A 56971-nucleotide genomic window follows, 5' to 3' on the forward strand; every position below is an offset into this window, starting at 1 on the left:
TCCGGTCGTACAACTGCCTCAAGCGCGAGGGCATCCACTCCGTGGGTGAGCTCGTGGCGCGTTCCGAGGCCGACCTGCTCGACATCCGCAACTTCGGTGCGAAGTCGATCGACGAGGTCAAGGCGAAGCTGGCCGGCATGGGCCTGGCGCTCAAGGACAGCCCGCCCGGATTCGACCCGACCGCCGCCGCCGACGCCTTCGGTGCGGACGACGACGCGGACGCCGGGTTCGTGGAGACCGAGCAGTACTGAGGGCTCCGGCTCGCTGTTCGATCCTGACTGCGGGCCGGTCCTCGACCGGCCGCGCAGTGTCCCGCGCCCCTTCTGGGGGCGTGGGTCTTCCGGGCCCCGAGAGGGGTCCGGATCTCCGACAGGCGACCGCCTGCTCGGATACTGACTCCGGTACCTGATACGGCCGGGGCAGACGTTTGAGGAGAACACCATGCCGAAGCCCGCCAAGGGTGCCCGTCTGGGCGGCAGCGCTTCCCACGAGAAGGCGCTCCTGCGCAACCTGGCGACCAGCCTCTTCGAGCACGGCCGCATCACGACGACCGAGGCCAAGGCCCGTCGTCTGCGTCCGTTCGCGGAGCGCCTGGTGACCAAGGCGAAGAAGGCCGACCTTCACAACCGCCGTCAGGTCATGGAGCTGATCACGAACAAGAGCGTCGTCCACACGCTCTTCACCGAGATCGCGCCCCGTTTCTCGGAGCGTCCGGGTGGCTACACCCGCATCACCAAGATCGGCAACCGTCGCGGTGACAACGCCCCCATGGCCGTCATCGAGCTGGTCGAGGGCGAGATCGCCAAGAAGGCGACCGTCGCCGAGGCCGAGGCCGCGACCAAGCGCGCGGTGAAGGAGTCCGAGGCTGCGGCCGAGGCTCCGGCCGAGGAGTCGAAGGACGCCTGAGTCCGTCGTCGCTGAGCGGTGAGCGGGTCCGCCCCTTTGGGGCGGGCCCGCTTTCGTCTGCGGTGGGCCTGAGAGGATTGCTGGTGTGAGTGACGAAGTGGAGCCCGGTTTCGTCCGGGTGCGGCTGGACCTGTCGTACGACGGCACGGAGTTCTCCGGATGGGCCAAGCAGCGCGAACAGCGCACGGTCCAGGGGGAGTTGGAAGACGCGATCCGGACCGTGACGCGGTCCGGCGAGACGTACGAGCTCACCGTGGCCGGGCGGACCGATGCCGGGGTGCACGCCCGCGGGCAGGTGGCGCACGTGGACCTGCCGGCCGAGCTGTGGGCCGAGCACCACGACAAGCTGCTGCGGCGGCTGGCCGGGCGGCTGCCGAAGGACGTCCGGGTGTGGCGGGTGGCGCAGGCGCCGTACGGCTTCAACGCGCGGTTCTCGGCGATCTGGCGGCGGTACGCGTACCGGGTCACCGATCACCACGGGGGCGCCGATCCGCTGCTGCGCGGGCACGTGCTGTGGCACGACTGGGAGCTGGACGTCGAGGCGATGAACGCCGCCTCGCGGCCGTTGCTGGGGGAGCACGACTTCGCGGCGTACTGCAAGCGGCGGGACGGGGCGACGACGATCCGCACGCTCCAGGCGCTCAGCTGGGAGCGGGACGCGGACGGGATCATCACGGCGACGGTCCGGGCGGACGCGTTCTGCCACAACATGGTGCGGTCGCTGGTGGGGGCCCTGCTGTTCGTCGGCGACGGGCACCGGCCGGTGGACTGGCCGGGGAAGGTGCTGGCCGCGGGGGTGCGGGACTCCGCGGTGCACGTCGTCCGGCCGCACGGGCTGACGCTGGAGGAGGTCGGCTACCCGGCCGACGAGCTGTTGATGGCCCGGAACAAGGAAGCGCGCAACAAGCGGTCGCTGCCGTCGGCCGGCTGCTGCTGAGGGCGGGGCCCGCCCCGGGCCGGACGGGCGGGGGCGGGCGCGGCCCGGGGCGTCAGGAGGTCTGGCCGGCCTTGCGCTGGGCTTCCTTGAGCTGCTGCTCGGCGGCCTTGGCGGCCTGGTCCTTGCCGCGCTGGGCGATCTGGGTGAAGGCGTAGGCGCCGCCGTCCCGGCTGATCTGCTGGGCCTTGGTCTCGCCGGCGGTGACGTCCTTGCCGTCGGTGTAGCCGGCGATGGTGAAGTACGCGTAGCGGCCGGTGGCGTTGGTGGTCATCCGGCACTTGCTGCCCTGGCAGAAGTTCGCGGGGACGCCGCCGCCGGCCAGCGGCAGGAGGTTGGGCTTGTTCTCGTTCATCACCGCGGCGGCCTTGGCCGGGGAGTCGAAGACGGCGACGCCGATGGTGACCGCGACGCCGCCCTGGGAGTAGGTGGCGCGCAGCAGCTGCCGGCAGCCGTTGTGGTTCAGCGAGGAGACCAGGGCGCCCTGGGCGCCGGCGGTGCAGTCCGCGGTGCTGGCGGTGCTGGTCTGCGGGTAGCTGTGCTCGCCGACGACCATGCTCTTCTGCGCGAAGAGGGTGGCCGGGGTGAGCGGCGCGGTGTCCTTCTTGGGGTCGGAGATGTAGTCCTGCGGATTGGGCGGGGGCGGGACCGAGACGTCGGGGAAGGACGGCTTGTCGTCCGGCAGTGCGGACTGGCCGGAGGCGGTGGGCCGGGCGGTGGCATTGCCGCCGGGGGAGCCGTTGCTGTTGATCACGGCGACGGCGACGACGCCGGCGACCGCGAGTGCGGCGACTGCGCCACCGCCGATCACGACCCAACGCTTGCGGCGGGAGCGGGCCCGACTCTCGTCGGCCAGCGCTTCCCAGTCCGGAGTGGAACCCCCCGGGCCGCCGAACGGCCCCCCTTGCCCAAAGCTCATGCCGCGCATCCTAATGCGCCCGGCTGGCGGTGTGGCGGGCGGAGCGGAACCCGTTGCGGCCGGTGCGGGAGCGGGGCGCGGCGGCGGTGCGGATCAAGGGAGGGAGCCGGGCGGGGCCGGGCGGGAGTCATGATCGCAGGTGGTCCGGAAGGGGGCGACCGCACGCCTGTCCGGGGCGCGTTTTGACCCGTACGGGGTTGGGTCAGTATCCTGCTGGTTCGTTATGCGTATGGGCTTGCTCTATCTCACGTGAGGGGCCTTGCGCGGCTAGCCGAGCCGCTCACCAGCGGTGGACGATCGGGTTGCGTCGCCCGTAGTGCCATCTCACTGTGCGAGCAGCCGCGGTGCCAGTACAGGACCCTTCCCCGCGGTCCCTTCGGACCAAGGGGATACCCCAACTCACGAAGCGAAGGCTAAGACGTGCGTACGTACAGCCCCAAGCCCGGCGACGTTCAGCGCCAGTGGCACATCATCGACGCGCAGGACGTTGTCCTGGGCCGTCTGGCCAGCCAGGCTGCGTCCCTCCTCCGGGGCAAGCACAAGCCGGTTTACGCCCCTCACGTTGACATGGGTGACTTCGTCATCATCGTCAACGCCGACAAGGTGCACCTCTCCGGCAACAAGCGGACCCAGAAGCTGGCGTACCGCCACTCCGGCTTCCCGGGTGGTCTGCGCTCGGTTCGTTACGACGAGCTGCTGGCCAAGAACCCCGAGAAGGCCGTCGAGAAGGCCATCAAGGGCATGCTCCCCAAGAACACCCTCGGCCGTCAGATGCTCTCGAAGCTGAAGGTCTACGCGGGCGCCGAGCACCCGCACGCTGCGCAGCAGCCGGTCCCGTTCGAGATCACCCAGGTCGCGCAGTAAGTCCGGCCACCCCCTAAGACGACAGAGAATTCTTAAGGAGCATCGTGGCTGAGACCACCCCCGAGACCCCGCTGGACGAGGTTGAGGTCGAGGAGTACACCACCGAGACCGAGGTCGTGGAGTCGGAGTACACCTCCGAGTCCCTCGCGTCCCGCTTCGGCGAGCCGCAGCCGGCCGCCGGCCTGGGTCGTCGCAAGAACGCCATCGCCCGCGTCCGGATCGTTCCGGGCTCCGGTCAGTGGAAGATCAACGGTCGCACCCTTGAGGGCTACTTCCCCAACAAGGTGCACCAGCAGGAAGTCAACGAGCCCTTCAAGGTGCTCGAGCTGGACAACCGCTACGACGTCATCGCCCGCATCTCCGGCGGCGGCATCTCCGGCCAGGCCGGTGCGCTGCGCCTGGGCGTGGCCCGTGCGCTGAACGAGGCGGACGTGGACGCGAACCGTCCGGCTCTGAAGAAGGCCGGGTTCCTCAAGCGTGACGACCGTGCGGTCGAGCGCAAGAAGGCCGGTCTCAAGAAGGCCCGCAAGGCGCCGCAGTACAGCAAGCGCTAATCGCGCGCTGCACGCAGGCAGCCCTTGTCGAACGCCCCGGTGGCACTTCCGTGCTGCCGGGGCGTTCGGCTTTCGGCGACCGGCGGCGTATACCTGGAATCCAAGCCCCGGTCACAGCTCATCTACTTCGGAGGACACCAGTGGCACGACTCTTCGGCACGGACGGTGTGCGCGGCGTCGCCAATGCGGACCTGACGGCGGAGCTGGCGCTCGGTCTGTCGGTCGCGGCGGCTCACGTGCTGGCCGAGGTGGGGACGTTTGAGGGACACCGGCCGGTGGCCGTGGTCGGACGCGATCCGCGGGCGTCGGGGGAGTTCCTGGAGGCCGCGGTGGTCGCCGGCCTGGCCAGTGCCGGGGTGGACGTGCTGCGGGTGGGCGTGCTGCCGACCCCGGCGGTGGCGTACCTGACCGGCGCGCTCGGCGCCGACCTGGGCGTGATGCTCTCCGCCAGCCACAACCCGATGCCCGACAACGGCATCAAGTTCTTCGCCCGTGGTGGTCACAAGCTCGCCGACGAGCTGGAGGACCGGATCGAGGAGACCTACCGCGGGCACAGCGCCGGTGAGCCGTGGGAGCGGCCGACCGGTGCCGGGGTGGGCCGGGTCACCGACTACGACGAGGGCTTCGACAAGTACGTCGCGCACCTGGTCGGCGTGCTGCCCAACCGTCTGGACGGGCTCACGGTCGTCATCGACGGTGCGCACGGTGCGGCCGCCCGGGTCTCGCCGGAGGCGTTCGCGCGGGCCGGCGCCGAGGTCGTCACGATCGGCACCGAGCCGGACGGGCTCAACATCAACGACGCCTGCGGCTCCACGCACCTCGACAAGCTCCGGGCCGCCGTCGTCGAGCACGGCGCCGCGCTGGGCGTCGCCCACGACGGTGACGCGGACCGCTGCCTGGCCGTGGACCACGCCGGCAACGAGGTCGACGGCGACCAGATCCTCGCCGTCCTGGCGCTCGGGATGCGCGAGGCCGGGACGCTGCGCGAGAACACCGTCGTCGCCACCGTCATGTCCAACCTGGGCTTCAAGCTGGCCATGGAGGGCGAGGGCATCAACTTCGTGCAGACCGGGGTCGGCGACCGGTACGTCCTGGAGGAGATGAAGGCGCACGGCTACGCGCTGGGCGGCGAGCAGTCCGGGCACGTCATCGTGCTGGACCACGCCACGACCGGTGACGGCACGCTGACCGGGCTGATGCTGGCCGCCCGGGTCGCGGCGACCGGCCGGTCGCTGGCCGAGCTGGCGGGCGTGATGGAGCGGCTGCCGCAGATCCTCATCAACGTCCCCGACGTCGACAAGGCGCGGGTGGGCAGCTCCGCCGAGGTCGCCGCGGCGGTCGCGGAGGCGGAGCGGGAGCTGGGCGCCACCGGGCGGGTGCTGCTGCGGCCGTCCGGCACCGAGCCGCTGGTCCGGGTGATGGTCGAGGCCGCCGACATCGAGCAGGCCCGGGCGGTCGCGCAGCGGCTGGCCGACGCGGTCAAGTCCGCGCTGGGATAACGGAGTTCCGCACGGCGGGGTCGCCCGTGGACGGCAGTGACACTGCCGTTCGGGGCGGCCCCGCCGTGGTGTCTACAGCTTCCGCAGCGACAGCCGCTGGACCTTGTGGTCCGGGCCCTTGCGCAGGACGAGGGTGGCGCGGCCGCGGTTGGGGGCCACGTTCTGCTCCAGGTTGGGGCGGTTGATGGTGCGCCACATCATGCGGGCGTAGTCCAGTGCCTCGTCCTCGGAGACCTGGGTGTACTTGCGGAAGTACGAGGACGGGTCCTGGAAGGCCGTTTCGCGCAGCTTGCGGAAGCGGCCGAGGTACCAGCGCTCGATGTCCTCGGTGCGGGCGTCCACGTAGACCGAGAAGTCGAAGAAGTCGGCGAGGCCCAGCCGGGTGCGGCCGTCCTTGCCGGGCAGGGCCGGCTGGAGGACGTTGAGGCCCTCGACGATGAGGATGTCGGGCCGGTGCACGGTCAGTCGCTCGCCGGGCACGATGTCGTAGATCAGGTGCGAGTAGACGGGGGCGGTGACCTCCGCCTTGCCGGACTTCACGTCCGCGACGAAGCGGGTCAGCGCCCGGCGGTCGTAGGACTCCGGGAAGCCCTTGCGGGACATCAGGCCGCGGCGGTGGAGTTCGGCGTTGGGGAAGAGGAAGCCGTCGGTGGTGACCAGCTCGACGCGCGGGTGTTCCGGCCAGCGGGCCAGCAGCGCCTGGAGGAGCCGGGCGGTGGTGGACTTGCCGACCGCGACGCTGCCCGCGACCCCTATGACGAACGGCGTGCCGGGCTGGGCGCCGTGGCCGTTGCCGGTGTCGTCGAGGAAGGTGTTGAGCGCGCCGCGCAGGTTGCTGGTGGCGCCGACGTAGAGGTTGAGCAGCCGGGACAGCGGGAGGTAGACGTCGCGCACTTCGTCGAGGTCGATGACGTCGCCCAGGCCGCGCAGTCGCTCGACCTCCGAGGCGGTGAGCGGCAGCGGGGTCTTCTCCCGCAGGGCGCTCCACTCCGCGCGGGTCAGGTCGACGTACGGCGAGCTGTCGGTGCGGCGTCGTTGCTGCGGATCCGTCGTCAGGGGCACGGGCCCATTGTCCGGGGCCGGCGCGGACGGCCCGGCGGCGGGGTGGCGGTGCGGCGGCCGGGCCCGACCGACCTGTGCGTTTGTGGGCGGCGGGGGCGGGGGCCCGGTACGGTCGATGACCGGGGGCGGTGCCAGGGGGCGCCGTGGCGACACAAGGGGGTGGCGTGCGAGCACGCCTGCGGGAACTACTGCGCGAACGGGCCGCACGACGACGGCTGCAGGCCGACGGCTTCGCCGCGCGGGTCCACGCCGAACTCGCCGAGGACCTGCCGGACGAGGACCTCGGGGAGGACCTGACGGACTTCCTGGACCGCTACGAGCCCGGCGCCGACCCGGAGGCCGACGAGGAACTGCGCGAACGCGTCCGGGAGGCGCGGGACCGGATAGCTCGCGGGTATTGAGAAGGCCCCGGCGTAGGCTGCCCCCCATGTGCGGAATCGTGGGATACGTGGGTGGGCAGAGCGCCCTTGAGGTGGTGCTGGCCGGGCTGAAACGGCTGGAGTACCGGGGCTACGACTCGGCCGGGGTCGCGGTGCTGGCGGACGGTGGACTGGCGGCGGCCAAGAAGGCCGGCAAGCTGGCCAACCTGGAGAAGGAGCTGGCTGATCGGCCGCTGCCCACGGGCGCGGTGGGCATCGGCCACACCCGGTGGGCCACCCACGGCGGCCCGACGGACGCCAACGCCCATCCGCACCTCGACAACGCCGGGCGGGTCAGCGTCGTCCACAACGGCATCATCGAGAACTTCGCCGCACTGCGTGCCGAACTCGCCGACCGCGGCCACGTGTTGGCGTCCGAGACGGACACCGAGGTGGTCGCGCACCTGCTGGCCGAGGAGTACTCCTCGTGCGGGGAGCTGGCCGAGGCGATGCGGCAGGTCTGCCGGCGGCTGGAGGGGGCGTTCACCCTCGTCGCGGTGCACGCCGACGCGCCGGACGTGGTCGTCGGGGCGCGCCGCAACTCCCCGCTGGTGGTGGGCATCGGTGAGGACGAGGCGTTCCTGGCCTCGGACGTGGCGGCGTTCATCGCGTACACCCGGCAGGCGGTCGAGCTGGGGCAGGACCAGGTCGTGGAGCTGCGTCGGGAGGGGGTGACGGTCACCGACTTCGACGGGGCGCCGGCGCAGGTCCGCTCGTACCACGTGGACTGGGACGCCTCGGCCGCCGAGAAGGGCGGCTACGACTACTTCATGCTCAAGGAGATCGCCGAGCAGCCGAAGGCGGTCGCGGACACCCTGCTGGGGCGGGTCGACGCGGCCGGGGTGCTGTCGCTGGACGAGGTGCGGATCCCGCCGGCGGTGCTGCGGGAGGTCTCCAAGGTCGTCATCGTGGCGTGCGGGACGGCCTACCACGCCGGCATGATCGCCAAGTACGCCATCGAGCACTGGACGCGGATCCCCTGCGAGACCGAGCTGGCCAGCGAGTTCCGCTACCGTGACCCGATCCTGGACCACCGCACGCTGGTGATCGCCATCAGCCAGTCCGGCGAGACCATGGACACCCTGATGGCGCTGCGGCACGCCCGCGAGCAGGGCGCGCGGGTGCTCGCCATCTGCAACACCAACGGCTCGACCATCCCCCGCGAGTCGGACGCGGTGCTCTACACGCACGCCGGGCCGGAGGTCGCGGTGGCGTCGACGAAGGCGTTCCTGACCCAGCTGGTCGCGGTCTACCTGGTCGCGCTGTACCTCGGGCAGGTGCGCGGCACCAAGTGGGGCGACGAGATCAGGGACGTGGTGCGCGAACTGGCGGCGATCGGCACGCAGGTGCAGCAGGTCCTCGGCACCATGGAGCCGGTGCGCGAGCTGGCCCGTTCCCTCGCGGACAAGAACACCGTGCTGTTCCTGGGCCGGCACGTCGGCTACCCGGTGGCCCTGGAGGGCGCGCTCAAGCTCAAGGAACTGGCGTACATGCACGCCGAGGGCTTCGCGGCCGGCGAGCTGAAGCACGGTCCGATCGCGCTCATCGAGGAGGACCTGCCGGTGGTCGTGGTCGTCCCGTCGCCCCGCGGCCGGTCCGTCCTGCACGACAAGATCGTCTCCAACATCCAGGAGATCCGGGCCCGGGGCGCCCGCACCATCGTGATCGCCGAGGAGGGCGACGAGGCGGTGGTGCCGTACGCCGACCACCTCGTGCGGATCCCGCGCACGCCGGTGCTGTTGCAGCCGTTGGTGTCCTCGGTGCCGCTCCAGGTGTTCGCGTGCGAGCTGGCCACCGCCCGGGGGAACGAGGTCGACCAGCCGCGCAACCTCGCCAAGTCGGTGACGGTGGAGTGATCTGGTGATCATTGGGGTCGGGATCGATGTCGCGGAGATCGACCGGTTCGACGCGGCGCTGCGGCGGACGCCGGAGCTGGCGCACCGGCTGTTCAACGAGACGGAGTTGAACCTGTCGAACGGTGAGCGGCGGGGGATCGCCTCCTTGGCGGCCCGGTTCGCCGCGAAGGAGGCGGTGGCCAAGGCGCTGGGCGCGCCGGGGGGCCTGCGGTGGACGGACGCCGAGGTGTACGTGGAGGAGACCGGGCAGCCGCGGCTGCGGGTGCAGGGCACGGTCGCGGCCCGGGCCGCGGAACTCGGCGTGCGGTCCTGGCACGTGTCGCTCAGCCACGATGCCGGGGTCGCCTCGGCGGTGGTGATCGCGGAGGGTTAGGCGGCCCGGTTGTCCCGGTGCGACTGCCGCGCGTTGACCCGGTGTCTTGCGGTGTCATCCGGCATATGGGGCGGCCCGCGGGGGTGTGCGCGCCCGCCCCCACCACGCCCCGGTGTGACCACTGATCTTGCGCGCTACCCCCGTCCTTCAGGGCGGGGGTAGCGCCTCTGAAGTTTGCTCTGGCCCGCAGGCTGGAGCGGGCGTTGTTGCTGCTCGATGTATTGCCGGATGATTGCCAACGGTGCTCGGCCGCAACGGGCGTGGGCGAAGTGGGAGGCTCCCAAGAGCCATGTCCACAGGTGAAAACAACCAATCAAGCCGAACCTCACAGGTTCGCACGCTTGTGTCACACGGTGGGGTGATCCAGGGGCTCTGGGCTGGCTTTTCCACGGTGGTGGGGTGCAGGCTCGGCGGCGACGCCAGTTCGAGGCGTCCGAGAATCCCAGACAAGCAATTGGCCCCGACGGGACTGACGTGCAGCTCCGATACAACTACCGGGTCTATCCGAGTGCCCCGCAACGCCATGAGCTGGCCCGGGCGTTCGGCTGCGCCCGCGTGGTCTTCAACGACGGGCTTCGTGCCCGGCAGGAAGCCCACGCGGCCGGGGAGCCGTACATCAAGGACACCGACCTCCAAAAGCAGGTCATCACCGCCGCTAAGCGCACTGAGGAACGGGCGTGGTTGGGTGAGGTTTCCTCGGTCGTGCTGGTGCAGTCCCTGCGGGATCTGCACACCGCCTATCGGAACTTCTTCTCCTGCGTCACCGGCAAACGCAAGGGACCGACGATGTCCCCGCCCCGCTTCAGGTCCCGCAAGGACAACCGGCAGTCGATCCGGCTCACCGCCAACGGATTCAGTCTGCGCGCGAACGGGCGCTTGTACGTCGCGAAGGTCGGGGAACTGCGGATCCGATGGTCGCGTCCGCTCCCGGCGACGCCGACCAGTGTCACCGTCATCAAGGACGCCACCGATCGGTACTGGGCATCGTTCGTCATCGACACCGACCCTCAGTTCCTGCCCGAACTGGACACCGAGACGGGTATCGACCTGGGCCTGTCGCACTTCGCCGTCCTCTCCGACGGAAAGAAGATCAGCGCACCGAAGTTCCTGCGCCGAGCCGAAGGCAGGCTCAGGCGGTTGCAGAAGGACTTGAGTCGCAAGGCCAAGGGAAGCAACAACCGGGCCAAGGCCCGCAAGCTCGTCGCCCGGCAGCACGCCAAAGTGGCGGACCGTCGTCGAGACTGGCACCACAAGGAATCCACGAAGATCATCCGTGATAGCCAAGCGGTGTACGTGGAAGACCTCGCGGTGTCCGGTCTGGGACGCACGCGCCTTGCCAAGAGCGTGCACGACGCCGGATGGTCGGCGTTCGTCGCCATGTTGGAATACAAGGCTGCCAAACACGGCCGGTACTTCGGTAAAATCGGACGCTTCGAGCCGACCTCCCAGGTCTGCTCGGCCTGCGGCGTCAAGGACGGCCCCAAGCCCCTCCACATCCGGTCATGGACGTGCGGGAAGTGCGGGGCGGTCCACGACCGTGACGTGAACGCAGCACGCAACGTACGGGCCGCTGGACGGGCGGACCGTCTCAACGCCTCGCTGAGCGCCGATAAGACCAGGGCGCGAGTCCCGGCACAGCGCGTTGAAGCAGGAACCCACCGAGACGGTTAGCCGACCGTGGTAGGAAATCAGGTCCTTTAGGGCCTGGAGGACGTCAAACTGGCGGCATGAGGACTGCCTACAGCGTGAAGACCGTGCGGGCCGCCGAGCAGGAGCTGATGGCCCGGTTGCCCGAGGGGGCCCTGATGCAGCGGGCGGCGGCCGGACTGGCCGTCGCCTGCGCGGAGTTGCTGGGCCGGGTCTACGGCTCCCGGGTGGTGCTGCTGGTGGGCAGCGGCGACAACGGCGGGGACGCGCTGTACGCCGGCGCCCGGCTGGCCCGCCGCGGCGCCGGGGTGGCGGCGGTGCTGCTCGCACCCGAACGGGCCCACGCCGGCGGCCTGTCGGCGCTGCGCGCGGCCGGCGGCCGGGTGTCGAGCGACCCGCTGCGCGACGTCGAACGGGCCGATCTGGTCCTGGACGGCATCGTCGGCATCGGCGGCCGCGGGGGGCTGCGCCCGGACGCCGCCCGGCTCGCCCGGGCCGCCCGGGACGCGGCGCGGGTGGTGGCGGTCGACCTGCCGAGCGGGGTGGACGCCGACACCGGCGAGGTGGCCGGGGACGCGGTGCGCGCGGACGCGACCGTGACGTTCGGCGCGTACAAGCCGGGCCTGCTGATCGATCCGGCGCGCGAACGGGCCGGGGCGCTCCGCCTGGTGGACATCGGCCTGCGCCCGTCGGCCGGCGCGGACGTGGAGGCGCTCCAGCACGCGGACGTGGCGGAGCTGCTGCCGCGGCCGGCGGCGGAGAGCGACAAGTACCGGCGGGGCGTGGTCGGGGTGGTCGCCGGGTCGGCGCGCTATCCGGGGGCGGCGGTGCTGGCGGTGGCCGGTGCGCTGCGGGGCGGTGCGGGGGCGGTGCGGTACGTGGGGCCGGCGGCGGAGGCGGTGTTGGCGCGGTTCCCGGAGACGTTGGTGCACGCGGGCCCGCCGGGGAAGGCCGGCCGGGTCCAGTCGTGGGTGATCGGGCCGGGCCTCGGTGACGAGTCGGGGGCGCTGGCACAGGTGCTGGCGGCGGATGTCCCGGTGCTGGTGGACGCGGACGGGCTGCGCTTCCTGACGCCCGAGCAGGTGCGGCGGCGGACGGCCGGGACCCTGCTGACGCCGCACGCCGGGGAGGCGGCGGCGCTGCTGGCGCGCGGGCGCGCGGAGGTCGAGGCGGCGCGGCTGGCCTCGGTGCGGGAGCTGGCGGGGCGGTACGGGGCGACGGTGCTGCTGAAGGGCTCGACGACGTTGGTGGCGGATCCGGACGAGGGGGTTCCGGTGCGGGTCAACCCCACCGGGACGGGGTGGCTGGCGACCGCCGGCAGCGGGGACGTGCTCTCCGGCCTCACCGGCGCGCTGCTGGCGGCGGGCCTCGACCCGCGCGATGCCGGTTCGACGGGCGCCTACCTGCACGGCCTCGCGGGGCGGCTGGCGGCCGGCCGGCACGGGGAGCCGATCGTGGCGTCGGAGGTGGCGGGGGCGCTGGGGGCGGCGTGGGAGAACGTGGTGTCGTCCTAGGGCGGGCGTGTCGCGCGGTGGGGCGGGGCCCGTCGGCTCCCGCCCCACCGCGGCGCCCCGCCCCACCTGCCCACCTGCCCGCCCGACCGCGCCCCCGCGCCCCCGGAGCCCCGCGGAAGAGGAACCCACCCGCACCACAACGTGGGAAGGCGGCCGGCGCGGCGCCTGGCCTGCGACACTGAGGGGGATGAACGAGACAGCGATGCGAGCCCGTGCCGTCATTGACCTCGCCGCCGTGCGGTCGAACGTCCGTGCACTGCGGAAGCGTGCCCCAGGGGCGCAGCTGATGGCCGTCGTGAAGTCGGACGCCTACGGCCACGGCGCGGTCCGCTGCGGCCGCGCCGCCCGTGAGGCCGGTGCGCCCTGGCTGGGCGTGGCGCTGCCCGAGGAGGCGTTCGCGCTGCGTGCGGCCGGCGACACCGGCCGGCTGCTGTGCTGGCTGTGGACGCCCGGCGGGCCCTGGGGCAGGGCGATCGAGCAGGACGTCGACGTCTCGGTGAGTGGCCTGTGGGCGCTCACGGAGGTCGTCGCCGCGGCGCGGGAGTGCGGGCGCGCCGCGCGGGTGCAGCTCAAGGTCGACACCGGGCTGGGGCGCAACGGCTGCCAGCCCGCCCAGTGGACGGAACTGACCGCCGCCGCCCGGGCCGCCGAGGCCGAGGGCCTGCTCGTGGTCACCGGCGTCTGGTCGCACTTCGCCTGCGCGGACGAGCCCGGGCACCCGTCGATCGCCGCCCAGCTGGCGGAGTTCCACCAGGCGCTGGCCGTCGCGGAGGCGGCCGGGCTGCGGCCGGAGGTGCGGCACATCGCCAACACCCCGGCGCTGCTCACCCTCCCCGAGGCCCACTTCGACCTCGTCCGCACCGGCATCGGCGTCTACGGGGTCTCGCCCAGCCCCGAACTCGGCACCCCCGAGGACTTCGGGCTGCGGCCGGTGATGACGCTGGAGGCGTCGCTGGCGTCGGTCAAGCGGGTGCCGGGCGGGCACGGGGTGTCGTACGGGCACCACTACACGACACCGGGTGAGACGACGCTGGCGCTGGTTCCGCTCGGGTACGCCGACGGGATCCCGCGGCACGCCTCGGGCACCGGGCCGGTGCTGGTCGCCGGGAAGTGGCGGACGGTCGCCGGGCGGATCGCGATGGACCAGTTCGTGGTCGACCTGGGCGGCGACCGGGCCGCGGCCGGCGAGCCGGCGGTGTTGTTCGGACCCGGGGACCGCGGGGAGCCGAGCGCGGAGGACTGGGCGCGGGCGGCCGGGACCATCGGGTACGAGATCGTCACGCGGATCGGCCAGCGGGTGCCGCGCGTCTACGTGGACAGCGAGGTGCCGGCGCAGGCCGGGGACCGGAGCGAGGACGACACGGCGCTGACGGGGGGCGTGGCATGACCGACGGGACGGAGGCCGCGGCGCAGGCGGTCGAGACCGCAGCGGAGGCGGCCGGCAACTGGGCCAAGGCCGGGCGTCAGGCGGGCTTCGCGGGCCTGGCGATCGGCGTGGTGGCGGCGGGTGCGGCGGCCGGGGTGGCCATAGAGCGTCTGACGGTCGGCCGCGGGATGCGGCGCCGCGCCCGGCTGGCGCTGGACGCGTCGGGCCCGTACGGCACGTTGCGCGGCACCTCGGGGGTGGCGCTCGCCGAGGACGGGACCGAGCTGTACTACGAGGTCGACGAGGTGGCGAGCGGTCCGGCCGGCAAGGGCGGCAGGGCCGCAGCGGGCAGCCGGGCGGGCAAGGAGACGCGGGCCGCGCAGGAGGCCCGGACCGGGCTGCACCAGCGGCTGACGGCGGCCCAGGGGCGGCGCTCCCCGGCGCCCACCGTCGTCTTCAGCCACGGCTACTGCCTCGGCCAGGACTCCTGGCACTTCCAGCGCGCCGCGCTGCGCGGCGCGGTCCGCACCGTCCACTGGGACCAGCGCAGCCACGGCCGCTCGGCGCGCGGCCACGGGCAGATCGACGGGACGGAACCGGTCACCATCGACCTGCTGGGCCGGGACCTGAAGGCGGTGCTGGACGCCGTGGTGCCCGAGGGGCCGATCGTGCTGGTCGGGCACTCGATGGGCGGGATGACGGTGATGGCGCTGGCCGACCAGTTCCCCGAGTACGTGGCGGAGCGGGTGGTCGGCGTGGCGCTGATCGGGACGTCGGCGGGCCGGCTGAGCGAGGTGGGTTTCGGACTGCCGTCGATGGGCTCGAAGGCGTTCCACTGGCTGGCGCCGGGGGTGCTCAAGGCGCTGGGGCGGCAGAGCGAGATCGTCGAGCGGGGCCGGCGGGCCACCGCCGACCTGTTCGCGGGGCTGATCAAGCGCTATTCGTTCGGCTCCGAGGACGTGGACCCGGCGATCGCGCGGTTCGGGGAGCGGCTGATCGAGGCGACGCCGATCGACGTGGTCGCCGAGTTCTTCCCGGCGTTCGCGGTGCACGACAAGACCGAGGCGCTGGTGGCGTACGACGCGGTGCCGGCGCTGGTGCTGGCCGGGGAGAAGGACCTGATCACGCCGGCCGAGCACAGCCGGACCATCGCCGAGGTGCTGCCGGACGCCGAGCTGGTGTGCGTGCCGGACGCCGGGCACCTGGTGATGCTGGAGCGGCCCGAGCTGGTCAACGACCACCTGGTGGGGCTGGTGGAACGGGCGAGCGCGGCGGCCCGCCGGTCGCGCACCGCGCGGGCCTGAGCCTGGCCCGTAGCGCCGGTGCCGGGCCCGACACGGGACCGGCACCCCGTCCGGGCCGTACCATTTGCGGCATGAGCACCACTGGCGTGACCGCCCGCGTAACCGTCAAGTCCCCCGATCAGATGCAGGAGTTGGGTCGCCGGTTGGCGCCGCTGCTGCGCCCCGGTGACCTGGTGCTGCTCACCGGTGAGCTGGGCGCGGGCAAGACGACGTTGACCCGCGGTCTGGGCGAGGCCCTGGGCGTGCGGGGGGCCGTGACCTCGCCGACCTTCGTCATCGCGCGGGTGCACCCGTCGCTCACCGGCGGTCCGGCGCTGGTGCACGTCGACGCGTACCGGCTCGACGGCGGCCTGGACGAGATGGAGGACCTGGACCTCGACGTCTCGCTGCCGGAGTCGGTGGTGGTCGTCGAGTGGGGCGACGGCAAGGTCGAGGAGCTGTCGGAGAACCGGCTGCACGTCGTCATCGGGCGGGCGGTGGGCGGGGACGACGCCCCTGGTGGGCCGGCCCCTCACCTGGAGGAGGACGTGGACGACGTCCGCGAGGTGACGGTCACCGGGCTCGGCGCGCGCTGGGCGGACGCCGGCCTTCCCGAGCTGGAGATCTGCTGACGAAAGGGTCGTAAAGGGGCTTATCGGGCCAGGCAGCCCGATAGTTTCCGACAAGCCGTCGGCAAGATGTTGCGCGCGCGGTGTCGGGCGTGGTCACATGGGTGGAAGAGCCCTGGTTAGGTGTGCCTAAGTAGAGCCTAACCGCTGTCGCTTGCCCCAGGAGCCCGGGAGGCGTCCATGTCCCCCCACCAGCCCCCGTCCGCGCCCGAGCGGCGCGCGGACGCCCCCGTCGCGGCGGCCGGGCGCGCCGGTCGCAGCGCGCGAAAGACCCCGCCGACGATGACCGAACTGCTCGCCGCGGGCGCCGCGGCCAACGCCGTCTCCACGCCGCCGGACGCCGCGGAGCGGCCCGCCACGGAGAAGGGCGACGAACCGGGCGAGCCCGGGAAGACCGTCGGGCCGGGCGGTCGGGCGTCCACTCCGGGACGCGACGCCGCGTAACCCACAGGGGCGAAGCGGGCGGGCGCGGACGGGTCCGCGCCGCCGGCTCAGGCGACGACGACGATCTTCACGCCGCGCACCGCGAAGTCCCACAGCGCCGAGCCGTCCGCGCGCGACTCCCGGATGCCACCGGTCTTCTTCGTGCCCGCCCCGCCCGGGGCGGGCGTGGAACCGTCGACCGCGGCGCTGAAGCCGACGACCACCCCGTCCACGCTGGCGAACCGCACCACGTGCTCGATCGCGACCCCGTCCGAGCCGGTCACGCTCACCGACCGCGAGCTGACCGGGTACGTCCCGGGCGGCGGGGACACCGTGCTCGGTGCCACCGCGAACGTCCGCTGCGCCGTGCCGTCGGCGCCGACCAGCCAGACCCGCTTGGCGCCCAGCGCGTACACCACGCGCTTGCCGCTGCCGGACTGTGCCGGGACCGGGGCGGGGGCCGGCGGCTTGTCCTTCTTGTCGTGCTGGTCGCGCGCGGCCGGCTTCTCGTCGGCGGCCCGGGCGTCGCCGCGGACCGGGGTCAGCGGGCCGGAGGCGGACGCGGAGGCGGAGGCCTGGAAGCCGAGCAGGCCGATCGCGACCAGGGCGGCCGCGGTGAGAGCGGTGACGATCGTGCTGCTCTTCGAGGGCACCGCGGGTGCCACCTTTCCGTCCGCTCCCGGCCACCGGCGGGGAGGCTGCTGACTGTGCCGACTGCGGATCGACGGTAGCACCGGACGGGGCACCGCCGGCCGCGCCGTAGTCTTTAAGGCGTGCTGCTGCTAGCTCTTGACACCGCCACCCCCGCCGTCACCGTCGCGCTCCACGACGGCTCCCGCGTCCTCGCCGCCGCCGGCGAGGTGGACGCCCGCCGGCACGGCGAACTGCTGCTGCCCGCCGTCGACCGGGTGCTGGCCGAGGCCGGGCACACGCTCGCCGAGGTCACCGACGTCGTCGTCGGCGTCGGGCCCGGCCCGTACACCGGGCTGCGGGTGGGCCTGGTGACCGCCACCACCTTCGGCGCGGCGCTGGACGTCCCGGTCCACGGCCTGTGCTCGTTGGACGGCATCGCCCACGCCGCCGGCCTGACCGAGCCCTTCGTCGTGGCCACCGACGCCCGCCGCAAGGAGGTGTACTGGGCGCGCTACGAAGACGCCGGCACCCGGCTGACCGAGCCCGCGGTGGACCGCCCGGCGGACCTTGCCGAGCAGGTCGCCGGGGTCCCGGCCGTGGGGGCCGGCGCGCTGCTCTACGACACTGTCTTCACCGGTGTGCTGCGGGACGGGCCCGTGCATCAGTCCGCCGCCGCGCTGGCCGAGCTGGCGGCCCGGAAGCTGGCCGCCGGCGAGGAACTGCTCCCGCCGCGGCCGCTGTACCTGCGCCGGCCCGACGCCCAGGTGCCGGCCAACTACAAGGTGGTCACTCCCCAGTGAGCGGCCGGCCCGGGGCGCCCGGCCGCCCCGTCGAGCTGCGGGAGATGCGCTGGTGGGACCTGGACGCGGTGCTGGAGTTGGAGCGCGAGCTGTTCCCCGAGGACGCCTGGTCGCCGGGGATGTTCTGGTCCGAACTCGCGCACGCCCGCGGCCCGTTGGCCAACCGCCGCTACCTCGTCGCCGAGTCGGCCGGCCGGATCCTCGGCTACGGAGGGCTGGCCGCGACCTGCGGCACCGGTGACGTGCAGACCATCGCCACCGCCCGCGACCAGTGGGGCACCGGCCTCGGCGCCCGGCTGCTGACCGCGCTGCTGGCCGCCGCCACCGACTTCGAGTGCCAGGAGGTGCTGCTGGAGGTGCGGGTCGACAACGCCCGCGCCCAGCGCCTCTACGAGCGGTTCGGCTTCGAACCGATCGGCTTCCGCCGCGGCTACTACCAGCCCGGCAACGTCGACGCGCTGGTGATGCGCCGCCCCACCCAGACCTCTTCCGAAGCACCCTCCGTACAAGGAACGTGAACATGGCTGACTCCCGCGGTGGACCGCTGGTCCTCGGCATCGAGACCTCCTGCGACGAGACCGGCGTCGGCATCGTCCGCGGTCACACCCTCCTGGCGGACGCGGTCGCCTCCAGCGTCGACGAGCACGCCCGCTTCGGCGGAGTGGTGCCCGAGGTGGCCTCCCGCGCCCACCTGGAGGCGATGGTCCCCACCATCCAGCGCGCGCTGAAGGACGCCGGGGTCGCCGCCTCCGACCTGGACGGCATCGCGGTCACCGCCGGCCCCGGCCTGGCGGGCGCCCTGCTGGTCGGCGTCTCGGCCGCCAAGGCGTACGCCTACGCCCTGGGCAAGCCGCTCTACGGCGTCAACCACCTCGCCTCGCACATCTGCGTCGACCAGCTGGAGCACGGCCCGCTGCCGGAGCCGACGATGGCGCTGCTGGTCAGCGGCGGCCACTCGTCGCTGCTGCTGGCCCCGGACATCACCTCCGACGTCCGGCCGCTGGGCGCCACCATCGACGACGCGGCGGGCGAGGCGTTCGACAAGGTGGCGCGGGTGCTCCACCTCGGCTTCCCCGGCGGCCCGGTCATCGACCGTTGGGCCCGTGAGGGCGACCCGGAGGCGATCCGCTTCCCGCGCGGGCTGACCGGCCCCCGCGACGCCGCCTACGACTTCTCCTTCTCGGGCCTGAAGACCTCGGTGGCCCGCTGGATCGAGGCGAAGCGGGCGGCCGGCGAGGAGGTGCCGGTGGCGGACGTCTCGGCGTCCTTCCAGGAGGCGGTCGTCGACGTCCTGACCCGCAAGGCCGTGCGGGCCTGCAAGGACAACGGCGTGGACCACCTGATGATCGGCGGCGGGGTGGCGGCCAACTCCCGGCTGCGGGCGATGGCCCAGCGGCGCTGCGAGGACGCCGGCATCCGGCTGCGGGTGCCGCGCCCCAAGCTGTGCACCGACAACGGCGCGATGGTCGCGGCCCTGGGCGCCGAGATGGTGGCCCGCAACCGCCCGGCCTCCGCCTGGGACCTCTCCGCGGACTCCTCGCTGCCGGTCACCGAGCCGCACGTCCCGGACCCGCACGCGCAGGACCACGCGCACGACCACGATCACGGCCACGCGCACGATCACGACCACTTCCACGAGCTCAGCAAGGACAACCTGTACCCGTAGGCGGTCGGGACCGTGACGGCCCCGGTGCGGCGTCCTATCCTGTGAGGTCGGGGGGCCGGGGAGCCGCCCGTTCGCACACCGGGGGACGACGGGGGTCGGCGCAGTGCAGTGGTGGTACTTCTTCGTCCTGACCGGGCCGGTCCTCTACGCCGCCTCCGCGGCGCGCGGCGCGGCCCGCACGGCGCTGAAGACCCGGCACCGGCGCAAGCTGGCCCTCATCGAGGCCCGCCGCGAGGAGCGCCTGGCCCTGGAGGCCGCGGACCGGCCGCCCGCCCCGGTCTGCGGCTGCGAGCACCACCTCGCCAAGCACGACAAGCAGGGCACGTGCCACGAGACGGTGCCCACGGCCGTGGCCTGGGACGCGGACCACGCGCCCGTCCGGTACGAGGCCCAGCGGTGCAACTGCCAGCAGTACGTGGGCCCGCAGCCGCTCTCCCAGGTCTACGCCGAGGACCTGACCGACCTGGCCTGAGCCGCCGTCAGGCGTCCGGTCCCGCGGGGTGCCCCAGCAGCATCGTCGGCGCGCCGGCGACCCGGGTGAGGAAGACCGTGCAGGCGTGCGGCCCGGCGAGCTTGAGCTTCTTGCGGAGTTCCTCGGGCTCCACCGCGGACCCGCGCTTCTTGATCACCGCGACGCCGATCCCGCGCTCCCGCAGCAGCGCCCGCAGCTTCTTGAGGTTGAAGGGCAGTACGTCGGTGATCGCGTACGCGGTGGCGTAGGGCGTCGGCCGCAGCCGGTCCGCCGTCACGTAGGCGATCGTCGGGTCGATCAGTCGCCCGTCGACCTGCTCGGCGACCTCCGCGACCAGATGGGCGCGGATCACCGCACCGTCCGGCTCGTAGAGCCAGCCGCCGACCGGACCGGGCTCGGGATCGGGCAGGCCGGTGCCGAGCAGCGAGTCGCCGGCCGGCAGCAGGGTGGCCCGCCGGGCGCCGGCCCGGCCGGTGCCGAACCACACCACGGCCTCCTTCACGTCCCCGCCGTCGGAGATCCACTCGGTCTCGGCGTCCTCGGGCAGCGCCTCGTGCGGCACCCCCGGCGCGATCTTCAACGCCGCGTGCGGTGCGGAGCGGGCCGCCTCCACGGCCCAGGACAGCGGCGGCGAGTACGCCTCGGGGTCGAAGACGCGGCCGCCGCGCGCCTTGGTGCGGCGCGCCGGGTCCACGAACACCGCGTCGTACCCGGCGGTGTCGACCTCCGTGACGTCCGCGCACCGCACCTCGATCCGGTCCGCCAGGCCCAGCGCCTCGGCGTTGGCCCGGGCCGCCGCGCAGGCCAGCGGATCGCGGTCCACGGCCAGCACCCGGATGCCGGCCCGGGCCAGGGCGAGCGCGTCGCCGCCGATCCCGGAGCACAGGTCGGCCAGGCTCCGCACGCCGAGCGCGGCGAGCCGGGTGGCGCGGTGGGCTGCCACCGGGGCGCGGGTGGACTGCTCGACACCGTTCGGGGTGAAGTACATCCGCGCCGCGTCCGGGCCGAACTTCGCGGCCGCCCGTTGCCGCAGCCGGTCCTGCCCGAGGGCGGCGGAGACCAGTGGTGCGGGGTGGTCGCGGCGCAGCCGGGTGGCGGTCGCCAGTTCGTCCGCCGGGTCGTGGTCCCGCAGGACGGCCAGGAGCTGTTGTCCCTCGGGGGCGAGCAGTGCGGAGAAGGTGTCGAGGTCGGTCACCCGCACCATTGTGGGCCAGCCGCCGGGCGGCCCCGCGGACGGCTCGGTCCGCGGTCCCGCCCGCCGGCGGCGGGGTCCGTCAGGTGCCGGGCGTGGGGCCGGGCGTGGGGCCGCCGGTGACCCGCGGCACCCGCTGGGTGGCATCGGCGTCCGGCCGCGGCGCCGCCGGTCGGACCGGTTCCCGTCGGCGCTGCGCGCTGTCGCTGACCCGCAGCAGCACCGCCACCATCACCCAGTTCGCGACCATCGACGAACCGCCCGCGGCGAGGAACGGCAGCGCCTTGCCGGTGAGCGGGATCAGGCCGGTGACGCCGCCGGTGACGACGAAGACCTGGAGCAGCAGCGCCCCGGAGAGGCCGACGGCCAGCAGCTTGCCGAACGGGTCGCGGGCGGTGAGCCCCACCCGCATGCCGCGCTGGGCCAGCAGTGCGTACAGCAGCAGGATGGCCATCACGCCGGCCAGTCCCAGCTCCTCGCCGACGGTGGTGAGGATGAAGTCGCTGTTGCCGGCGAAGCCGATCAGCTCGGGGTGTCCCTGGCCGAGGCCGGTGCCGCCGATCCCGCCGCTGCCGAAGCTGAAGAGCGCCTGTGCGGCCTGGTCGGAGATCAGGCCCGGCGGCCGCTTGTCCGGCGGCAGGAAGATGTCCATCGGGTGCAGCCAGGCCATCACGCGGCCCTTGACGTGCGGTTCGGTGGAGCCGACGACGCCGGCGCCGATCACGGCCATCAGCAGGCCGCAGACGACCCAGCTGGTGCGTTCGGTGGCCATGTAGAGCATGATCACGAAGACGCCGAAGAAGATCAGCGAGGTGCCCAGGTCGCGCTCGAAGACCAGCACCAGCAGGCTGATCACCCAGATCGTGAAGATCGGGCCGAGCTGTCGGCCCGGCGGCAGCTGCATGCCCAGCACCCGGCGCCCGGACAGCGCCAGCGCATCACGGCTGACGGTCAGGTACCCGGCGAAGAACACCACGATCATGATCTTCACGAACTCGCCGGGCTGGAGCGACAGCGGCCCGAGCATGATCCAGCGCTTGGCGCCGAACTTGTCCGCGCCGAAGAACGCCGGCGCCATCAGCATCACCAGCGCGACGGCCATCGTCAGGTAGATGTAGCGCTGGAGGAGCCGGTGGTCGCGCAGCACGATCAGGATGACGATGCAGACCGCGACGCCGATGACCGTCCACACCAGTTGTCCGGTCGCCGCCTGGGCGATGTGCAGCCGGGGTTTCTCCGCGTAGGTGATGTCCAGCCGGTGCAGCAGCACCAGGCCGATCCCGGTGAGCAGGGTCGCCACCGGCAGGATCAGCGGATCGGCGCGCGGCGCGAACCGACGGACGACCAGGTGCGCCACCAGCGCGATGAAGAAGACGCTCACCGCGAAGCCGCCCAGCCCGCCGCCGAGCTGCCCCTTCATGGACAGCTCGGTGTAGGCGTAGCCGAAGACGGTGATGAACACGACGAAGCCGAGCAGCCACGCCTCGGTCCGCCGACGGTTCGGGGCCTGGGCCAGCGCGGCGAACGTCATGGTGCGTTCGGCGTCGCTCTCCGGCCCCCCGGGATCCCGGGAAGCGCTGGTCAGTCCACGCACGGTTCCTCCGCCATCGATGGGTCTGGGCCGCGGGGCGGCCGGGTCGTGGCCCGGATTCGGCGGTCCCGGGGACAAGACGGGGCAGCGTAGGGCCAGGTTGCAGTCGGGCGGAAAGGTGTGTCCGACTCCACGCCCGGCCAGCGGCAGCAGACACGGTACGCGTCCCCGGCGCGCTGGCACTCCGCTTGACCGAGTGCTAACCGCGTCATAGTCTCAGCGTTGGCACTCTCCCTAAGGGAGTGCCAACACAGCGACGGGCAGGTCCGGCACCCGCGACGACGGATCGACCTGGTCGCCACCTCAGACAGTTAACCCCGTGAGATCTCCGAAGGGGGAGGTCGGATCGTGACGACCGCCAGCTCCAAGGTTGCCATCAAGCCGCTTGAGGACCGCATCGTGGTCCAGCCGCTCGACGCAGAGCAGACCACGGCTTCGGGCCTGGTCATTCCGGACACCGCTAAGGAGAAGCCCCAGGAGGGCGTCGTCCTGGCGATCGGCCCGGGCCGTTTCGAGGACGGCAAGCGCGTCGAGCTCGACGTCAAGGTCGGTGACGTCGTGCTCTACAGCAAGTACGGCGGCACCGAGGTGAAGTACAGCGGCGAGGAGTACCTCGTCCTCTCGGCTCGCGACGTGCTCGCGATCGTCGAGAAGTAAGTCACCCAGATTTGCCCTGATCTGCGCCCCTGGTTCCCGCGTTCTCATCGACCCGGGGCAGGGGCGCAGTTCGTTTGAGCGAGAGCGGTCACGGCGGCGAGGCCGACGATCGCAACGAGAGGACTTGAAGCATCCATGGCGAAGATCCTGAAGTTCGACGAGGACGCCCGTCGCGCCCTTGAGCGCGGCGTCAACAAGCTGGCCGACACGGTCAAGGTCACCATCGGCCCCAAGGGTCGCAACGTCGTCATCGACAAGAAGTTCGGTGCGCCGACCATCACCAACGACGGTGTCACCATCGCCCGCGAGGTCGAGGTCGAGGACCCGTACGAGAACCTGGGCGCCCAGCTCGTCAAGGAGGTGGCGACCAAGACCAACGACATCGCGGGTGACGGCACCACCACCGCCACCGTGCTGGCCCAGGCCCTGGTCCGCGAGGGTCTGCGCAACGTCGCCGCGGGTGCTTCCCCGGCCGCCCTGAAGAAGGGCATCGACGCCGCGGTCAAGGCCGTCTCCGACGAGCTGCTGGCGACCGCCCGCCCGATCGACGACAAGTCCGACATCGCCGCCGTGGCCGGGCTGTCCGCCCAGGACCCGCAGGTCGGCGAGCTGATCGCCGAGGCGATGGACAAGGTCGGCAAGGACGGCGTGATCACCGTCGAGGAGTCCAACACCTTCGGCCTGGAGCTGGACTTCACCGAGGGCATGGCCTTCGACAAGGGCTACCTGTCGCCGTACATGGTCTCCGACCAGGAGCGCATGGAGGCCGTCCTCGACGACCCCTACATCCTGATCCACCAGGGCAAGATCTCCTCCATCCAGGACCTGCTGCCGCTACTGGAGAAGATCATCCAGGCCGGTGCCTCGAAGCCGCTGCTGATCATCGCCGAGGACGTCGAGGGCGAGGCCCTCTCCACCCTCGTCGTCAACAAGATCCGCGGCACCTTCAACGCGGTGGCCGTCAAGGCCCCCGGCTTTGGTGACCGCCGCAAGGCGATGCTCGGCGACATGGCCACCCTCACCGGTGGCACCGTCGTCGCCGAAGAGGTCGGCCTCAAGCTCGACCAGGTCGGCCTGGACGTGCTCGGCACCGCCCGCCGCGTGACCGTCACCAAGGACGACACCACCCTCGTCGACGGTGGCGGCAACTCCGGTGACGTCCAGGGCCGCGTCGCCCAGATCAAGGCCGAGATCGAGGCCACCGATTCCGACTGGGACCGCGAGAAGCTCCAGGAGCGCCTCGCCAAGCTCGCCGGCGGCGTCTGCGTGATCCGCGTCGGCGCGGCCACCGAGGTCGAGCTCAAGGAGAAGAAGCACCGTCTGGAGGACGCCATCTCCGCGACCCGCGCCGCGGTCGAGGAGGGCATCGTCTCCGGTGGTGGCTCCGCGCTCGTCCACGCCGTGAAGGTCCTGGAGGGCAACCTCGGCAAGGACGGCGACGAGGCCACCGGTGTCGCCGTGGTCCGCCGCGCCGCCGTCGAGCCGCTGCGCTGGATCGCCGAGAACGCCGGCCTCGAGGGCTACGTGATCACCGCCAAGGTGGCCGAGCTCGACAAGGGCAACGGCTTCAACGCCGCCACCGGCGAGTACGGCGACCTGGTCAAGGCCGGCGTCATCGACCCGGTCAAGGTCACCCGCTCCGCCCTGGAGAACGCGGCCTCCATCGCCTCCCTCCTCCTGACGACCGAGACCCTGGTCGTCGAGAAGAAGGAAGAGGAAGAGTCCGCCGCGGCCGGCCACGGCCACGGCCACGCGCACTGACGCACCGCGCGCCTCGCCGGCGGCACCCCCGCCGGCACCCGTCGAGGCCCGGTTCCGCTCCCCGCGGGACCGGGCCTCGTCCGTACCCGGACCTCGCCGGACCCTCGAATCTGACGATGCGTCAGGCCGAGTGCCCCAGCCCCTCCCGCCGCACCGGATCCGCGAACGGCCGCCCCGATGCGTACCGTTCGAGCTCGTCCAGGGCGTGGTCGGCCATCCGGTGCAGCTCGGTGCCCAGGGAGCCGGCCACGTGCGGGGTGAGCAACACGTTCGGCAGGTCGTACAACGGCGAGTCGGCGGGCGGGAGTTCGGGCTCGGTGACGTCCAGCACCGCACCGAGCCGGCCGCTGGACAGCTCGGCGAGCAGCGCCGCCCCGTCGACGAGGGACCCCCGCGCGGTGTTGACCAGCGTCGCCCCGTCCGGCATCAGGGCCAGCTCGCGGGCGCCGATCAGGTGCCGGGTGGCGGGCAGCTCCGGCGCATGCACGCTCACCACGTCGCTGCCCGCGCACAGCTCGGCCAGCGCGACCTTCTGGACGCCCCACAGCGCCGCCTCCCGTGCGGTCACGAACGGGTCGTGGAGCAGCACCCGCAGCGCGAACGGGCGCAACAGTTCGATGACGCGGCGGCCGATGCGGGAGGCGCCGACGATCCCCACGGTGCGGCCGTGGTTGCCGGCGCCGTCCAGTTCGCGCAGCCAGTCGTGGTGGGTGCGCAGGGTGCGGTAGCGGTGCGCGGCGGGCAGCACCCGTTTGTTGGCGAACAGGATGGCGGCCAGGGTGTACTCCGCGACCGGCCGCGCGTTCGCCGCGGCCGCCGAGCTGACGACGAGGCCGCGGTCCCAACAGGCGTCGGTGACATGGTGCTTGACCGATCCGGCGGCGTGCACGACGGCCCGCAGTCGGGGCGCCGCGGCCAGCACCCGGGCGGTGAGCGGCGGCGCGCCCCAGCAGGTCAGCAGCACCTCCGCGGTGGCCAGGGCCGCCGCGACCGCGGGCTCCGGCGCGGCCAGGTCGTGCGCGACGAGCCGGTCGTCCGTACGGGCCAGGCGGGCCAACCGGGCCCGCTGCGGCGGCCCGAGCAGCCGTTCGGCGATGCCTGGCCCCATGGCCAGGAGAAGGGCTGGGCGCATCTGTCGACTCCTCGTGCGTGGTGGCGGGCGGCGCGCGGCTCCCGCCGCCCCGGCGGTTGCTGATTGCCCGTCGCGACGGCGGGCAATCCCCCCGGCGGCGCACCGCCGCACCCCGCCGGCGGCCACACGCCGCCCCGGGCACCACGGGACACGCCCCGCCGCCCCGCTACCGTTCCGGTATGACGACTGCACTGATCACAGGAGCGACGGCCGGCATCGGCGCCGCGTTCGCCCGTCGACTCGCGGGCGACGGGCACAGCGTGGTGCTGGTGGCCCGCGACGAGAAGCGGCTCCGCGAGCAGGCCACCGAACTGCACGACCGGCACGGGATCGAGGCGGAGGTGCTCAGCGCCGACCTGGCGACCGAAGAGGGGATCGCCGCCGTCGAGGCGCGCCTGGCGGACCCCAAGCACCCGGTGGACCTGCTGGTCAACAACGCCGGCTTCGGCAACAAGGGCGAGTACCTCGAAGTCCCGATGGCCGACGAGTTGGCGATGCTCAAGGTGCACTGCGAGGCGGTGCTGCGGCTGACCACGGCCGCGGTGCGCGGGATGCGCGAGCGCCGGCGCGGCGCCGTGGTGAACGTGGCCTCGGTCGCGGCGTTCGTCCCGCGCGGCACGTACGGCGCGAGCAAGGCGTGGGTCGTGCAGTTCACCCAGGGCGCCGCCCGCGACCTGGCCGGCAGCGGGGTGCGCCTGATGGCGCTGTGCCCGGGCTTCGTGCGGACCGAGTTCCACCAGCGGGCCGGGATGGGGACGGACAACATCCCGGGCTGGATGTGGCTCGACGCGGACAACCTCGTCGACGCGGCCATGAAGGACCTGGCGCGCGGCAAGTCGCTGTCCATCCCGGACCCGCGCTACAAGGCCCTGATGGGCGCCGTGAAGCTCGCGCCGCGCGGCCTGATCGGCGGGCTCACCTCGCGCACCGGCCGGAAGTACGGCCCTCAGTAGGGGAGTTGACGCCCGTCCGCCGCGAGGGGTTGCGCTCCGGGGCCCGGGCGACCGGGCCCCGCGCCGTCAGTTCGCCGTCCGCGCACGGTGCTTCAGCACGGTCGCCCGGGCCTCCGCCGGCAGCGGATCGCCCGCCTCCAGCAGGCGCGGCAGCAGTTCGCGCCGGGTGGTCAGGGCGCGGAACATCAGCGCGACGGTGACGTCGTGGTCGGGCCGGTGCTCGACGCGCACCGGGTCGCCGGCCCGGATCTCCCCGGCCTCCAGCACCCGCAGGTACGCGCCGGGCGTCGCGGCCGCGGTGAACCGCTTGATCCAGCCGCGCTCGTCCAGCCAGCCCTGGAACGTGCGGCAGGGGATCCGCGGGTTGGTGACCTCCAGCAACAGTTCGGGCCCGACGCGCCAGCGTTCGCCGACCCGGGCGTCGGTGACGTCCAGGCCGGTGGTGGTGAGGTTCTCGCCGAAGACGCCGTTGGGCAGTGCGCGGTCCAGCTGCCGCTGCCAGTCGTCGAGGTCCTCACGGGCGTAGGCGTAGACGGCCTGGTCGTCGCCGCCGTGGTGGCGCCGGTCCACCACCGCGTCGCCGGCGAGGCCGCTGCCGCCGATGCCCTTGGGGCCGGGGGCGGTCACCGCGACGGGGCCGGCCACGGGGCGTTTGTCGATGCCGGTGCCGCCCTCGGCGGAGGTGTACGGAGCGGCGAAGGCCCGCCCCACGTTCACGGACAGCAGCTTCGCGTTCATGTTCGTACGGTAAGACATCCGACAAAAGGCGTCTTTCGATTTTTCACGGTCTGTCCAAGATTCGCTTATGCTTGAAGGGTGATCGAAGCTCGTCATCTGCGGGTGCTGCGCGCCGTGGCCCGGACCGGTTCCTTCTCCGCCGCCGCACGGGAACTCGGCTGCACCCAGCCCGCGGTCAGTCAGCAGATGAAGGCCCTGGAACAGTCCGCCGGCACCCCGCTGCTGGTGCGCACGGGACGCGAGATGCGGTTGACGCAGGCGGGTGAAGCCCTGGTCCGGCATGCGGCCGGCATCCTGGCGGGGCTCACCGCGGCCGAGGACGAGGTCGCGGCGATCGCGGGGCTGCGCGCGGGCCGGGTGCGGCTGGTGTCGTTCCCGTCCGGCAGCTCGACGCTGGTGCCGACCGCGCTGGCCCGGATGCGGGCCGCGCACCCGCGGGTCCGGGTGTCGCTGGACGAGGCCGAACCGCCGCGCTCGATCGACCTGCTGCGCAACGGTGACTGCGAGATCGCGCTGGCCTTCCGCTACCCGGAGGTGCCCGGCGCCGATCCGTCCGCCGGCGCGGAGTGGGCCGACCTGGTGGTCCGGCCGGTCCTGTCGGACCGGCTGGTCGGACTGGTGCCGGAGGGCCACCGGCTGGCCCGGGCCGGCACCGCGTGCTTCGCGGACCTGGCCGACGAGCCGTGGATCGCGGGCTGCCCGCGCTGCCGCACGCACCTGGTCGAGGTCTGCGAGCGGGCCGGGTTCACCCCGCGCATCGACTTCGCCACCGACGACTACCCGGCGGTGATCGGCCTGGTCGGGGCGGGTCTGGGGGTCGCGGCCCTGCCCGAGCTGACCCTGGAGTCGGTGCGGCCCAAGGGGGCGGTGGCGGTCCGGATGGAGCCGGCCGTGCACCGCGAGATCGTCGCGCTCACGCTGCCGGACCTGGCGCATGTGCCCGCGGTCGGGGCGATGCTGGACCAGCTGGCGGACGCCGCGGGCCGGTGACGGCCGCGGGCCCCGAGGGGCGGGGCGCGCCCTACGTGGCGTGAGCCGTGCAGGAACGTTTCTTCGAACGGTGGGTCGTGGCGGGGGTCAGGCGCCCGGCATGCTCGCGTGGCCGGGCAACGAGCTGGCCGGGACCATCCGGTGGCGGGCCCGGCCCATGAGTTCCTCGCGCTCGTCCTCCGTGAGGCCGCCCCACACGCCGTAGGGCTCGCGGACGGCCAGCGCGTGCGCCGCGCACTGGGCCCGCACGGGGCAGCGCATGCAGACCTCCTTCGCCGACGCCTCCCGCGCGCTGCGGGCCGCCCCTCGCTCGCCTTCGGGATGGAAGAAGAGCGAGCTGTCCACGCCGCGGCAGGCGGCGAGCAGCTGCCAGTCCCAGAGGTCTGCGTTCGGGCCCGGGAGGCGGGAGAAATCTGCCATTGCTTGTCCCCTCGGAGGCGATGCGGAGCGGGCTCGGTGCTCACGACGGTACATCTACTGTCTAAGTAGATGTAAATATGACTCATTGCGAATCTAGCCGCAGTCAACGCCAAAATGGAAGAAACAGAGCCAAATAGGGCATAGGGTGCACGCGCGGATGCCGACTGCTCAGTGAGTCGTCTGCGTATCCGGCTCCTCACGGAGCGTGCTGAACTCGGTCGCCGAAGCCGTAACTCTTTCGAGTGACCGTCGTTGAGTGTGCGGAGGCGGTTGGCAGAGGTAGCCCTCGGGCAGGTGTCCGAGGGGTTCGTCAATCGCCCAGGTGACGATACGTACCAGCCTGGAGGCTCAAGGTGACGCGCATCAGCTGCGGAGGGCGGTCATGACATCCGTCCTCGTCTGCGACGACTCCCCGCTTGCCCGAGAGGCGCTTCGACGGGCGGTTGCGACCGTGCCCGGTGTCGAGCGCGTGACCACCGCGGCCAATGGCGAGGAGGTCCTCCGACGCTGGGGGGCCGACCGCTCGGACCTGATTCTGATGGACGTGCGGATGCCCGGCCTCGGCGGTGTCGAGACCGTGCGTCGGCTGCTGTCCGCCGATCCCGGTGCCCGGATCATCATGCTCACGGTGGCCGAGGACCTCGACGGGGTCGCGCTCGCGGTCGCCGCCGGCGCCCGCGGCTATCTGCACAAGGACGCCTCGCGCGCCGAGCTGCGCGCGACGGTGACGCAGGCCCTGGCGGACCCGACGTGGCGGCTCGCCCCGCGCCGGCTGCGGTCCGCCGAGATGGGCGCCGCGCCGACACTGACTGCCCGCGAGATCCAGGTGCTGGAGGGCATGAGTCACGGCCGCTCCAACGCCGAGATCGGACGTGAGCTGTTTCTCTCCGAGGACACCGTCAAGACGCACGCGCGGCGGCTCTTCAAGAAGTTGGGCGCCTCCGACCGGGCGCATGCGGTGGCGCTCGGTTTCCGCTGGGGGCTGGTCCGCTGAACCGTCGTGACGTGCAGCGATGCGGGGGAATGAAGATCCCCGCCCGCCCTGTGGCGGGCGGGGCGGCATGATGCCCCGCCTGCCGGCGGGCGCCACGGCGGCCCGATTCCCCGCGCGGTGCCGCATGCTTGAGGCATGGAGTTCCTCGGGGACGGGTCGTTCGGGCACGAGGGGAGGGCGCAGGAGATGACACCCGGCGCACCTGCCGCGCATAACGCTTCGGCGCACAAGCGTGGACCTGATGCCGCGGATCGTTCGCCGTCAAGGCACCATGGACCGATGCGCGATGACGGGAAGCAGGAGATCGGCGCTCTCGTCGCACACGCCGTCGAGGGTGACCAGCAGGCCACCCACGATCTGCTGGCCCACGTCCATCCGCTCGCCCTGCGCTACTGCCGCACCCGGCTCTCCCGGCTGCCCGGCGACGCCCGGCACTTCGTCGAGGACCTGGCGCAGGAGGTGTGCGTCGCGGTGCTGTGCGCGCTGCCCCGCTACCGCGACACCGGCAAGCCCTTCGAGGCGTTCGTCTTCGCCATCGCCGGGCACAAGGTCGCCGATCTCCAGCGGGCCGCGATGCGGCACCCGGGCAGTACCGCCGTGCCGTCGGACGAGATGCCCGAGCAGCCGGACGACTCGCTGGGTCCCGAGGAGCGGGCGCTGCTGAGCAGCGACGCCGAATGGGCCAAGAAGCTGCTGGCCAATCTGCCGGAGAACCAGCGGGAGCTGGTCCTGCTGCGGGTGGCGGTGGGGCTCACGGCCGAGGAGACCGGGCAGATGCTGGGGATGTCGCCCGGCGCGGTGCGGGTCGCCCAGCACCGCGCACTGAGCCGACTGCGGGCACTGGCCGAGCAGTAGCCCGCGGAGCGTGCTGCGTCCGCCGTGGTCCTACGTGTCGTGAATCCGCCGTGCGGCGGGAAGTCGCCGTAGGAAAGCACGAGTGACGAGCCCCTCATTGCTCGTGGAATGGGACCACCCTACAAGGCCGTTAGCATGGGAGTCCGCGCTGAGGCAAGAGCATTGGGGAAGGTGTCATGAGTGACAACGTCGAGGGTATGCCCGCCAAATTCGCCATGCTCGGGCTGACGTACGACGACGTGCTGCTGCTGCCCGGCGCGTCGGAGGTCCTGCCCAACACCGTGAACACCGCCTCCCGCGTCTCGCGGAACGTCCGGGTGAACATCCCGTTGCTCTCGGCCGCGATGGACAAGGTCACCGAGGCGCGGATGGCGATCGCCATGGCGCGTCAGGGCGGTGCGGGCGTCCTGCACCGCAACCTGTCGATCGAGGACCAGGCCAACCAGGTCGACCTGGTCAAGCGCTCCGAGTCCGGCATGGTCACCGACCCGATCACGGTCCGGCCGGACGCGCCGCTGACCGAGGCGGACGCGCTGTGTGCCAAGTTCCGGATCAGCGGGGTGCCGGTCACCGACGGCGCGGGCAAGCTGCTGGGCATCGTGACCAACCGCGACATGGCCTTCGAGATGGACCGCCGCCGTCAGGTCCGCGAGGTCATGACGCCGATGCCGCTGGTCACCGGCAAGGTCGGCATCTCGGGCGAGGACGCCATCCAGCTGCTGCGCCGCCACAAGATCGAGAAGCTGCCGCTGGTCGACGACGCGGGCGTGCTCAAGGGCCTGATCACGGTCAAGGACTTCGTCAAGGCGGAGAAGTACCCGAACGCCGCGAAGGACGCCGAGGGCCGGCTGATCGTCGGTGCCGCGGTGGGCGTCGGCGACTCCGCCTACGACCGGGCGCAGGCGCTGGTCGAGGCGGGCGCGGACTTCCTGGTCATCGACAGCGCGCACGGCCACAGCCGCGGCATCCTCGACATGATCTCCAAGGTCAAGTCCAACATCACCGTCGACGTCGTCGGCGGCAACGTCGCCACCCGCGAGGGCGCCCAGGCGCTGATCGACGCGGGCGTGGACGGCGTGAAGGTCGGCGTCGGCCCCGGCTCCATCTGCACCACGCGGGTGGTCGCCGGCATCGGCGTCCCGCAGGTCACCGCGATCTACGAGGCCGCGCAGGCGTGCCACGCGGCGGGCGTGCCGCTGATCGGCGACGGCGGTCTGCAGTTCTCCGGTGACATCGCCAAGGCGATCGCGGCCGGTGCGGACACCGTGATGCTCGGTTCGCTGCTGGCCGGCTGCGAGGAGTCGCCGGGCGAGATGGTCTTCGTCAACGGCAAGCAGTTCAAGTCGTACCGGGGCATGGGCTCGCTGGGCGCGATGCAGTCGCGCGGCCAGGCGCAGTCGTTCTCGAAGGACCGCTACTTCCAGGACAACGTGCTCTCCGAGGACAAGCTGGTGCCGGAGGGCATCGAGGGCCAGGTGCCCTACCGCGGCCCGCTGGCCTCGGTCGCGCACCAGCTCGTCGGCGGTCTGCGCGCCTCCATGGGCTACGTCGGGTCGGCCGACGTCCCCGAGCTCAAGGAGAAGGGCCGGTTCGTGCGGATCACCGCCGCCGGTCTGAAGGAGAGCCACCCGCACGACGTGCAGATGGTCACCGAGGCGCCCAACTACGCGCGCAGCTGACGGCCGGTCCGCCGCCGGCTTCGCCGCGTGGCGGCCGGATGCGCCCCCAGTCTTCCCCGTCGGGGATACTGGGGGCGTATCCGTAGGAAGGCAGAACCAGTGACTGAGATCGAGATCGGGCGCGGCAAGCGCGGCCGCCGGGCATACGCGTTCGACGACATCGCCGTGGTACCCAGTCGGCGCACCCGCGACCCGAAGGAGGTCTCGATCGCCTGGCAGATCGACGCCTACCGCTTCGAGCTGCCGTTCCTGGCGGCCCCGATGGATTCGGTGGTCTCCCCGCAGACCGCGATCCGCATCGGTGAGCTGGGCGGCCTCGGCGTGCTCAACCTCGAAGGGCTGTGGACCCGCTACGAGGACCCCGAGCCGCTGCTGGCGGAGATCGCGGAGCTGGACGGCGCCGCCGCCACCAAGCGGCTCCAGGAGATCTACGCCGCGCCGATCAAGGAAGAGCTGATCGGGCAGCGGATCAAGGAGGTGCGCGAGGCCGGTGTGGTCACCGCCGCCGCGCTCTCCCCGCAGCGCACCGCGCAGTTCTCCAAGGCGGTTGTGGACGCCGGCGTGGACATCTTCGTGATCCGCGGGACGACGGTCTCCGCCGAGCACGTCTCCAGCGCCGCCGAGCCGCTGAACCTCAAGCAGTTCATCTACGAGCTGGACGTGCCGGTGATCGTCGGCGGTTGCGCGACGTACACCGCGGCGCTGCACCTGATGCGGACCGGCGCGGCGGGCGTGCTGGTCGGCTTCGGCGGCGGGGCGGCGCACACCACCCGCAACGTCCTGGGCATCCAGGTGCCGATGGCGACCGCGGTGGCCGACGTCGCCGCCGCCCGCCGGGACTACATGGACGAGTCCGGCGGCCGGTACGTGCACGTGATCGCCGACGGTGGCGTGGGCTACTCCGGCGACCTGCCCAAGGCGATCGCCTGCGGTGCGGACGCGGTGATGATGGGTTCGCCGCTGGCGCGCGCGACGGACGCGCCGGGCCGTGGCCACCACTGGGGCATGGAGGCGGTCCACGAGGACGTGCCGCGCGGCAAGCGGGTGGACCTCGGTGCGGTCGGCACGACGGAGGAGATCCTCTGCGGTCCGTCGACCACGCCGGACGGGACGATGAACTTCTTCGGTGCGCTGCGCCGGGCGATGGCCACCACGGGGTACTCCGAGCTGAAGGAGTTCCAGCGGGTGGAGGTCACGGTGGCGCCGCGGCGGTAGTCGCCACGGGCTTCGGCCTTCCCGCCGTGCGTCGGGCCGCTCCGTCTTCTGCGGGGCGGCCTTCGCTCGTGGTGGGTTTCGGGGTCGGGTCCGGGGTGCGGGTCGTTCGGACTGCTGCGCTTTACGTCCGAACGACCCGCACCCCGGACCCGACCCCTTCTGTTGCGTGGCGGTCCCACGGTGTCGGTGGGTGAAGCCCGGTCGTGCTGGGGTGCGGCCGGGCTTCGTCGTGTTCAGAGGCGGTGGGCGGCGCCGGTGGGGGTGGCGCCGCGGGTGTCCAGGAGGAGTTGGGCCTTGACGGCCAGGCCCTGGAGGTCGTACGTGCGGTGCGGTTGGAGCAGCACCGTCAGGTCGGCGGCGGAGGCGGCGTCGTAGAGGGACTCGGCGCGGGGGACCTGGCGGCCGTCGACCTCCCACTGCGGGACGTAGGGGTCGTGGTACGTGAGGTGGGCGCCCAGGGTGCGCAGGCGGGCGGCGACCTCGCGGGCGGGGGTGCCGGCCAGGTCGGCGAGGTCGGGCTTGTAGGTGACGCCGAGCAGCAGGATGCGGGCGCCGCGGGCGGACTTGCCGTGCTCGTTGAGGAGCGTGGTGCAGCGCTGGATGACGTAGGCCGGCATCCGGTCGTTGATCTCCCGGGCGAGTTCCACCATCCGGAGCGGGGCGCCGGTCGAACGGCTGCGCGGGGGGCTGAGGTTGGGGTCGAGGGGCGTGGCGTGGCCGCCGACGCCGGGGCCGGGGCGGAACGACTGGAAGCCGAACGGCTTGGTCTCGGCGCAGCGGATGACGTCCCACAGGTCGACGCCGATCTCGTGGCAGTAGACGGCCATCTCGTTCATCAGGGCGATGTTGATGTGCCGGTAGTTGGTCTCCAGCAGGTGGGCGGTCTCCGCCTCGCGGGGGCCGCGGGCGCGGACCACCTTGTCGGTGAGGCGCCCGTAGAAGGCGGCGGCGGCTTCGGTGCAGGCGGGGGTGAGGCCGCCGATGACCTTCGGGGTGTTGCGGTAGCGGTGGGTGCGGTTGCCGGGGTCGTGGCGGGCGGGGGAGCAGGCGAGGTGGAAGTCGCGGCCGGCGGTGAGGCCGGAGCCCGCTTCGAGCAGGGGGCGCAGGACATCCTCGGTGGTGCCCGGGTAGCCGGCCGATTCGAGGATGACGGTGGTGTGCGGGCGCAGTCGGGTGGCCAGCGTGCGGGCCGCCTCGGCGAGGGCCGACAGGTCCAGGGCGCGGTCCTCGTCGAGCGGGGTGGGGGCGCAGAGGACGGCGGTGCGGACCCGGCCGAGTGCGCCGGGGTCGGTGGTGGTGCGGAAGCCGGCGGCGATGAGGCGGCGGACCTCGGCGGCGGACAGCGGGCCGCCGGCGCCGGGGAGGGCGGCCGCGCGGGGATCGGGGTCGTAGCCGATGGTGGTGAGGCCGGCGGCGGTGGCGGCCTGGGCGAGGGGGAGACCCAGGTGTCCGAGTCCGATGACGGCGAGATCTGCGGGCATGCTGCGGCCGTCCTTCCCGAGCGAGTGTGTGGGGGCCCTGCGCGGTGTCCTCGCGGTGGTCGGGCGCCGCGCGGGCGGGCCGCCCACCGAAGTGGCATAAGTAGACTAAGCGGATATTTGACCCAGAATGGGTATTGGTGGATCAAGCTGGTCGGGTGTTGCCACCGCGAGCGGAAGGCGGTTGCCGGAACCAGGTGCGGACAGAATCGACGGACGGGGGGTCCAGTTCCGAATCACAGCGGGAGGCAGTGGTGAAGACAGCGACACTCGGACCGGCGCAGCGCGCCAAGGCACTCACCCAGATGGCGGAACGGGAACTGGACGTGCTGGTGGTCGGCGCCGGCGTGGTCGGCGCCGGCACCGCCCTGGACGCCGTCACCCGTGGACTGGACACCGGGCTCGTCGAGGCCCGTGACTGGGCGTCGGGCACCTCCAGCCGGTCGAGCAAGCTCATCCACGGCGGCCTGCGCTACCTGGAGATGCTGGACTTCGCCTTGGTGCGGGAGGCGTTGAAGGAGCGCGGGCTGCTGCTCCAGCGGCTGGCGCCGCATCTGGTCAAGCCGGTCCCGTTCCTCTACCCGCTCCAGCACAAGGGCTGGGAGCGCTGGTACGCCGGCTCCGGCGTGGCGCTCTACGACGCGATGTCGGTGTCCTCCGGCCACGGCCGGGGACTGCCCGTCCACCGCCACCTCTCGCACCGCCGGGCGCTGCGGGTGGCGCCCTGTCTGCGCAAGGACGCGCTGGTCGGGGCGTTGCAGTACTACGACGCGCAGATGGACGACGCGCGCTACGTCACCACCCTGGTGCGGACCGCGGCCGCCTACGGGGCACACGTCGCCAACCGGGCGCGGGTGGTGGGCTTCCTGCGCGAGGGCGAGCGGGTGGTCGGCGCGCGGGTGCAGGACGTCGAGGGCGGGGTGGCGCACGAGATCCGGGCCCGGCAGGTCGTCAACGCGACGGGCGTGTGGACCGACGACACCCAGGCGCTGATCGGGGAGCGCGGCCAGTTCCACGTGCGGGCGTCCAAGGGCATTCACCTGGTCGTCCCCAAGGACCGGATCCACTCCACGACCGGGTTGATCCTGCGGACGGAGAAGAGCGTGCTCTTCGTCATCCCGTGGGGGCGGCACTGGATCATCGGCACCACGGACACCGACTGGGACCTGGACAAGGCGCACCCGGCGGCCTCCAGCGCCGACATCGACTACCTGCTGGAGCACGTGAACTCGGTGCTGGCCACCCCGCTCACCCGGGACGACGTGGAGGGCGTCTACGCCGGGCTGCGGCCGCTGCTGGCCGGCGAGTCGGACGCCACCAGCAAGCTGTCGCGGGAGCACACCGTCGCCCACCCGGTGCCGGGCCTGGTGGTCGTCGCGGGCGGCAAGTACACCACGTACCGGGTGATGGCGAAGGACGCGGTGGACGAGGCGGTGCACGCGCTGGACGCCCGGGTCGCCGAGTGCGTCACCGAGGACGTGCCGTTGGCCGGCGCCGAGGGCTACCGGGCGCTGTGGAACGCGCGGGCCCGGATCGCCGCCCGGACCGGACTGCACGTGGCCCGGATAGAGCATCTGCTGAACCGTTACGGGGCGCTGACCGAGGAGCTGTTGGAGCTGGTGGTGGCCGATCCCGCGCTCGGCCGGCCGCTCGCCGGGGCCGACGACTACCTGCGCGCCGAGGTGGTCTACGCCTGCACGCACGAGGGCGCCCGGCACCTCGACGACGTGTTGACCCGGCGCACCCGGATCTCCATCGAGACCTTCGACCGCGGCACCCGCAGCGCCCGGGAGGCGGCCGAGCTGATGGCGCCGGCCCTGGGCTGGGACCGCGCGCAGGTCGAGAAGGAGGTCGCGCACTACGAGAAGCGGGTGGAGGCGGAGCGCGAATCGCAGCGGCAGCCCGACGACCTGACGGCCGACGCGGCCCGGCTGGGCGCGCCGGACATCGTGCCGCTGACGTAGCCGCCGGTGCCGCCGGTGCGGGCGGTCCGGTCAGTCCGGGCGGTCCGGGCGGCCGTGGGACGGGCGGCCGCGGGACGGGCAGAACTCGGCGGTCAGGACGGCGGTGCCGTCGGTCCGGCCGGTCCGGGCGTCGGTGTTGACGCGGTAGCTGACCAGGTGCCGGCCGTCGGTGGTGCCCGCGGTCTGGGCGTAGGAGCCGTTGATGTCGCCGTTGTGGCCCCAGACGGTCACCCCGCAGGGCAGGCGGGTGGCGTAGACGCCCAGGCCGTACCGGCCGCCGGTGGCCCGTTCGCTGCGCAGCTCGGCCATCTGGCGGGGTGCCAGCAGCTCGCCGCCGAGCAGCGCGGCGAAGAACCGGTTGAGGTCGACCAGCGTGGTGACCATCTCGCCGGCGGCGCCGGCCCGGCTGGGGTTGAGGGCGGTGCTGTCCACCTGGCGGCCGTCGATGCGGGAGTAGCCGCGGCCGTGCGGCGCGGGCAGGGCCGGGCTGTTGCCGGGGAACGAGGTGCCGGTCAGGCCGAACGGGATCAGGATGCGGCGCCGCAGCTCGTCGGCGTACGGGTGGCCGGTGACGCCCTGGATGAGCAGGCCGAGGACCAGGTAGTTGGTGTTGGAGTAGGCGTAGCGGGCGCCGGGCGGGGCGGTCGGCGGGTGGTCGAGGGCGATCCGCAGCAGCTCCGCGGGGGTGTAGCGGTCGTAGCGGTGGGCCGGGAAGCCGGCGCCGGACAGCTGCTCGGCGAGGCGCGGGTCGTCGGTGTAGTTGAACAGGCCGCTCGTGTGGTCGAGCAGCTGGTGGACCGTCACCCGGCGCAGGTCGCTCGCGCCGTCCGCGCCGGTCAGCGGCACGCCGGGCGGCAGGTGGTCGGCGACCCGGTCGTCCAGCCGGAGCCGGCCCTCCCCGACCAGTTGCAGGACCACCGTCGCGACCAGGGTCTTGGTGAGGCTGCCCGCCCGGAAGTGGTCCAGGCGGCCCATCTTCCGGCCGCTGTGCAGATCGGCCACGCCGACCGCGGCGAACCGCGAGGCGGCGAGGCGGCCGTCCCAGGTGACCAACGAGGCCGCGCCGGGCGCGCCGTCGGCCACCAGGCGGTGCAGCGCGACCGCCGTGGACGCCGGCGGCCGGGGCGCGGCCGGGGACCGCACGGCGGCCGGCGGGGTGCTCGAACACGCCGTCAGGAGCAGGGCGGCCAGGGCGGCCACGGCGGTGCGGGCGGACGGCCGCGACGGGCCCGGTGAGGCCGGGCGGAGCGGGCGGAGGGGCAAAAAGATCTCCCGTCGTCGGGGCCATCATGACGGGTGCGGGGCACCTCCCGGCACCCACCCGGGCCTTCCGCACGGCCGCGGATGAGAGAGAATGAAGGCTCTGCCAGGGTGGGTTGTCCGAGTTGGGCCAGTTTGGTGATCGATGGAGAATCGAGGCTGCCAACTCGGCTGGATTGCAGAGGGGATTCAGTGGGCGACGAGGTCGAGATGGACGGCAAGGAGGGCAGGCTGCTCGCCGGCCGGTACCGGCTCGCCGATGTTCTCGGCCGGGGCGGGATGGGCACCGTCTGGCGGGCCAGCGACGAGGTCCTGGGCCGCACGGTCGCGGTCAAGGAGCTGCGCTTCCCCGGCGGGGTCGAGGAGGACGAGAAGCGTCGTCTGATCACCCGCACCCTGCGCGAGGCCAAGGCGATCGCCCGGATCCGCAACAACGGCGCGGTGACGGTCTACGACGTGGTCGACGAGGACGACCGGCCGTGGATCGTGATGGAACTGGTCGAGGGCCGCTCGCTGGCCGAAGCGGTCCGCGACGACGGCCCGCTCACCCCGCGGCGCGCCGCCGAGGTCGGCCTCGCGGTGCTCGACGTCCTGCGCGCCGCCCACGGTCAGGGCATCCTGCACCGGGACGTGAAGCCGTCCAACGTCCTGATCTCCGACGACGGCCGGGTCGTGCTCACCGACTTCGGCATCGCCCAGGTCGAGGGCGACCCCTCGGTGACCTCGACCGGCATGCTGGTCGGCGCGCCCTCGTACATCTCGCCGGAGCGGGCCCGCGGCCAGAAGCCGGGCCCGCCCGCCGACCTGTGGTCGCTGGGCGGTCTGCTGTACGCCTGCGTCGAGGGCGTGCCCCCGTACGACAAGGGATCGGCGATCGCCACCCTGACCGCCGTGATGACCGAGCCGGTCGAGACGCCCAAGAGCGCCGGGCCGCTGGAGGACGTCATCTACGGCCTGTTGGTGAAGGATCCGGCGAACCGGCTGGACGAGGCCGGGGCGCGGGTGCTGCTCCAGGGGGTCGTCCACGCCCCGGAGCCGAAGCCGGAGCCCCCGCTGGACGCGACGCGGGCGATGACGCTGCCCACCTCGCCGGTGGAGCCGGCGCGGGCGGAGCGGACCACGGACCGGCCCGCCAAGCCCGCCGCGAAGCCCCGCGTGCCGAAGAAGCCGAAGGGGAAGCCGACGATCGGTGCGGTCGGTGCGGCGGCCGGCACGGCCCGGCAGGCGCCGAAGGCGACGGGCGGCAGCGGTGCCGCGGCGAAGCCGGCGGCGGCGCGGGAGTCCGGTAAGGATGGCAAGGGCGGCGAGTCCGGCAAGGACACCACCGCGGTGAAGCCGGCTGCGGCCGAGGCCGCCACGAGCGGTTCCGCGGCCCGTGGCGGCTTCGACGCGGAGGCCGCCAAGGAGCGGGTGCGGGCGGCCCTGACGTCGGTGCGCAACGCCGCCGCCGCGGCCCGGTCGGACTCCAGACCCGGCGACGGGGACGGTCGTCCCGCCCCGCCGCGCGCCTCGGTGACCGACGTCGTCCCGCGCCGCACGCTGCTCATCGGGGTGGTCGTGGTCGTCGTCGTCCTCGGGACGCTGCTGGCCCTGGTGTTCAGCAACGGCGACAGCTCCGACTCCGCCGGCAAGGGCGGCAAGGACGCCAACGCCACGGCCGCGAGCCGGGACGCGAACCCGTCGACCGACGCGGGGCAGGACTCCGGGTCGGGCGGCGCGGCCACGCCGGGCGGGGCGAAGCCGGGCGGCGGCAAGGAAGGGCCCGGCGGGAAGAAGGGTGGGGCGGCGGTCCCGGACGGCTTCGCGCAGGTTGCCAACGGCGGGTTCCACTTCGCCATGGTGATGCCGAAGGGGTTCAAGCAGACCGACACGGCCGGGCAGAACTCCGGCGCCATATACAGCGCCGCCGGCGGTTTCCCGCGCATCCAGGTCGACTACAACGACTCGCCCGGCCAGGACGCCGCGGCCTCCTGGCGCAGCCTGGAACCCAGCGTGGCCGGCTCCAGCGACAACTACCACCTGCTGGGCATCAAGGCCGTCGGCTGGCGCGGCTACCCGACCGTCGCGGACTGGTCGTTCACCCGCCGGCAGCACGGCGAGGACGTGCGGGTGCTCAACCGCGGCTTCCGCGCAGACGACCACCACGGCTACGCCATCATGATCACTTGCAAGGCGGGCGGCTGGGACGACAAGGAGTGCCAGGAGCTGCGGAACACCGCCTTCCGCACCTTCGCGGTGAAGGACTGACCCGACGCCGTGCGCCGGCCGGCTCCCGGCCGGCGCGGACGGACACGGCGCGCGACGCGGTCCGACGGGCTCAACTGTCGGTGCTGCCCCGTATCGTGAGAAGTCCACAGTCGTACGCATCCGCCCCCGGCGGGAGCGGCGCACGCTGAGGGGAGGCGCGTCGTGGACGAGTACGCGGGGAGAGTGCTCGCCGAGCGCTACCGCCTGCCGGCCCGGCCGCCCGCCGACGGGCCCGACACCGCAGCGGACGGTTTCGACGTCCCCTTCGACGTCTCCTGCCCCGACCCCTCGCCCGCGACCCGGGCCTTCGACACCTACAGCGGGCAGGAGGTGCTGATCCGTCAGGTGCCGCTGCCGGAGGTGGTGGACGCCGAGATCGTGGCGGGCGGCGACGGCGGAGCGGACGGGTTCGCGGCGGACGGGCGTGCGCAGGATGGTTTCGCCAGCGGGGCTCCGGCCGGTCGCCCCGGGCGCGGGGCCGCGGCGGGTGCCGACCGCGACCCGCGGGACCCGGTCGTCCGGCGCGCCCTCCAGGCCGCGACGGCCGCCGCCCAACTCCCCGACCACCCCCTGCTCGACCAGGTCTTCGACGTCTTCGTGCAGGACGGCAGCCTGTGGATCGTCGGGGAACTGCTGCCGGCCCGGCCGCTGGCCGTGCTGCTCGCCGGGCGGACGCTGAGCCCGCACCGTGCGGCGGAGATCGCCGCCGACCTGCTCACCGCGCTGCGCGCCCTGCACGCGCACGGCTGGCTGCACCGCAACGTCACCGCCCGCACGGTCCTGGTCTGCGACGACGGACGGGCCGTGCTGACGGGGCTGGCGGCCGGCGCGGCGCAGGAGGCGCTGTGCGGGTACGACCCGGTGCCGAGGGTGCCGGCCGCGGCGGTTCCGTTGGTGAAGCCGGCCGTCGCAAGCGGTGTCGGGGACGCCGGCGAGGAGGGTGCCGTGGGTGCGGCGGCGGGCGGCCTGACCGCCTTGGCCGCCGAGCGGGCCCGGCAGGCGCGGCTGGAGGTGGTCGGGCCGGTCACCGAGCGTTGGGCGCCGGAGCAGGCCGGGCCGGTGGACGGCGGCGGTGCGCCCCCGGGGCCGGCCGTGGACCTGTGGGCGGTGGGCGCCCTGCTGTTCCGCGCGGTGCAGGGGCAGCCGCCGTTCCCGGAGGACAGCGCCGTCGAACTCGCGCGGCTGGTGCGGGCGCAGGCACCCGCCGAGGCGGCGGCGAGCGGGGTGCTGCGGCCGGTCATCGAGGCGTTGCTCCGCTCCGATCCGGCCGGGCGGCCGGGGGCCGAGGAGCTGCGCGCTCGGTTGCGGGCCCTGGTGCGGACGGCACCGGAGCCGGACCTCGGTCGTCGGATGGTGTCCCTGCCCGCGCTGGAGGGGCCCGCCGATCCGCGGCGGCTGCCGATTCTGCGGCGCCGGGGCGAACTCGTCCGCCGGGGTCGGCCGAAGCGGTCGGGTGCCCGTCCGCGGTCCGTGCCCGCGGGCCCGTCGCGGTCCGCCGGGCGGTCCGCGGCGTCCCGTCCGCCCGCGGCGCCCCGGTCCGCCGGGCGGGTGTCCGGTGCGGGGCCGGAGTGGGGGGAGTCGCTGGGGCGGGTCGGGGTCGGTCCCGTGCCGCAGCGGGACGCCGGGCGGGCGGAGCGTGCTCCGCGCAGCCTGGGCAGGGTGCTGCTCACCGTGATCCTTTTGCTGGTGGTGGCCGGGATCGCGTACGCCATGGTGTTCCTGCCGAAGTCGCAGACGGACGCGGCGGGCGGACCGTCCGGCGCGGACCTCTCCGGGACCTCGGGCGCGGCGCCCGGCAGCAGCCCCGTCCCGTCGTCCGGGGCGGGCGACGGCAAGGGCACCGGCCGCCCGCCGGGCGCCGGCGCGCCGCAGACCACCACGCCCGGCGCCCTCGCCCCCGGCTTCGCGCTGCGCACCGATCCCGCGGGGTTCCAGATCGCGGTGCCCAAGGGCTGGCAGCGCCGCACCGGCCCGGAGAGCGGCCAGGTGCGCTACGCGGGCGGCGGCTACGAACTGCTGGTGGTGCCGGGCCGCGACACGACCGCGCGGTTCGGCGCCGATCCGCTGGCGTACCAGCAGGACGCGGAGCCCGAGTTGGCGGCGTTCCGGGGCGCCGGCTGGTCGTCGGCCGCCGGGCTGCGGCGCATCGACGTGGGCCGGACCGCGATGGCCGAGGGCACCTTCAGCTGGAAGGACGGCGGCGGTCGCCAGGTCTACGCCCGCAACCTCGCGATGATCGACCAGGGCCGCTACCACCTCGTCCTGGTCATCGGCCCGGACGCCGGCCGCACCGAGGTGGACCGGATCTACGCCCAGGCGAGCAGCGCCTACCGCCCCGTGGCGTTCTGAGGCGCGGGGCGTCGTCGGGGGTCACGGCGCGCTCAGTTCGCGTTCCAGCGGGGTGCGGAAGCGCGGGGTGACGCGGGCGTCGCCGAGCCAGTTCGCCAGCCGGGCCGCCTCCGCCGCGACGGCGGTGTCGACGGCGGCGTCGGCCCGGGCCTCGTCGGACAGCAGGTGCCAGACGATCTCGCCGTCGGGGCGCTGCGCCCAGCCGCCGACGATCCGGCCGTTCCACCACACCGTCGGACCGATGTTGCCGCTGCGGTCGAAGAGCCGGGGCGTCAGCGCCGGGTCGAGGTACCAGTCACGGGCCTTGAAGCCCATCGCGGTCGGGTCGAGCCCGGGCAGCAGGGCGGCCCACGGTCCGGGCGCCGGCACGGGTTCGAGGTCGTCGGGCAGGGCGACGCCGGGCGTGGCGGTGCCGTCGTCGCCGTGCAGCGTGACCTCTGCGGCGCCGAGGTCGGCCAGGGCGCGCCGGGTGTCGGTGAGCGTCCAGCCGGTCCACCACCTGAGGTCCTCGACCGTCGCCGGGCCGTACGCGGTCAGCCAGCGGCGGGCGAGCGCGGCCCGTGCCTCGGGGGCCGGCGGCGCGGGCAGGTCGACGAGCGCGGTGCCCGGTGCCCAGCGGAAGGTGCTGCTGGTCCAGCCGCCGCGCGGCCGGCCGCGGCGGACGCGGCCCTCGGCGGCCAGCACCCGCAGCAGCCGGCTGTTGACCGAGACGGTGGCCTGGTAGGGCTTGCCGGGGGAGTTCACGACGGTGGCGCGCAGCTCGGGGACGTCGGCGGCGAGTTCGGTGGCGGTCGCCTCGCCGCGGGCGGCCAGTGTGGCCAGCGCCCGGTCCGTCACCTCCGCCAGGCGCGGCTCGTCCCACCCCAGGCCGTCGCTGACCCACTTCACCAGGCCGCGCCGTTCCCGCGCGGCGATGGGGCGGGCCGCGGCGGACGCGACGACCGGGGCCAGTTCCGTGCCGAGGGCGAAGAGGGTGCGTCGCATGCACAACATCCGCACCAGCGACCGGTCGTCGTACAGGGCCCGTTCGACGTCCGTGCGGTCCGGCGCGCGCAGCCGGGCGCAGGCCGCCAGGTGGACGGTGGCCGGGTCGCTGGCGTGCAGGGCGACGACCGCGTCGGCGGTCTCCTCGGCGGTGGCTGCCCGGTGGGCGGGGGCGAGCAGGTGGCGCCGGCCGAGCCGGGCGCGGCGCTGGGCGGCGTCGATCCGGGGCCGGGTGCGGGGTGCGGGGCTCATGGCGCCCGACGGTAGGGGGGATCTAGGACCGTGGCTGTCCGCGAGGGGTGGGGGGCGGGGTCCCGAAGCGCTCCCGCAGCTCCTGCTTGAGCACCTTGCGCAGGGTCGCCCCGCGCGGCAGGGCGGGCAGCACCTCCAGTCGTTCGGGGAGCTTGTGCCGGGCCAGCCCCTGTGCGAGCAGGTGCGCGGTGACCGTCGTCAGCGTCAACGCGGCGGCGCCCGGGGGCTGTTCGACCACGGCGCAGACCAGTTCGCCGCGCACGGGGTCGGGCAGCCCGATGACCGCGGCGTCCGCGATGTCCGGGTGGCCGTAGAGGAGGTCCTCGACCTCCCGCGCGGAGACGTTCTCGCCCTTGCGGATGATGATGTCCTTGAGGCGGCCGGTGATGACGAGGTGCCCGGTGGGGGTGAGGTGGCCGAGGTCGCCGGTGTGCAGGAAGCCGTCCGCGTCGAACGGGGTCGGTTCGTCCAGGTAGCCGCGGCAGACGGCCGGGCCGCGCAGCAGGACCTCCCCGCTTCCCGGCGCGATCCGGATCTCCATGCCGGCGGGCGGCCGGCCGTCGGTGGTGGCCAGCGCCTCGGGGGTGTCGTGCGGGTCGCCCATGGTGACCATGGGGGCTTCGGTGAGGGCGTAGCCGTGGGTGAGTTGGCAGCCCAACTCGGCCACCACCTCGTGGTAGAGCGCGGGCGGTTTGGGGGCGCCGCCGCCGGCCAGCAGGCGCAGCGCCGGGAGCAGGCGCCGCCCGGGCGGCAGGGCGCGCTGGGCGGCGAGGAAGAGGGCGTAGAAGGCGGTGGAGCCGCCGGCCACGGTGACCCGGTGGCGGCGGTAGGGGGCGAGCGCGCCGGGCAGTGCGAAGTGCTCCACCAGGACGGCCGGGATGCCGTGGGTGAGCAGCATGACGGTGTAGTCGGGCCCGGCGACGTGGGCGTACGGGAAGGCCATCGAGCCGACGTCGTTTGGGCCCAGGCGCAGTGCGGCGGCCAGGCAGCTGCCGGCGGTGCGCAGGCTGCGGTCGGTGTGCAGCACGCCGCGCGGGGCGGCGGTGGTGCCGGAGGTCCAGTGGATCCAGCGGGGGGCGTCGGGGTCGGTGGGCGGCGGGGGCAGGACGGCCGGGTCGCCGTCCGGCAGGGCGTCGTACGCCTCGACGACGGCCGGCGGCGCGGGCAGCTGCGCGGCCAGGCGGTGCGCCATCGCGGTGTGGTCGACGCCGCGCCGGACGCCGGGGACGAGCACGTGGGTGGCGCGGGTGCGGCGCAGCACCTGGCCCAGCTCGTGCTCGCGGTAGCCCGGCAGGACCGGGCTCTGCACCGCGCCGAGCCGGGCCAGGGCCAGGCTGACCAGCACCGTTTCGATCCGGGTGGGGAGCTGCCAGACCACCCGGCTGCCGGGGCCGACGCCGTGTGCGGTCAGTCCGGCGGCGACCCGTTCGGCGCGCTCGCGCAGGTGGCCGAAGGTGATCCGGTACTCGTCCCGGGCGGTTTCGGCGCCCTGGATCAGGGCGGTGGCGTCCGGTGTGCGGGCGGCGCGCCAGGCGACCAGGTCCCACAGGGTGCCGCCGATCATGTGGGCCTCCCCGCCTCGCTGCTGACGATGCGTCAGATCAGGGCCCGAGAGTAGGGGGCGACGCCTTGTCGGTCCAGGGGGCCGACGCTAGCCTGAAGCTGACGGAGCATCAGATATGGGTGGTGCGGGGCGACCGGCACACGGTGAGGGGAAACGATGGCGAACCGCACCGAGCCGCCGCGCGGCACCGGCGCCGACCGCACGGCGGGCGCGCCCGCCGACCGCCCCGGGACCCACCCGGCGCCGACGCACCGGGACCGCTAGTGGACCTCACCTTCACCGAGGAGGAGGAAGCCTTCCGGGCCCTGCTGCGGACCTGGCTCGCCGACGTGCTGCCGAAGCTGCCGCCGAAGCCCGCCGCCACCGACTGGCCCGGCCGGCGGGCCTACGACGCGGCCTGGCAGCGGAGGCTGCACGACGCCGGGTACGCCGGACTGCACTGGCCCGTCGACGCCGGCGGCCGGGGGGCCACCCCCACCCAGCACCTGATCTTCCTGGAGGAGACCGAGAAGGCCGGCGCCCCCTACGTCGGCGCCAACTTCGTCGGGCTGCTGCACGCCGGCCCGACCATCGCCGCCGAGGGCACCGCCGCCCAGCGCGCCCGCTGGCTGCCGCCGATCCTGCGCGGCGACGAGATCTGGTGCCAGGGCTTCAGCGAACCGGACGCCGGCTCCGACCTGGCCGCGCTGCGCACCCGGGCGGTCCGGGACGGCGACGACTACGTGGTGACCGGCAGCAAGATCTGGACCTCGCACGCCGAGGTCGCCGACTGGTGCGAACTGCTCGTCCGCACCGACCCCGAGGCCCCCCGGCACCGCGGCATCAGCTGGCTGGCGATGCCGATGGACGCCCCCGGGGTGACCGTGCGGCCGCTGCGCACGCTGGCCGGCTCCACGGAGTTCGCCGAGGTGTTCCTCGACGAGGTCCGGGTCCCGGTCGACCACCGCATCGGCGCCGAGCACGACGGCTGGCGGGTGACCGTGGTGACGCTCTCCTTCGAGCGCGGCACCGCCTTCGTCGGCGAGGTGGTGGCCTGCCGCCGGGTGCTCGCCGAACTCGCCCGCACTGCCCGGGCCAACGGCCGCTGGGACGACGCCGTGCTCCGCCGCCGACTGGGCCGGCTGAACGTCGAGTTCGCCGCCCTGTGGCGGCTGACCCAGTGGAACGTCAGCGAGGCCCAGCGCACCGGCGGCGTCCCCGGCACCGGCGGCTCGGTCTTCAAGCTGCGCTACTCGCACGCCCGCCAGGAGCTGTACGACGCGGCGGCCGAGGTGCTCGGCGGCCAGGCGCTGGACGCCGCGCACCCCTGGGTCGCCGACCGGCTCTCCGCCCTGTCGTACACCATCGCCGCGGGCACCTCGCAGATCCAGCGCAACATCGTCGCCGAGCGGATCCTCGGCCTGCCGAAGGGGCGGTGAGCGGCCGGTGGACTTCCAACTCACCGCTGATCAACGGGCGTTGCGGGACGGCACCCGGGAGTTGCTGACCGGCCGCTTCGGCCGCGACCGGCTGCGCGCGGCCGTCGACGACCCGGCGCTGGACCGCGCGCTGTGGCGCGAACTGGCCGACGCCGGGTTCTTCGCGCTGCGCCTGCCGGAGGCGGACGGCGGGGTCGGGCTGGGGCTGCCCGAGGCCGCCGTGGTCTTCGAGGAGGCCGGCCGGGCGCTGCTGCCGGGGCCGCTGGTGGCCGGCCACCTCCTGGCCGGCGCGGTGGACGGGGTGGCGACCGGAGAGCGGATCGTCGCGCTGTGTGACGGATCGGCCGAGCCGGTGCTGTGCGAACACCCGGCCGACTGCGACCTGTTGATCTTCCTGGGGGGACGTGCGCCGGAGCACGTCGGCCGGGCGCGCCAGAGCGTGCCCGGCGAGGTCGCCCGCGCCCCCTACGCCTCCGTGGACCCGCTCACCCCGCTCGCCCGCGTCACCGACTGGCCGCACGGCACGCCCTGCGACGGCCTCGACGTGCCCCGGTTGCGCCGCGAGGCGGCCCTGCTCACCGCCGCCCAGCAGCTCGGCAGCGCGGCCCGGACGGTGGAGATGGCGGTCGGACACGCCCGGCAGCGCACCCAGTTCGGCGCGCCCATCGGCTCCTTCCAGGCCGTCAAGCACCTGTGCGCCGGGATGCTGGTCCGCGCCGAGCTGGCCCGCGCCGCGGTCTACGCGGCGGCGGTGACCGGCGACGCGCTCGACGTCACGGGCGCCAAGCTGCTGGCGGACGAGGCCGCGGTGGACAACGCCCGGGACTGCCTCCAGGTACACGGCGGCATGGGCTTCACCTGGGAGGCAGACGTCCACCTGCACCTCAAACGGGCCTGGCTGCGGGCCGTGCAGTGGGGCGGTGCGCAGGAGGCGACGGAGCGGTGGGCGGCCGCCCTGGTGGTGTGAGGGTGTGCGCCGGCGCCCGCGGGTGATCACGGAGCGTGGCGAACGCGGCGTCGGTGTCAGACTCTGGCAGCCCGCGTGCGGAATGTCGGACCCCGCACGCAGAAGCGGTCACGGAGGGTCGATATCGGGTTGTGTCCTAGGCGTGACTCGTCACAGGCGGGAGTCGGCGGCCCGCTCGGGTACCCTCCGTGGGGTGCGAGTGGTTCGGTGGCGCAATGGTCACGGTGCCGTCGGAAGGACGGCTCCGGGGTACCGACTGCACGCCGCTCGCCTCGGGCGAGGCCCCGACGACCCCCCATGTTCGACTCCCCGCGCTGTGCGTCGCACAGTATGCCGCACGCATACTCCCTTGCGCTGGAATATGCCCGAAGCGGTTGTTGCGGTGACTGAACGTCAACCATGCTGTGCTTCGCCGGAGTCACGCACCGTGATTCCGTGGAGGCGCGAGGCGATGTTTCCGCCGGTTCGGATGGTGTGAGCGGTGCAGGTGCTTCAGGTGCAGTTGGAAGTGCGGCCCGACCCCGCGGAAGTGGGGCGGGCCCGACGGTGGGCCCGGTCGAGGCTCGCGGGGTCGGGCATAGGGGCGGACGAGCCGCTCGCCGAGACGCTGATCCTGCTGATCTCCGAGTTGGTCACCAATGCGGTGGTGCACACCGGCTCGGCGGCCCGGCTGCGGATCTGCTTCTCGGGCTCCGGCGCCGTGGTGGCCACCGTGCGGGTCGAGGTGGTGGACGCCAGCGCCCGCCCGCCGCGCCCGCGGCACGCGGAGGGGGACGACACCAACGGCCGCGGCCTGGAACTCGTCGACGGCCTCGCGGACCGCTGGGGGTGGCAGCAGGAGGGGGCCGGCAAGCGGATCTGGTGCGAGGTGGACCGCGGGCAGTCGCTCCTGCTGACGGCCGGCGCGGACCTGGGGACGTACGACCCCGCGTGCGCCGCGACAAATAGGGCGTAGCCCGCTGAATCGGTTCGCCTGGCGGGGAGTTAGCCCAGACCAGGTGGTGATGTGGTGTGCCTCGGCGATCGCGCTTGGGGGCAGCGATGCGCCGTGAGGGGACGGCGAGGTCGCGCCGGGCCGGTGGCCCGCGGCCCCGGCGGGTGCGGATCGCGGCCCGGAGCCGGGTGGCGGACCGCGGTGCCGTGCTCGGGACGCGCAGCGCGCGCCGCCACCCGGCCGGCCCGGGGCGCCCCGCCGCGCCTCAGAGCACCGCCACCGGCGCGACCGGACTCCCGGTGCCGCCGACGAACGGTTCGGCCGTCGCGGTCAGCAGGAAGGCGTAGCGGCCCTCCTCGGCGCAGGCCGTCGACAGTTCCTCCAGGTTCCAGTTCTGGCCCTGGAGCATGCCCATCTCGACCAGGTGCAGGGCGTGCACCGGCAGCCACAGGCCCTCGATCTCCGGCGGGAAGGCCTCGAAGACCAGGGTGTCGTTGGCGACCGCGGCGACGTCGCGGGCGTGGAACCACTCCGGCGTGCGCAGCGACAGTCCGGGCGACGGCATCGCGTACGCGTCCCGGTCGCCGGCCAGGTAGTGCTGGAGCTGTCCGGTCCGCACCAGTACGACGTCGCCGGCGCGGACCGTGGTGCCGGCCAACTCCTCGGCGGCGTCCAGGTCCTCCGGCGTGATCGCGTGCCCGCCCGGCAGTCGCGCGGTGCCGTGGGCCCGGGCCACGTCGAGCAGCACGCCGCGGGAGACGACCGGAGCGGCCTTCTCGATGCCCAGGGCGGTGGCGCCGCGGTGCGGGGTGACGATGTCGGCGGGGCGGCCGTTGTAGAACCGCCCGGAGTGCGAGACATGGGTCAGGGCGTCCCAGTGGGTGGCGGCCTGGAGGCCCATGGTGACGGTGTCGTCGGAGACGGCGACGGTGCCCGGGCCGAAGAGTTCGTGGTTGATGGCGACCATGGTGTGCAGCGGGTTGACCCGCCCCAGGATCATGCCGTTCTGCACGCCGTCCTGTTGGAGCGGGAGGGCGAGCGGGACGCGGCGGCCGCTGCGGACGGTCGCGGCGGCGGCGCGCACCACGTCCGGGGTGATCAGGTTCAGGGTGCCGAGCTCGTCGTCCGGCCCCCAGCGGCCCCAGTTGTTCACGCGCCGGGCGAGGTCGTGGAACTCCTGCGGCAGGGGCATGGGTGCTCCTTGGCGTCGGGTGCGGTCGGTCGGTTCCGAAGCGGGGCGCGGGCGGTGCGGTGCGCCGGTGCCTCTGGTGATGCGTCCTGTGTCGTACTGGCGCATCGTGCCACCTTGACTCCCTGGGGTTGTGTCCGGGGTCTTGTGCTCGCACCACGTCTGCTCAAAAATCTAACGGTCCGTCAGAAACCGTGGGAAGGGGCGCGGCATGGGGAACTTCTTGGCCGGCAAGGTGGTCGCCGTCACGGGGGCCGGCCGCGGCATCGGCCGGGCCGTCGCCCTGGCGGCGGCCGCCGAGGGCGCGAAGGTGGTGGTCAACGACTACGGCGTGTCCATCGAGGGCGGTGCGCCCAGCAGTGCGGTGGCCCAGGCGGTGGTCAAGGAGATCGAGGCGGCCGGCGGCACGGCCGTCGCGGTCGCCGACGACGTCGCCACCATGGCCGGCGGCCAGCGCATCGTGGACACCGCGCTGGCCGAGTACGGCCGGATCGACGGCGTGGTGTGCGTGGCCGGCATCCTGCGCGAACGGATGCTCTTCAACATGTCCGAGGAGGAGTGGGACCCGGTCGTCGCCACGCACCTCAAGGGCACCTTCACGGTGTTCCGGGCCGCCGCGGCGGTGATGCGCAAGCAGAAGTCCGGCACGCTGATCGGCTTCACCAGCGGCAACCACCAGGGCAGCGTCGCCCAGGCCAACTACTCCGCGGCGAAGGGCGGGATCATCTCGCTGGTGCGCAGCGCGGCGCTCGGCCTGCACAAGTACGGGGTCACGGCCAACGCGGTGGCGCCGGTCGCCCGGACCCGGATGTCGGCCAACGTCCCGATGGAGCTCAAGGAGATCGGCGAGCCGGAGGACGTGGCGGCGTTCGTCGTCTACCTGCTCAGCGAACGGGCGCGCGCCGACGCGGTCACCGGCCAGGTCTACACCGTGGCGGGGCCGAAGATCGCGGTGTGGGCCCAGCCGGTGGAACTGCGTGCGGTGCACGCCGACGGGGAACGGCCCGCCGACGCCGGCGGGGGCCGGTGGTGGACGCCGGAGCGGGTCGCGGAGGCGGTGGCCGGGCCGGTGGGCGTCGACCCGATGCCGATGCTGGCGCAACTGGAGGAGATGGCCAGGGCGGCGGCGGCCAAGGAGCGGCCGAACGGTTAGCGCTGGCGCTTGGTTTTTCCCACGTTGTTGGGTTTCCCGCCGTGGGGGTTCGCCTTTGCGGCTGCGGCGGCTTCTGTGTGGGGCCTTGGTGTGCGTGGGCGGGTTTCCCGCCGTGGGTTTTGCTTTGCGCCTGCGGCGCGGGGCTGTTGGGTGCGGTGTCGGGCCTGCGGGGGTGGTGTGCAGGACTGCTGCGCTTTACGTCCTGCACACCACCCCCTCCGGCCCGCCCCCTCCCGTTGGTGGGTGGGGAGAGGGGCGATGGGGCTGGTGTGGGAGGGAGGATCGGGTGGAGTTCGGGTTTGCGGACGAGGGGTTTCGGGGTGAGGTGCGGGGGTGGCTCGCGGCGCATCTCGTGGGGGAGTTCGCCGCGTTGGGGGCGGGCGGTGGGCCGGGGAGCGAGCACGTCGGGGGTGCCGTCCGGCGGCGCTGGGAGCGGGAGTTGGGGCGCGGGGGGTGGATCGGGCTGGGGTGGGACCGGGCGCACGGGGCGTACGGGAACCGGGCCGGGTCGCTCACGCAGCAGGTGGTGTGGGCGGAGGAGTACGCCCGGGCCCAGGCGCCGGGGCGGGTGGGCCACATCGGGGAGAACCTGCTGGCGCCGACCCTGATCGCGTACGGGGACGCGGCGCAGCGGAAGCGGTTCCTGCCGGCCGTGGCGCGGGGCGAGGAACTGTGGTGCCAGGGCTACAGCGAGCCGGAGGCCGGGTCGGACCTGGCCGGGCTGCGGACGACGGCGGTCCGGGACGGGGCCGGCTACCGGGTCAACGGCCAGAAGGTGTGGACCTCACTGGCCGCGGAGGCCGACTGGTGCTTCGTCCTGGCGCGCACCGATCCGGGGGAGCGGCGGCACCGCGGGCTGTCGTTCCTGCTGGTGCCGATGGACCAGCCGGGGCGGATCGAGGTGCGGCCGATCCGGCAGATGTCCGGGACCGCGGAGTTCAACGAGGTGTTCTTCGACGGGGCGGTGGCGCACGTCGACCACGTGGTGGGCGGCGAGGGCGCCGGCTGGCGGGTGGCGATGGGGCTGCTCGCCCTGGAACGCGGGGTGTCGACGCTCGTCCAACAGATCGGGTTCGCCCAGGAGTTGGGGGAGGTGATCGAGGCCGCGGTGCGGGTGGGTGCGGTGCGTGACCCTGTGCTGCGCGGGCAACTCGTGCGCCAGTGGGCCGAGTTGCGGGTCATGCGGTGGAACGCGCTGCGGACCTTGGGGGCGACCGGCGACGCGGGGGCGCCGAGCGTGGCGAAGCTGCTGTGGGGCGGGTGGCACCAGCGGTTGGGCGAGGTGGCGATGCGGGTGCGGGGTGCGGTCGCGGCCGTGGGGCCCGCCGACTGGTCCGCCGCGGCGCCGTACGCGCTCGACGACTGGCAGCGGCTGTTCCTGTTCACCCGGGCCGACACGATCTACGGCGGCTCGGACGAGATCCAGCGCAACATCATCGCCGAGCGGGTGCTCGGCCTGCCCAGAGTGGAGCGGGGATGAAAGGCGTCATTTTCGACGGTGAACAGGCCCGGTTCGTGGACGACCTGGAGGTGCGGGATCCGGGGCCGGGCGAGGTGCTGGTGGGGATCCGGGCAGCCGGGTTGTGCCACAGCGACCTGTCGGTGATCGACGGGACGATCCCGTTCCCGGTGCCGGTGGTGCTCGGGCACGAGGGCGCGGGAGTGGTCGAGGCGGTGGGGGCGGGCGTGAGCCACGTGGTGCCCGGTGACCACGTGGCGCTCTCGACGTTGGCGAACTGCGGTGCGTGCGCGGAGTGCGACCGCGGACGGCCGACGATGTGCCGCAAGGCGATCGGGATGCCCGGTACGCCGTTCCGGCGGGGCGGCGCGCAGCTGTACAACTTCGCGTCGAACTCGGCGTTCGCGGAGCGGACGGTCGTCAAGGCGGTCCAGGCGGTGAAGATCCCGAAGGACATCCCGCTGACGTCGGCCGCGCTGATCGGGTGCGGCGTGCTGACCGGGGTGGGCGCGGTGCTGAACCGGGCGCGGGTGGACCGCGGGGACTCCGTGGTGGTGATCGGCGCCGGCGGCATCGGCCTCAACGTGCTCCAGGGCGCCCGGATCGCGGGCGCCTCGGCGATCGTGGCGGTGGACGCCAACCCGGCCAAGGAGGCGTCGGCCCGGCAGTTCGGCGCGACGCACTTCGTCGACGCCTCGGCCGTGCCGGACGCCGTCAAGGCGGTGCGGGAGATCCTGCCGACCGGCGCCGACCACACCTTCGAGTGCGTGGGCAGCACCCGGTTGATCCGGCAGGCGATCGACCTGTTGGACCGGCACGGGCAGGCGGTGCTCCTGGGCGTCCCGCCGGCCACCGCCGAGGCGTCCTTCCTGGTCTCGGCCATGTACCTGGACAAGTCCATCCTCGGCTGCCGCTACGGCTCCGCCCGCCCGCAACGGGACATCGCGCTCTACGCCCGGCTGTACCGCGAAGGGCGGCTGCTGCTGGACGAGTTGGTGACCGCGACGTACGGGGTGGCGGACTTCGCCAAGGCGGCGGAGGACGCGCACCGCGGGCGGGTGGCGCGGGCGGTGCTGGTCTTCGGGGCGGAGTAGGGGGCCGGGCGCCGGGGGGGGGCTGGCCTGATCCTTGCGATCCCTGTCCGTTCGGCCACTCGTTCGGTCGGGCCGGCTCGTCGAAGCTGCTCGGGTGACCCGTACCTTGCCCGAGCAGCCCGCACCCGCCGACGCCGACGCCTCCGTGAGCGCGGGGCCGCCACCCGGTCCGGCCGCCGTCCGGCGGCGTCCGCACCGGGCCTGGTCGGTCGCCGCCGTCACCTTCCTGACCCTCATCGGCGCGGCCGGCTTCGCCTCCCTGCCGGGGCTGCTGATCGACCCGTTGCACGCCGAGTTCCACTGGTCGCGCGGCACGATCGGCCTTGCGGTCTCGGTCAACCTCGCGCTCTACGGGCTGACCGCGCCGTTCGCCGCCGCCCTGATGGACCGCTTCGGCGTCCGGCGGGTGGTGGCCGCGGCGCTGACCGTGATCGCGGTCGGCGCCGGCCTTACAGTCTTCATGACCGCCAGCTGGCAACTGGTGCTGCTCTGGGGCGTGTTGGTCGGTCTGGGCAGCGGCTCGATGGCGCTGGCGTTCGCCGCGACCGTCACCAACCGCTGGTTCACCGCCCGCCGCGGCCTGGTCACCGGCATCCTGACGGCGGCCGGCGCCTCCGGCCAACTGGTCTTCCTGCCGCTGCTGTCGATGATCGTCGAGCGGCACTCCTGGCGCCCGGCCGCGGTCACCGTCGCCCTGGCCGCCCTCGCCGTCGTCCCGCTGGTGTGGCTCCTGCTGCGCGACCACCCGGCCGACGTCGGCACCGCCCCCTACGGCTCGGCGGAGTTCGTCCCCAAGCCGCCCCCGCAGCGCGGCGCCGCCCGCCGCGCCTTGGCCGCCCTCTTCTCGGCGGCCCGCACGGCGCCCTTCTGGCTGCTGTCCGGCACCTTCGCGATCTGCGGCGCCACCACGAACGGCCTGGTCAAGACCCACTTCGTGCCCGCCGCCCACGACCACGGCATGCCCATGACGGCGGCCGCCGGACTGCTCGCCGTGATCGGCGTCTTCGACATCGCCGGCACCATCGGCTCCGGCTGGCTCACCGACCGCTTCGACACCCGCCGCCTGCTCGCGGTCTACTACGCCCTCCGCGGCGTCTCGCTGCTCTTCCTGCCCGTCCTGCTCTCCGCCACCGTCCATCCCCCGATGGTCTTCTTCATCGTCTTCTACGGCCTCGACTGGGTCGCGACCGTTCCCCCGACCCTGGCCCTGTGCCGCGCCCACTACGGCGACGACAGCGCCATCGTCTTCGGCTGGGTCCTCGCCGCCCACCAGGTCGGCGCCGCGCTCATCGCCTACCTGGGCGGCCTGGCCCGCGACGCGCTCGGCACCTACGACCCGGTCTGGTACGCCTCCGGCGCGCTGTGCGCGGTGGCGGCGCTGATGGCGCTGGTGTTGCGGGGGCGGCGGCCGGCGGCGACCGGTTCCTGACCGCGCGCCCGGGTCCCCCCGGGGTGGCCCGTCCGGTGGCCGTCAGGTGGCGAAGCGGCCGAACGCCCCGCGGTGGAAGAGCAGCGGGCCGCGGGCCGCGGCGGTCGGGTCGGTGCCGAGGGCCTCGACGCGGCCGACGACGATGAGGTGGTCGCCGCCGGTGTGCACGGCGTGCACCACGCAGTCGATCCAGGCGGGCACGTCCGCGAGGCGGGGGGAGCCGGTGGCCGGTGCCGGGGTGTGCCGGACGCCGGCGAACTTGTCGGCGCCGCTGACCGCGAACGCCCGGCAGAGGTCGCCCTGGTCGGCGCCGAGGACGTTGACGCAGAACACGCCGGCCCGCGCCAGTCGCGGCCAGGTCGTCGAGGTGCGGGCGACCATGAACGCCACCAGGGGCGGGTCCAGGGAGAGCGAGGCGAAGGACTGGCAGGCGAAGCCGGCCGGCTGCGGCTCGCCGGGGGCCGTGACGAGCGTGACGCCGCTCGCGAAGTGGCCCAGCACGGCGCGGAGTTCGGCCGGATCGAGGGGGGCGCGCTCGCCGTCGCGCACGGCGCGCAACGGGGGGCGCGGGGCGGTGGTGCGGGCGGGCGCCGTCGACGGTGCGGCGGTGGTGGGGGCGCCGACGGAGCGGAGGTAGCGAATGGCGGTGGCCGCCATTCCGGCGTGTCCCATCATGGCTTCCGTCCCCTCGTGGTGTTCGGCGGGCTGGTGCCTCCCATTGAATCTGATGCATCGTCAGATCGGAAGGGTGGGCGCGCCACTCCCACGGGTGGTTTGGTGCGGAAAAGCCGGCCGGATCATGGTGGTTCGGGGCAGATTGGACGCCGCGTTCCTGATTGCCTGCCGAGCGCTCGGGTACCTTCCGCCTCGGCCGCGCCGTAGCCAAGCACGGGGGAGTGTTCCGGTCATGGCCGATGCGACACCGCCGACCTCCTGGTCGGCCGCCGGGCCCCCGAAGGCCCGTCCGACGGGGGCGCAGGGCTCGCACCCGGGGTCCGCACCGCCCGGCCCGCCGGGTGGCTCGGACGCCGCGGCGGCGACGTTCGACGAGGTCTTCTGCGGGCTGCTGCCGCGGCTCTACCGGCGGGCCGTGCTGCTCGCCGGCCCGCGCCAGTCGGCGGAGGACGTGGTGCACGAGGCGTACCTCAAGCTCGCCGCCCGCCCGCAGCGCTTCCTCGCCCACCCGGAGCCGTACGCCTACGCCTTCACCGCCGTGCTCAGCGTGGCCCGGGAC

Annotated in this window: 52 protein-coding genes (1 of these 52 cut by a window edge); 38 read left to right on the top strand and 14 right to left on the bottom strand. The window is 73.5% G+C overall.

What is annotated here, in order from left to right:
• The 3 genes from ABD385_RS30710 to truA form a co-directional block, all read left to right on the top strand.
• On the top strand, positions 1-251 hold a 251-nt coding region (locus ABD385_RS30710), incomplete at its 5' end, for a DNA-directed RNA polymerase subunit alpha C-terminal domain-containing protein (RefSeq protein WP_344582190.1).
• A 190-nt stretch (positions 252-441) separates the two neighbouring features.
• Positions 442-906, top strand: coding sequence for a 50S ribosomal protein L17 (gene rplQ / locus ABD385_RS30715; protein ID WP_344582192.1), 465 nt, complete (start codon positions 442-444; stop codon positions 904-906).
• An 85-nt stretch (positions 907-991) separates the two neighbouring features.
• Positions 992-1843: a tRNA pseudouridine(38-40) synthase TruA gene (truA, locus tag ABD385_RS30720; protein WP_344582194.1), complete on the top strand. Its 852-nt coding sequence runs from the start codon at positions 992-994 to the stop codon at positions 1841-1843.
• A gap of 52 nt (positions 1844-1895) precedes the next feature.
• Here the strand turns inward: truA and ABD385_RS30725 are convergent, their stop codons facing one another.
• A complete protein-coding gene (locus tag ABD385_RS30725; protein WP_344582195.1) occupies positions 1896-2759 on the bottom strand; it encodes a hypothetical protein in 864 nt (287 codons plus the stop codon).
• Between the two features lie 420 nt (positions 2760-3179).
• Here ABD385_RS30725 and rplM point away from each other — a divergent pair, with 420 nt between their 5' ends.
• The 3 genes from rplM (at position 3180) to glmM (ending at position 5676) form a co-directional block, all read left to right on the top strand.
• Positions 3180-3623, top strand: coding sequence for a 50S ribosomal protein L13 (gene rplM / locus ABD385_RS30730; protein WP_344582196.1), 444 nt, complete (start codon positions 3180-3182; stop codon positions 3621-3623).
• 44 nt (positions 3624-3667) lie between these two features.
• Positions 3668-4177, top strand: coding sequence for a 30S ribosomal protein S9 (gene rpsI / locus ABD385_RS30735; protein WP_344582197.1), 510 nt, complete (start codon positions 3668-3670; stop codon positions 4175-4177).
• Between the two features lie 140 nt (positions 4178-4317).
• Positions 4318-5676, top strand: a complete 1359-nt coding sequence (glmM, locus tag ABD385_RS30740; RefSeq protein ID WP_344582199.1) for a phosphoglucosamine mutase — start codon at positions 4318-4320, stop codon at positions 5674-5676.
• A gap of 72 nt (positions 5677-5748) precedes the next feature.
• Here glmM and coaA read toward each other — a convergent pair whose 3' ends face one another.
• Entirely contained in the window at positions 5749-6738 is a 990-nt protein-coding gene (gene coaA / locus ABD385_RS30745) for a type I pantothenate kinase (RefSeq protein ID WP_344582201.1), read from the bottom strand.
• A gap of 164 nt (positions 6739-6902) precedes the next feature.
• On the opposite strand from coaA, the gene ABD385_RS30750 reads away from it, so the two are divergent.
• The 9 genes from ABD385_RS30750 to ABD385_RS30790 all read left to right on the top strand — a co-directional run bounded on the left by ABD385_RS30750 (position 6903) and on the right by ABD385_RS30790 (position 16269).
• Positions 6903-7139: a hypothetical protein gene (locus tag ABD385_RS30750; RefSeq protein WP_344582203.1), complete on the top strand. Its 237-nt coding sequence runs from the start codon at positions 6903-6905 to the stop codon at positions 7137-7139.
• Between the two features lie 26 nt (positions 7140-7165).
• On the top strand, positions 7166-9013 hold the full coding sequence (gene glmS / locus ABD385_RS30755; RefSeq protein ID WP_344582205.1) for a glutamine--fructose-6-phosphate transaminase (isomerizing): 1848 nt from the start codon (positions 7166-7168) through the stop codon (positions 9011-9013).
• Position 9014: 1 nt separating this feature from the next.
• A complete protein-coding gene (locus ABD385_RS30760; RefSeq protein WP_344582322.1) occupies positions 9015-9386 on the top strand; it encodes a holo-ACP synthase in 372 nt (123 codons plus the stop codon).
• A 474-nt stretch (positions 9387-9860) separates the two neighbouring features.
• Positions 9861-11057, top strand: a complete 1197-nt coding sequence (locus tag ABD385_RS30765; RefSeq protein WP_344582207.1) for an RNA-guided endonuclease InsQ/TnpB family protein — start codon at positions 9861-9863, stop codon at positions 11055-11057.
• 56 nt (positions 11058-11113) lie between these two features.
• Positions 11114-12547, top strand: coding sequence for an NAD(P)H-hydrate dehydratase (locus tag ABD385_RS30770; protein ID WP_344582209.1), 1434 nt, complete (start codon positions 11114-11116; stop codon positions 12545-12547).
• 187 nt (positions 12548-12734) lie between these two features.
• Complete coding sequence (alr, locus tag ABD385_RS30775; protein ID WP_344582211.1) at positions 12735-13934, top strand: alanine racemase; 1200 nt, start codon at positions 12735-12737, stop codon at positions 13932-13934.
• Positions 13931-15217 carry an alpha/beta fold hydrolase gene (locus ABD385_RS30780; protein ID WP_344582213.1) on the top strand — a complete coding sequence of 429 codons (1287 nt, stop codon included), beginning with the start codon at positions 13931-13933 and terminating at the stop codon, positions 15215-15217. Before alr ends, ABD385_RS30780 begins: the two co-directional genes overlap by 4 nt.
• 71 nt (positions 15218-15288) lie before the next feature.
• A complete protein-coding gene (gene tsaE / locus ABD385_RS30785; RefSeq protein ID WP_344582214.1) occupies positions 15289-15828 on the top strand; it encodes a tRNA (adenosine(37)-N6)-threonylcarbamoyltransferase complex ATPase subunit type 1 TsaE in 540 nt (179 codons plus the stop codon).
• A 177-nt stretch (positions 15829-16005) separates the two neighbouring features.
• Positions 16006-16269 (top strand): hypothetical protein, encoded by a 264-nt coding sequence (locus ABD385_RS30790; protein ID WP_344582216.1) that lies wholly within the window; start codon positions 16006-16008, stop codon positions 16267-16269.
• 47 nt (positions 16270-16316) lie between these two features.
• Here the strand turns inward: ABD385_RS30790 and ABD385_RS30795 are convergent, their stop codons facing one another.
• Positions 16317-16901, bottom strand: a complete 585-nt coding sequence (locus tag ABD385_RS30795) for a hypothetical protein (protein WP_344582217.1) — start codon at positions 16899-16901, stop codon at positions 16317-16319.
• Between the two features lie 120 nt (positions 16902-17021).
• Between ABD385_RS30795 and tsaB the strand changes: the two genes are divergently transcribed.
• The 4 genes from tsaB to ABD385_RS30815 all read left to right on the top strand — a co-directional run bounded on the left by tsaB (position 17022) and on the right by ABD385_RS30815 (position 19819).
• The gene (gene tsaB / locus ABD385_RS30800; RefSeq protein ID WP_344582219.1) at positions 17022-17681 is read left to right on the top strand and encodes a tRNA (adenosine(37)-N6)-threonylcarbamoyltransferase complex dimerization subunit type 1 TsaB; all 660 of its coding nucleotides are present in this window, start codon (positions 17022-17024) and stop codon (positions 17679-17681) included.
• A 44-nt stretch (positions 17682-17725) separates the two neighbouring features.
• The gene (rimI, locus tag ABD385_RS30805) at positions 17726-18199 is read left to right on the top strand and encodes a ribosomal protein S18-alanine N-acetyltransferase (protein ID WP_044376273.1); all 474 of its coding nucleotides are present in this window, start codon (positions 17726-17728) and stop codon (positions 18197-18199) included.
• A gap of 2 nt (positions 18200-18201) precedes the next feature.
• Positions 18202-19347, top strand: a complete 1146-nt coding sequence (tsaD, locus tag ABD385_RS30810) for a tRNA (adenosine(37)-N6)-threonylcarbamoyltransferase complex transferase subunit TsaD (protein ID WP_344582220.1) — start codon at positions 18202-18204, stop codon at positions 19345-19347.
• A 103-nt stretch (positions 19348-19450) separates the two neighbouring features.
• Positions 19451-19819, top strand: a complete 369-nt coding sequence (locus ABD385_RS30815; protein ID WP_344582222.1) for a hypothetical protein — start codon at positions 19451-19453, stop codon at positions 19817-19819.
• Positions 19820-19826: 7 nt separating this feature from the next.
• On the opposite strand, the gene ABD385_RS30820 is transcribed toward ABD385_RS30815, so the two are convergent.
• On the bottom strand, positions 19827-21023 hold the full coding sequence (locus ABD385_RS30820; protein ID WP_344582224.1) for a THUMP-like domain-containing protein: 1197 nt from the start codon (positions 21021-21023) through the stop codon (positions 19827-19829).
• Between the two features lie 70 nt (positions 21024-21093).
• Positions 21094-22542 carry an FtsW/RodA/SpoVE family cell cycle protein gene (locus tag ABD385_RS30825; RefSeq protein ID WP_344582325.1) on the bottom strand — a complete coding sequence of 483 codons (1449 nt, stop codon included), beginning with the start codon at positions 22540-22542 and terminating at the stop codon, positions 21094-21096.
• 408 nt (positions 22543-22950) lie between these two features.
• Between ABD385_RS30825 and groES the strand changes: the two genes are divergently transcribed.
• A complete protein-coding gene (gene groES, locus ABD385_RS30830) occupies positions 22951-23259 on the top strand; it encodes a co-chaperone GroES (RefSeq protein ID WP_016571324.1) in 309 nt (102 codons plus the stop codon).
• 135 nt (positions 23260-23394) lie between these two features.
• Complete coding sequence (gene groL, locus ABD385_RS30835; protein WP_344582227.1) at positions 23395-25020, top strand: chaperonin GroEL; 1626 nt, start codon at positions 23395-23397, stop codon at positions 25018-25020.
• Positions 25021-25141: 121 nt separating this feature from the next.
• Here groL and ABD385_RS30840 read toward each other — a convergent pair whose 3' ends face one another.
• A complete protein-coding gene (locus tag ABD385_RS30840; RefSeq protein ID WP_344582229.1) occupies positions 25142-26152 on the bottom strand; it encodes a hydroxyacid dehydrogenase in 1011 nt (336 codons plus the stop codon).
• Positions 26153-26331: 179 nt separating this feature from the next.
• Here ABD385_RS30840 and ABD385_RS30845 point away from each other — a divergent pair, with 179 nt between their 5' ends.
• Positions 26332-27105 carry an SDR family NAD(P)-dependent oxidoreductase gene (locus tag ABD385_RS30845; protein WP_344582231.1) on the top strand — a complete coding sequence of 258 codons (774 nt, stop codon included), beginning with the start codon at positions 26332-26334 and terminating at the stop codon, positions 27103-27105.
• 66 nt (positions 27106-27171) lie between these two features.
• Here ABD385_RS30845 and ABD385_RS30850 read toward each other — a convergent pair whose 3' ends face one another.
• Positions 27172-27843 (bottom strand): MOSC domain-containing protein, encoded by a 672-nt coding sequence (locus ABD385_RS30850; RefSeq protein ID WP_425585515.1) that lies wholly within the window; start codon positions 27841-27843, stop codon positions 27172-27174.
• Positions 27844-27921: 78 nt separating this feature from the next.
• Here ABD385_RS30850 and ABD385_RS30855 point away from each other — a divergent pair, with 78 nt between their 5' ends.
• Complete coding sequence (locus tag ABD385_RS30855) at positions 27922-28833, top strand: LysR family transcriptional regulator (protein WP_344582234.1); 912 nt, start codon at positions 27922-27924, stop codon at positions 28831-28833.
• Positions 28834-28920: 87 nt separating this feature from the next.
• Here the strand turns inward: ABD385_RS30855 and ABD385_RS30860 are convergent, their stop codons facing one another.
• The gene (locus ABD385_RS30860; protein WP_016571318.1) at positions 28921-29253 is read right to left on the bottom strand and encodes a WhiB family transcriptional regulator; all 333 of its coding nucleotides are present in this window, start codon (positions 29251-29253) and stop codon (positions 28921-28923) included.
• A gap of 382 nt (positions 29254-29635) precedes the next feature.
• Here ABD385_RS30860 and ABD385_RS30865 point away from each other — a divergent pair, with 382 nt between their 5' ends.
• The 4 genes from ABD385_RS30865 to ABD385_RS30880 all read left to right on the top strand — a co-directional run bounded on the left by ABD385_RS30865 (position 29636) and on the right by ABD385_RS30880 (position 33996).
• Positions 29636-30247, top strand: a complete 612-nt coding sequence (locus ABD385_RS30865) for a response regulator transcription factor (RefSeq protein ID WP_003948568.1) — start codon at positions 29636-29638, stop codon at positions 30245-30247.
• Between the two features lie 279 nt (positions 30248-30526).
• On the top strand, positions 30527-31102 hold the full coding sequence (locus ABD385_RS30870) for a sigma-70 family RNA polymerase sigma factor (protein ID WP_344582237.1): 576 nt from the start codon (positions 30527-30529) through the stop codon (positions 31100-31102).
• A gap of 176 nt (positions 31103-31278) precedes the next feature.
• Positions 31279-32781 carry an IMP dehydrogenase gene (gene guaB, locus ABD385_RS30875; RefSeq protein ID WP_344582239.1) on the top strand — a complete coding sequence of 501 codons (1503 nt, stop codon included), beginning with the start codon at positions 31279-31281 and terminating at the stop codon, positions 32779-32781.
• Between the two features lie 99 nt (positions 32782-32880).
• The gene (locus ABD385_RS30880; protein ID WP_344582240.1) at positions 32881-33996 is read left to right on the top strand and encodes a GuaB3 family IMP dehydrogenase-related protein; all 1116 of its coding nucleotides are present in this window, start codon (positions 32881-32883) and stop codon (positions 33994-33996) included.
• A gap of 233 nt (positions 33997-34229) precedes the next feature.
• On the opposite strand, the gene ABD385_RS30885 is transcribed toward ABD385_RS30880, so the two are convergent.
• On the bottom strand, positions 34230-35477 hold the full coding sequence (locus ABD385_RS30885; protein WP_344582242.1) for a nucleotide sugar dehydrogenase: 1248 nt from the start codon (positions 35475-35477) through the stop codon (positions 34230-34232).
• Positions 35478-35728: 251 nt separating this feature from the next.
• On the opposite strand from ABD385_RS30885, the gene ABD385_RS30890 reads away from it, so the two are divergent.
• Complete coding sequence (locus ABD385_RS30890) at positions 35729-37438, top strand: glycerol-3-phosphate dehydrogenase/oxidase (protein ID WP_344582244.1); 1710 nt, start codon at positions 35729-35731, stop codon at positions 37436-37438.
• Positions 37439-37468: 30 nt separating this feature from the next.
• Here ABD385_RS30890 and ABD385_RS30895 read toward each other — a convergent pair whose 3' ends face one another.
• Positions 37469-38701, bottom strand: coding sequence for a serine hydrolase domain-containing protein (locus ABD385_RS30895; protein ID WP_344582246.1), 1233 nt, complete (start codon positions 38699-38701; stop codon positions 37469-37471).
• Positions 38702-38890: 189 nt separating this feature from the next.
• Here ABD385_RS30895 and ABD385_RS30900 point away from each other — a divergent pair, with 189 nt between their 5' ends.
• Together ABD385_RS30900 and ABD385_RS30905 are read left to right on the top strand one after the other, a co-directional pair.
• On the top strand, positions 38891-40945 hold the full coding sequence (locus ABD385_RS30900; protein WP_344582248.1) for a serine/threonine-protein kinase: 2055 nt from the start codon (positions 38891-38893) through the stop codon (positions 40943-40945).
• A 162-nt stretch (positions 40946-41107) separates the two neighbouring features.
• On the top strand, positions 41108-43294 hold the full coding sequence (locus ABD385_RS30905) for a protein kinase (protein WP_344582250.1): 2187 nt from the start codon (positions 41108-41110) through the stop codon (positions 43292-43294).
• A 21-nt stretch (positions 43295-43315) separates the two neighbouring features.
• Here ABD385_RS30905 and ABD385_RS30910 read toward each other — a convergent pair whose 3' ends face one another.
• A complete protein-coding gene (locus ABD385_RS30910; protein ID WP_344582251.1) occupies positions 43316-44530 on the bottom strand; it encodes a winged helix DNA-binding domain-containing protein in 1215 nt (404 codons plus the stop codon).
• Between the two features lie 22 nt (positions 44531-44552).
• Positions 44553-46094 carry a class I adenylate-forming enzyme family protein gene (locus ABD385_RS30915; protein ID WP_344582253.1) on the bottom strand — a complete coding sequence of 514 codons (1542 nt, stop codon included), beginning with the start codon at positions 46092-46094 and terminating at the stop codon, positions 44553-44555.
• Positions 46095-46357: 263 nt separating this feature from the next.
• Here ABD385_RS30915 and ABD385_RS30920 point away from each other — a divergent pair, with 263 nt between their 5' ends.
• The 3 genes from ABD385_RS30920 to ABD385_RS30930 all read left to right on the top strand — a co-directional run bounded on the left by ABD385_RS30920 (position 46358) and on the right by ABD385_RS30930 (position 49434).
• A complete protein-coding gene (locus tag ABD385_RS30920) occupies positions 46358-47512 on the top strand; it encodes an acyl-CoA dehydrogenase (protein ID WP_344582255.1) in 1155 nt (384 codons plus the stop codon).
• Between the two features lie 7 nt (positions 47513-47519).
• A complete protein-coding gene (locus ABD385_RS30925; protein WP_344582256.1) occupies positions 47520-48479 on the top strand; it encodes an acyl-CoA dehydrogenase family protein in 960 nt (319 codons plus the stop codon).
• Between the two features lie 481 nt (positions 48480-48960).
• Entirely contained in the window at positions 48961-49434 is a 474-nt protein-coding gene (locus ABD385_RS30930; protein ID WP_344582258.1) for an ATP-binding protein, read from the top strand.
• A 244-nt stretch (positions 49435-49678) separates the two neighbouring features.
• Here the strand turns inward: ABD385_RS30930 and ABD385_RS30935 are convergent, their stop codons facing one another.
• Positions 49679-50605, bottom strand: coding sequence for a cyclase family protein (locus ABD385_RS30935; protein ID WP_344582259.1), 927 nt, complete (start codon positions 50603-50605; stop codon positions 49679-49681).
• Positions 50606-50813: 208 nt separating this feature from the next.
• Here ABD385_RS30935 and ABD385_RS30940 point away from each other — a divergent pair, with 208 nt between their 5' ends.
• The 4 genes from ABD385_RS30940 (at position 50814) to ABD385_RS30955 (ending at position 55737) form a co-directional block, all read left to right on the top strand.
• Positions 50814-51755 carry an SDR family NAD(P)-dependent oxidoreductase gene (locus ABD385_RS30940; RefSeq protein WP_344582260.1) on the top strand — a complete coding sequence of 314 codons (942 nt, stop codon included), beginning with the start codon at positions 50814-50816 and terminating at the stop codon, positions 51753-51755.
• 286 nt (positions 51756-52041) lie between these two features.
• Positions 52042-53235 carry an acyl-CoA dehydrogenase family protein gene (locus ABD385_RS30945; protein ID WP_344582261.1) on the top strand — a complete coding sequence of 398 codons (1194 nt, stop codon included), beginning with the start codon at positions 52042-52044 and terminating at the stop codon, positions 53233-53235.
• Positions 53232-54308, top strand: a complete 1077-nt coding sequence (locus ABD385_RS30950) for a Zn-dependent alcohol dehydrogenase (protein ID WP_344582263.1) — start codon at positions 53232-53234, stop codon at positions 54306-54308. Before ABD385_RS30945 ends, ABD385_RS30950 begins: the two co-directional genes overlap by 4 nt.
• Before the next feature lie 94 nt (positions 54309-54402).
• Positions 54403-55737, top strand: coding sequence for an MFS transporter (locus ABD385_RS30955; RefSeq protein WP_425585516.1), 1335 nt, complete (start codon positions 54403-54405; stop codon positions 55735-55737).
• Between the two features lie 42 nt (positions 55738-55779).
• On the opposite strand, the gene ABD385_RS30960 is transcribed toward ABD385_RS30955, so the two are convergent.
• Positions 55780-56412 (bottom strand): flavin reductase family protein, encoded by a 633-nt coding sequence (locus tag ABD385_RS30960; protein WP_344582265.1) that lies wholly within the window; start codon positions 56410-56412, stop codon positions 55780-55782.
• Positions 56413-56644: 232 nt separating this feature from the next.
• Between ABD385_RS30960 and ABD385_RS30965 the strand changes: the two genes are divergently transcribed.
• Positions 56645-56971, top strand: the start of a protein-coding gene (locus tag ABD385_RS30965) for an RNA polymerase sigma factor (RefSeq protein ID WP_344582267.1). The gene runs 339 nt beyond the window's last position; 327 of the gene's 666 nt are visible here — the first part of the coding sequence; it begins with the start codon at positions 56645-56647; its stop codon lies beyond the right edge, outside the window.

Origin of the sequence: Streptomyces lunalinharesii (genome assembly GCF_039532155.1) — a bacterium.
GTDB classification, from domain to species: Bacteria; Actinomycetota; Actinomycetes; order Streptomycetales; family Streptomycetaceae; genus Streptomyces; species Streptomyces lunalinharesii.

Coding starts and splice junctions, on each gene's coding strand:
- rplQ (WP_344582192.1), top strand. CDS start 442: ATGCCGAAGCCCGCCAAGGGTGCCCGTCTGGGCGGCAGCGCTTCCCAC.
- ABD385_RS30725 (WP_344582195.1), bottom strand. CDS start 2,759: ATGAGCTTTGGGCAAGGGGGGCCGTTCGGCGGCCCGGGGGGTTCCACT.
- glmS (WP_344582205.1), top strand. CDS start 7,166: ATGTGCGGAATCGTGGGATACGTGGGTGGGCAGAGCGCCCTTGAGGTG.
- ABD385_RS30770 (WP_344582209.1), top strand. CDS start 11,114: ATGAGGACTGCCTACAGCGTGAAGACCGTGCGGGCCGCCGAGCAGGAG.
- alr (WP_344582211.1), top strand. CDS start 12,735: ATGAACGAGACAGCGATGCGAGCCCGTGCCGTCATTGACCTCGCCGCC.
- ABD385_RS30780 (WP_344582213.1), top strand. CDS start 13,931: ATGACCGACGGGACGGAGGCCGCGGCGCAGGCGGTCGAGACCGCAGCG.
- tsaE (WP_344582214.1), top strand. CDS start 15,289: ATGAGCACCACTGGCGTGACCGCCCGCGTAACCGTCAAGTCCCCCGAT.
- ABD385_RS30790 (WP_344582216.1), top strand. CDS start 16,006: ATGTCCCCCCACCAGCCCCCGTCCGCGCCCGAGCGGCGCGCGGACGCC.
- rimI (WP_044376273.1), top strand. CDS start 17,726: ATGCGCTGGTGGGACCTGGACGCGGTGCTGGAGTTGGAGCGCGAGCTG.
- tsaD (WP_344582220.1), top strand. CDS start 18,202: ATGGCTGACTCCCGCGGTGGACCGCTGGTCCTCGGCATCGAGACCTCC.
- ABD385_RS30820 (WP_344582224.1), bottom strand. CDS start 21,023: ATGGTGCGGGTGACCGACCTCGACACCTTCTCCGCACTGCTCGCCCCC.
- ABD385_RS30825 (WP_344582325.1), bottom strand. CDS start 22,542: ATGACGTTCGCCGCGCTGGCCCAGGCCCCGAACCGTCGGCGGACCGAG.
- groL (WP_344582227.1), top strand. CDS start 23,395: ATGGCGAAGATCCTGAAGTTCGACGAGGACGCCCGTCGCGCCCTTGAG.
- ABD385_RS30840 (WP_344582229.1), bottom strand. CDS start 26,152: ATGCGCCCAGCCCTTCTCCTGGCCATGGGGCCAGGCATCGCCGAACGG.
- ABD385_RS30845 (WP_344582231.1), top strand. CDS start 26,332: ATGACGACTGCACTGATCACAGGAGCGACGGCCGGCATCGGCGCCGCG.
- ABD385_RS30850 (WP_425585515.1), bottom strand. CDS start 27,843: ATGAACGCGAAGCTGCTGTCCGTGAACGTGGGGCGGGCCTTCGCCGCT.
- ABD385_RS30860 (WP_016571318.1), bottom strand. CDS start 29,253: ATGGCAGATTTCTCCCGCCTCCCGGGCCCGAACGCAGACCTCTGGGAC.
- ABD385_RS30865 (WP_003948568.1), top strand. CDS start 29,636: ATGACATCCGTCCTCGTCTGCGACGACTCCCCGCTTGCCCGAGAGGCG.
- ABD385_RS30870 (WP_344582237.1), top strand. CDS start 30,527: ATGCGCGATGACGGGAAGCAGGAGATCGGCGCTCTCGTCGCACACGCC.
- guaB (WP_344582239.1), top strand. CDS start 31,279: ATGAGTGACAACGTCGAGGGTATGCCCGCCAAATTCGCCATGCTCGGG.
- ABD385_RS30885 (WP_344582242.1), bottom strand. CDS start 35,477: ATGCCCGCAGATCTCGCCGTCATCGGACTCGGACACCTGGGTCTCCCC.
- ABD385_RS30910 (WP_344582251.1), bottom strand. CDS start 44,530: ATGAGCCCCGCACCCCGCACCCGGCCCCGGATCGACGCCGCCCAGCGC.
- ABD385_RS30915 (WP_344582253.1), bottom strand. CDS start 46,094: ATGATCGGCGGCACCCTGTGGGACCTGGTCGCCTGGCGCGCCGCCCGC.
- ABD385_RS30935 (WP_344582259.1), bottom strand. CDS start 50,605: ATGCCCCTGCCGCAGGAGTTCCACGACCTCGCCCGGCGCGTGAACAAC.
- ABD385_RS30940 (WP_344582260.1), top strand. CDS start 50,814: ATGGGGAACTTCTTGGCCGGCAAGGTGGTCGCCGTCACGGGGGCCGGC.
- ABD385_RS30950 (WP_344582263.1), top strand. CDS start 53,232: ATGAAAGGCGTCATTTTCGACGGTGAACAGGCCCGGTTCGTGGACGAC.
- ABD385_RS30960 (WP_344582265.1), bottom strand. CDS start 56,412: ATGATGGGACACGCCGGAATGGCGGCCACCGCCATTCGCTACCTCCGC.